This window comes from Pseudomonas sp. SIMBA_067 (genome assembly GCF_046534675.1).
GTDB classification, from domain to species: domain Bacteria; phylum Pseudomonadota; class Gammaproteobacteria; order Pseudomonadales; family Pseudomonadaceae; genus Aquipseudomonas; species Aquipseudomonas putida.
Map to the genome: position 1 here is coordinate 1 of NZ_JAWRYH010000014.1, position 57,671 is coordinate 57,671.

At 64.2% G+C, this 57,671-nt stretch carries 47 protein-coding genes and 1 pseudogene (1 of these 48 running past the window's edge); 33 read left to right on the forward strand and 15 right to left on the reverse strand.

The window, feature by feature from the left end; genetic code table 11:
* Positions 1-259: 259 nt before the first annotated feature.
* Complete coding sequence (locus tag SB765_RS24175; protein WP_016497893.1) at positions 260-1,753, reverse strand: CoA-acylating methylmalonate-semialdehyde dehydrogenase; 1,494 nt, start codon at positions 1,751-1,753, stop codon at positions 260-262.
* 77 nt (positions 1,754-1,830) lie between these two features.
* The gene (locus SB765_RS24180; RefSeq protein ID WP_410932056.1) at positions 1,831-3,177 is read right to left on the reverse strand and encodes an aspartate aminotransferase family protein; all 1,347 of its coding nucleotides are present in this window, start codon (positions 3,175-3,177) and stop codon (positions 1,831-1,833) included.
* A gap of 115 nt (positions 3,178-3,292) precedes the next feature.
* On the opposite strand from SB765_RS24180, the gene SB765_RS24185 reads away from it, so the two are divergent.
* The 5 genes from SB765_RS24185 (at position 3,293) to SB765_RS24205 (ending at position 7,647) form a co-directional block, all read left to right on the forward strand.
* Entirely contained in the window at positions 3,293-4,213 is a 921-nt protein-coding gene (locus SB765_RS24185; protein ID WP_026034606.1) for a LysR family transcriptional regulator, read from the forward strand.
* Between the two features lie 90 nt (positions 4,214-4,303).
* Positions 4,304-4,966 carry a TetR/AcrR family transcriptional regulator gene (locus SB765_RS24190; protein ID WP_016497890.1) on the forward strand — a complete coding sequence of 221 codons (663 nt, stop codon included), beginning with the start codon at positions 4,304-4,306 and terminating at the stop codon, positions 4,964-4,966.
* Between the two features lie 9 nt (positions 4,967-4,975).
* The gene (locus SB765_RS24195; RefSeq protein WP_016497889.1) at positions 4,976-5,560 is read left to right on the forward strand and encodes an IMPACT family protein; all 585 of its coding nucleotides are present in this window, start codon (positions 4,976-4,978) and stop codon (positions 5,558-5,560) included.
* A gap of 366 nt (positions 5,561-5,926) precedes the next feature.
* Positions 5,927-6,613, forward strand: coding sequence for an SDR family oxidoreductase (locus tag SB765_RS24200; RefSeq protein WP_410932057.1), 687 nt, complete (start codon positions 5,927-5,929; stop codon positions 6,611-6,613).
* 86 nt (positions 6,614-6,699) lie between these two features.
* Entirely contained in the window at positions 6,700-7,647 is a 948-nt protein-coding gene (locus SB765_RS24205) for an adenosine deaminase (protein WP_410932058.1), read from the forward strand.
* Positions 7,648-7,666: 19 nt separating this feature from the next.
* Here the strand turns inward: SB765_RS24205 and SB765_RS24210 are convergent, their stop codons facing one another.
* Positions 7,667-8,380, reverse strand: a complete 714-nt coding sequence (locus SB765_RS24210; RefSeq protein ID WP_049273704.1) for an ArsR/SmtB family transcription factor — start codon at positions 8,378-8,380, stop codon at positions 7,667-7,669.
* A gap of 487 nt (positions 8,381-8,867) precedes the next feature.
* Between SB765_RS24210 and SB765_RS24215 the strand changes: the two genes are divergently transcribed.
* The gene (locus SB765_RS24215; protein ID WP_080642756.1) at positions 8,868-9,065 is read left to right on the forward strand and encodes a hypothetical protein; all 198 of its coding nucleotides are present in this window, start codon (positions 8,868-8,870) and stop codon (positions 9,063-9,065) included.
* Here SB765_RS24215 and SB765_RS24220 read toward each other — a convergent pair.
* Positions 9,016-10,197 carry a multidrug effflux MFS transporter gene (locus SB765_RS24220; RefSeq protein ID WP_341797483.1) on the reverse strand — a complete coding sequence of 394 codons (1,182 nt, stop codon included), beginning with the start codon at positions 10,195-10,197 and terminating at the stop codon, positions 9,016-9,018. The genes SB765_RS24215 and SB765_RS24220 overlap by 50 nt on opposite strands.
* Before the next feature lie 245 nt (positions 10,198-10,442).
* Positions 10,443-10,640, reverse strand: coding sequence for a heavy-metal-associated domain-containing protein (locus SB765_RS24225; protein WP_410932059.1), 198 nt, complete (start codon positions 10,638-10,640; stop codon positions 10,443-10,445).
* 145 nt (positions 10,641-10,785) lie between these two features.
* On the opposite strand from SB765_RS24225, the gene SB765_RS24230 reads away from it, so the two are divergent.
* The 5 genes and pseudogenes from SB765_RS24230 to SB765_RS24250 all read left to right on the forward strand — a co-directional run bounded on the left by SB765_RS24230 (position 10,786) and on the right by SB765_RS24250 (position 16,142).
* The gene (locus SB765_RS24230) at positions 10,786-11,172 is read left to right on the forward strand and encodes a hypothetical protein (protein WP_049274448.1); all 387 of its coding nucleotides are present in this window, start codon (positions 10,786-10,788) and stop codon (positions 11,170-11,172) included.
* 52 nt (positions 11,173-11,224) lie between these two features.
* On the forward strand, positions 11,225-13,624 hold the full coding sequence (locus tag SB765_RS24235) for a heavy metal translocating P-type ATPase (RefSeq protein WP_410932060.1): 2,400 nt from the start codon (positions 11,225-11,227) through the stop codon (positions 13,622-13,624).
* A complete protein-coding gene (gene cueR / locus SB765_RS24240) occupies positions 13,621-14,031 on the forward strand; it encodes a Cu(I)-responsive transcriptional regulator (RefSeq protein ID WP_016497881.1) in 411 nt (136 codons plus the stop codon). The genes SB765_RS24235 and cueR overlap by 4 nt, the downstream gene beginning before the upstream one ends.
* A gap of 365 nt (positions 14,032-14,396) precedes the next feature.
* Positions 14,397-15,284, forward strand: a pseudogene (locus SB765_RS24245) (sensor histidine kinase); the annotation flags it as partial.
* Positions 15,285-15,413: 129 nt separating this feature from the next.
* Positions 15,414-16,142: a methyl-accepting chemotaxis protein gene (locus tag SB765_RS24250; protein ID WP_410932081.1), complete on the forward strand. Its 729-nt coding sequence runs from the start codon at positions 15,414-15,416 to the stop codon at positions 16,140-16,142.
* A 65-nt stretch (positions 16,143-16,207) separates the two neighbouring features.
* Here SB765_RS24250 and SB765_RS24255 read toward each other — a convergent pair whose 3' ends face one another.
* Both SB765_RS24255 and SB765_RS24260 read right to left on the reverse strand, forming a co-directional pair.
* A complete protein-coding gene (locus tag SB765_RS24255) occupies positions 16,208-16,987 on the reverse strand; it encodes an AraC family transcriptional regulator (protein ID WP_096425548.1) in 780 nt (259 codons plus the stop codon).
* 120 nt (positions 16,988-17,107) lie between these two features.
* Complete coding sequence (locus SB765_RS24260) at positions 17,108-18,385, reverse strand: acetyl-CoA C-acetyltransferase (RefSeq protein WP_410912455.1); 1,278 nt, start codon at positions 18,383-18,385, stop codon at positions 17,108-17,110.
* A 119-nt stretch (positions 18,386-18,504) separates the two neighbouring features.
* Here SB765_RS24260 and SB765_RS24265 point away from each other — a divergent pair, with 119 nt between their 5' ends.
* From SB765_RS24265 to SB765_RS24300, 8 genes are all read left to right on the forward strand, one after another.
* On the forward strand, positions 18,505-19,857 hold the full coding sequence (locus SB765_RS24265; protein ID WP_341797479.1) for a 3-oxoacyl-ACP reductase: 1,353 nt from the start codon (positions 18,505-18,507) through the stop codon (positions 19,855-19,857).
* Between the two features lie 2 nt (positions 19,858-19,859).
* Positions 19,860-20,711: a MaoC family dehydratase gene (locus tag SB765_RS24270; protein WP_341797478.1), complete on the forward strand. Its 852-nt coding sequence runs from the start codon at positions 19,860-19,862 to the stop codon at positions 20,709-20,711.
* A 64-nt stretch (positions 20,712-20,775) separates the two neighbouring features.
* The gene (locus tag SB765_RS24275; protein WP_019470373.1) at positions 20,776-21,081 is read left to right on the forward strand and encodes a MazG-like family protein; all 306 of its coding nucleotides are present in this window, start codon (positions 20,776-20,778) and stop codon (positions 21,079-21,081) included.
* Complete coding sequence (locus SB765_RS24280) at positions 21,078-21,827, forward strand: methyltransferase domain-containing protein (RefSeq protein ID WP_258654998.1); 750 nt, start codon at positions 21,078-21,080, stop codon at positions 21,825-21,827. The genes SB765_RS24275 and SB765_RS24280 overlap by 4 nt, the downstream gene beginning before the upstream one ends.
* Before the next feature lie 21 nt (positions 21,828-21,848).
* Positions 21,849-22,484: a DUF4136 domain-containing protein gene (locus tag SB765_RS24285; protein ID WP_341797477.1), complete on the forward strand. Its 636-nt coding sequence runs from the start codon at positions 21,849-21,851 to the stop codon at positions 22,482-22,484.
* Positions 22,485-22,503: 19 nt separating this feature from the next.
* Positions 22,504-23,073, forward strand: coding sequence for a DUF4136 domain-containing protein (locus SB765_RS24290; protein WP_284356735.1), 570 nt, complete (start codon positions 22,504-22,506; stop codon positions 23,071-23,073).
* A gap of 316 nt (positions 23,074-23,389) precedes the next feature.
* Positions 23,390-23,860 (forward strand): A24 family peptidase, encoded by a 471-nt coding sequence (locus SB765_RS24295; protein WP_341797475.1) that lies wholly within the window; start codon positions 23,390-23,392, stop codon positions 23,858-23,860.
* Positions 23,861-23,986: 126 nt separating this feature from the next.
* The gene (locus tag SB765_RS24300) at positions 23,987-24,760 is read left to right on the forward strand and encodes a response regulator (RefSeq protein WP_410932061.1); all 774 of its coding nucleotides are present in this window, start codon (positions 23,987-23,989) and stop codon (positions 24,758-24,760) included.
* Positions 24,761-24,800: 40 nt separating this feature from the next.
* Here SB765_RS24300 and SB765_RS24305 read toward each other — a convergent pair whose 3' ends face one another.
* Entirely contained in the window at positions 24,801-26,465 is a 1,665-nt protein-coding gene (locus SB765_RS24305; RefSeq protein ID WP_410932062.1) for a ShlB/FhaC/HecB family hemolysin secretion/activation protein, read from the reverse strand.
* A 92-nt stretch (positions 26,466-26,557) separates the two neighbouring features.
* Positions 26,558-28,900 carry a peptidoglycan glycosyltransferase PbpC gene (gene pbpC, locus SB765_RS24310; RefSeq protein WP_410912443.1) on the reverse strand — a complete coding sequence of 781 codons (2,343 nt, stop codon included), beginning with the start codon at positions 28,898-28,900 and terminating at the stop codon, positions 26,558-26,560.
* Positions 28,901-28,977: 77 nt separating this feature from the next.
* Between pbpC and SB765_RS24315 the strand changes: the two genes are divergently transcribed.
* Positions 28,978-29,271 carry a hypothetical protein gene (locus SB765_RS24315; protein ID WP_016497866.1) on the forward strand — a complete coding sequence of 98 codons (294 nt, stop codon included), beginning with the start codon at positions 28,978-28,980 and terminating at the stop codon, positions 29,269-29,271.
* A 164-nt stretch (positions 29,272-29,435) separates the two neighbouring features.
* On the opposite strand, the gene SB765_RS24320 is transcribed toward SB765_RS24315, so the two are convergent.
* Positions 29,436-34,337: an alpha-2-macroglobulin family protein gene (locus tag SB765_RS24320; protein WP_410932063.1), complete on the reverse strand. Its 4,902-nt coding sequence runs from the start codon at positions 34,335-34,337 to the stop codon at positions 29,436-29,438.
* 278 nt (positions 34,338-34,615) lie between these two features.
* On the opposite strand from SB765_RS24320, the gene SB765_RS24325 reads away from it, so the two are divergent.
* Positions 34,616-35,953, forward strand: coding sequence for an MATE family efflux transporter (locus SB765_RS24325; RefSeq protein WP_341797469.1), 1,338 nt, complete (start codon positions 34,616-34,618; stop codon positions 35,951-35,953).
* Positions 35,954-36,038: 85 nt separating this feature from the next.
* Here the strand turns inward: SB765_RS24325 and speA are convergent, their stop codons facing one another.
* From speA to SB765_RS24345, 4 genes are all read right to left on the reverse strand, one after another.
* On the reverse strand, positions 36,039-37,952 hold the full coding sequence (speA, locus tag SB765_RS24330; RefSeq protein WP_016497862.1) for an arginine decarboxylase: 1,914 nt from the start codon (positions 37,950-37,952) through the stop codon (positions 36,039-36,041).
* A 151-nt stretch (positions 37,953-38,103) separates the two neighbouring features.
* Positions 38,104-38,475: a translation initiation factor Sui1 gene (locus SB765_RS24335; protein ID WP_016497861.1), complete on the reverse strand. Its 372-nt coding sequence runs from the start codon at positions 38,473-38,475 to the stop codon at positions 38,104-38,106.
* A gap of 284 nt (positions 38,476-38,759) precedes the next feature.
* A complete protein-coding gene (locus SB765_RS24340; protein ID WP_016497860.1) occupies positions 38,760-39,296 on the reverse strand; it encodes an NUDIX hydrolase in 537 nt (178 codons plus the stop codon).
* A 2-nt stretch (positions 39,297-39,298) separates the two neighbouring features.
* Entirely contained in the window at positions 39,299-40,366 is a 1,068-nt protein-coding gene (locus SB765_RS24345) for a DUF2333 family protein (RefSeq protein WP_410912435.1), read from the reverse strand.
* Between the two features lie 248 nt (positions 40,367-40,614).
* Between SB765_RS24345 and SB765_RS24350 the strand changes: the two genes are divergently transcribed.
* The 6 genes from SB765_RS24350 to accC all read left to right on the forward strand — a co-directional run bounded on the left by SB765_RS24350 (position 40,615) and on the right by accC (position 48,639).
* Positions 40,615-41,970, forward strand: coding sequence for a diguanylate cyclase (locus SB765_RS24350; protein WP_341797468.1), 1,356 nt, complete (start codon positions 40,615-40,617; stop codon positions 41,968-41,970).
* A 610-nt stretch (positions 41,971-42,580) separates the two neighbouring features.
* Positions 42,581-44,155, forward strand: a complete 1,575-nt coding sequence (locus SB765_RS24355; RefSeq protein ID WP_410932082.1) for a methyl-accepting chemotaxis protein — start codon at positions 42,581-42,583, stop codon at positions 44,153-44,155.
* Between the two features lie 138 nt (positions 44,156-44,293).
* Positions 44,294-46,066, forward strand: a complete 1,773-nt coding sequence (locus SB765_RS24360; RefSeq protein ID WP_410932064.1) for a protein-disulfide reductase DsbD — start codon at positions 44,294-44,296, stop codon at positions 46,064-46,066.
* A 179-nt stretch (positions 46,067-46,245) separates the two neighbouring features.
* The gene (gene aroQ / locus SB765_RS24365) at positions 46,246-46,701 is read left to right on the forward strand and encodes a type II 3-dehydroquinate dehydratase (protein ID WP_003255330.1); all 456 of its coding nucleotides are present in this window, start codon (positions 46,246-46,248) and stop codon (positions 46,699-46,701) included.
* A gap of 100 nt (positions 46,702-46,801) precedes the next feature.
* Positions 46,802-47,266 (forward strand): acetyl-CoA carboxylase biotin carboxyl carrier protein, encoded by a 465-nt coding sequence (gene accB / locus SB765_RS24370; RefSeq protein ID WP_341797465.1) that lies wholly within the window; start codon positions 46,802-46,804, stop codon positions 47,264-47,266.
* Positions 47,267-47,283: 17 nt separating this feature from the next.
* Entirely contained in the window at positions 47,284-48,639 is a 1,356-nt protein-coding gene (accC, locus tag SB765_RS24375) for an acetyl-CoA carboxylase biotin carboxylase subunit (RefSeq protein ID WP_012270325.1), read from the forward strand.
* Positions 48,640-48,823: 184 nt separating this feature from the next.
* On the opposite strand, the gene SB765_RS24380 is transcribed toward accC, so the two are convergent.
* Positions 48,824-50,677: a sigma-54-dependent Fis family transcriptional regulator gene (locus SB765_RS24380; RefSeq protein ID WP_341797464.1), complete on the reverse strand. Its 1,854-nt coding sequence runs from the start codon at positions 50,675-50,677 to the stop codon at positions 48,824-48,826.
* Positions 50,678-50,960: 283 nt separating this feature from the next.
* On the opposite strand from SB765_RS24380, the gene SB765_RS24385 reads away from it, so the two are divergent.
* The 6 genes from SB765_RS24385 to SB765_RS24410 form a co-directional block, all read left to right on the forward strand.
* On the forward strand, positions 50,961-52,016 hold the full coding sequence (locus SB765_RS24385) for an ATP-NAD kinase family protein (RefSeq protein WP_341797463.1): 1,056 nt from the start codon (positions 50,961-50,963) through the stop codon (positions 52,014-52,016).
* A 22-nt stretch (positions 52,017-52,038) separates the two neighbouring features.
* Positions 52,039-53,016: a thiamine pyrophosphate-dependent dehydrogenase E1 component subunit alpha gene (locus tag SB765_RS24390; RefSeq protein ID WP_016497852.1), complete on the forward strand. Its 978-nt coding sequence runs from the start codon at positions 52,039-52,041 to the stop codon at positions 53,014-53,016.
* 33 nt (positions 53,017-53,049) lie between these two features.
* Complete coding sequence (locus SB765_RS24395) at positions 53,050-54,072, forward strand: alpha-ketoacid dehydrogenase subunit beta (protein ID WP_043199305.1); 1,023 nt, start codon at positions 53,050-53,052, stop codon at positions 54,070-54,072.
* The gene (locus tag SB765_RS24400) at positions 54,069-55,175 is read left to right on the forward strand and encodes an acetoin dehydrogenase dihydrolipoyllysine-residue acetyltransferase subunit (RefSeq protein WP_341797462.1); all 1,107 of its coding nucleotides are present in this window, start codon (positions 54,069-54,071) and stop codon (positions 55,173-55,175) included. The genes SB765_RS24395 and SB765_RS24400 overlap by 4 nt, the downstream gene beginning before the upstream one ends.
* A gap of 436 nt (positions 55,176-55,611) precedes the next feature.
* Positions 55,612-57,345 (forward strand): C13 family peptidase, encoded by a 1,734-nt coding sequence (locus tag SB765_RS24405; protein ID WP_341797461.1) that lies wholly within the window; start codon positions 55,612-55,614, stop codon positions 57,343-57,345.
* Between the two features lie 27 nt (positions 57,346-57,372).
* Positions 57,373-57,671: the 5' portion of an oxidoreductase gene (locus SB765_RS24410; protein ID WP_016497847.1), read on the forward strand. 346 nt of this gene lie beyond the right edge of the window; only the first 299 of its 645 coding nucleotides appear in the window; the start codon lies at positions 57,373-57,375; its stop codon lies beyond the right edge, outside the window.

A 57,671-nucleotide genomic window follows, 5' to 3' on the forward strand; every position in this document is an offset into this window, starting at 1 on the left:
ACTACCTAACTCATTGAATCTCAAGGAGTTTGTCGTTCCGATGTCGCTGGAAGTGGGGCGCATTATAAGGGGATTCGAAAAGGCGTCAACCTTTAATTTCAAGAAACTGAAATATAAGCGGGAAATACCTAGAAAGGCCCGTACAACGCATTCAGCGCCTGTGAGACCCAAGGCGAACAAAGCTGAAATGCCCGAGGCGCCCCCCCCCCAAAAACAAAGCGGGGAGGCCTTTCGGCCTCCCCGCTTTAATTACCTGCCCTTAAAGGCTAGGGAATGCAAACTGCGACGCTTCATGGCTGGCACGCTGCGGCCAGCGCTGGGTAATCGCCTTGCGACGGGTATAGAAGCGCACCCCGTCCGGGCCATAGGCATGCAGGTCACCGAACAGCGAACGCTTCCAGCCACCAAAGCTGTGATAAGCCACCGGCACCGGCAGCGGCACGTTCACACCCACCATGCCCACTTCGATCTCGTCGCAGAACAGGCGCGCCGCTTCACCGTCACGGGTGAAGATGCAGGTACCGTTGCCATACTCGTGATCATTGATCAGCTGCATCGCCTGCTCCAGGCTGTTCACACGCACCACGCACAGCACCGGGCCGAAGATCTCTTCTTTATAGATACGCATCTCCGGGGTCACCTTGTCGAACAGGGTGCCACCCACGAAGTAGCCATCTTCATTACCGGCCACACGGAAGCCGCGGCCATCCACCACCAGCTTGGCGCCGGCAGCAACACCGTCATCAATGTAACCCACTACCTTGTCACGGGCAGCAGCCGTTACCAGCGGGCCCATGTCCAGGCCGCACGAAGTGCCGGCACCAATCTTCAGTGCCTTGATCTGCGGTTCCAGCTTGGCAATCAGGGCATCGGCCACCTGGTCGCCCACGCATACCGCCACCGAAATGGCCATGCAGCGCTCGCCGCACGAACCGTAGGCCGCGCCCATCAGTGCGCTGACGGCGTTGTCCAGGTCGGCATCCGGCATCAGTACCGCGTGGTTCTTCGCGCCACCCAAGGCTTGCACGCGCTTGCCGCGCTTGGTGCCTTCGGCATAGATGTACTCGGCGATCGGCGTTGAACCGACAAAGCTCAGTGCTTTTACTTCTGGCGCTTCGATCAGCGCATCCACCGCCTCCTTGTCACCGTGCACCACGTTCAGGATGCCCTTCGGCAAGCCGGCTTCCAGCAGCAGCTGGGCGATGTACAGGGTCGAGCTGGGGTCACGCTCGGACGGCTTGAGGATGAAAGCGTTGCCGCAGGCGATGGCCAGTGGGTACATCCACAGCGGCACCATGGCCGGGAAATTGAACGGGGTAATGCCAGCGACCACGCCCAGCGGCTGGAAGTCGGACCAGGCATCGATGTTCGGGCCGACGTTGCGGCTGTACTCGCCTTTCAATACTTCTGGCGCTGCGCAGGCGAACTCGACGTTCTCGATGCCGCGCTTCAGTTCGCCGGCTGCGTCTTCCAAGGTCTTGCCATGCTCTTCGCTGATCATCTGCGAAATCTTGGCTTCGTTCTGCTCCAGCAGTTGCTTGAAGCGGAACATTACCTGGGCGCGCTTTGCCGGTGGGGTGTTGCGCCAGGCCGGGAAGGCCGCCTTGGCGGAGTCGATCGCTTCCTGCACGGTCGCGCGACTGGCCAGCTCGACCTTGCGTACAGCCTGGCCGGTGGACGGGTTGAAGACATCGGCGGTGCGCTCACCTTTGGAAACCAGCTCGCCATGGATCAGGTGCTGAACAATGCTCATGCAAAACTCCGGATATAGAAGGTAGAGGCAGGCGCGCTATCTATACATGCGCGCGCCTGGCATCGAAATCGGAAAGATCAGTCGATCAGGTTCAGGTTTTCGCCGACGGCGTCGAACAAGCGATCCAGTTCCTGCGGCGTGGTGTTGAACGTTGGGCCGAACTGCAGGGTGTCGCCACCGAAGCGTACATAGAAACCTGCCTTCCACAATTTCATCGCCACTTCGTACGGGCGGACGATGGCATCACCGTCACGGGCGGCGATCTGGATGGCGCCGGCCAGGCCGTAGTTACGGATATCGACAACGTTCTTGGTGCCCTTCACGCCGTGCAGCAGCTTCTCGAAGTGCGGCGCCAGCTCGGCGGCGGACTGCACCAGGTTTTCCTTCTGCAGCAGGTCCAGCGCGGCGATACCGGCGGCGCAGGCCACCGGGTGGGCCGAATAGGTGTAGCCGTGCGGGAATTCCACGGCGTATTCCGGCGTCGGCTGGTTCATGAAGGTGTGATAGATCTCACTGCTGGCAATCACCGCGCCCATCGGGATGGCGCCGTTGGTTACCTGCTTGGCGATGCACATCAGGTCCGGGGTCACGCCGAAGGCTTCAGCACCGGTCATCGCGCCCATGCGGCCAAAGCCGGTGATCACTTCGTCGAAGATCAGCAGGATGTTGTGCTGGGTGCAGATTTCACGCAGGCGCTTCAGGTAACCCTTAGGCGGCGGCAGTACACCGGCGGACCCCGCCAGCGGCTCGACGATCACCGCAGCGATGTTGGAGGCATCGTGCAGCTCGATCAGCTTGAGCATTTCGTCAGCCAGGGCAATACCGCCCTCCTCCGGCATGCCCTTGGAGAAGGCGTTCACCGGCAGCACGGTGTGAGGCAGGTGGTCGACATCCAGCAACTGGCCGAACATCTTGCGGTTACCGTTCACGCCACCCAGGCTGGTACCGGCGATGTTCACGCCATGGTAGCCGCGGGCACGGCCGATGATCTTGGTCTTGGTCGCCTGGCCTTTCAGGCGCCAATAGGCACGCACCATCTTCAGCGCGGTGTCGGCGCACTCGGAACCGGAGTTGGTATAGAAGACGTGGTTTAGGTCGCCAGGAACCAGATCGGCAATCTTTTCCGCCAGCTGGAACGACAGCGGATGGCCAAACTGGAACGCCGGGGAATAGTCCAGGGTACTCAGCTGACGGGTCACCGCGTCAGTGATTTCCTTGCGGGTGTGCCCGGCGCCGCAGGTCCACAGGCCAGACAGCGCATCAAAGATCTTGCGCCCTTGGTCATCGACCAGGTAGTTGCCTTCGGCCGCCACGATCAACCGTGGGTCGCGGTGGAAGTTGCGGTTGGCGGTGTAAGGCATCCAGTGGGCATCCAGCTTGAGCTGGCTGGCGATACCGGCGGAAGCGGTTTCGGGCATGTTCATCGGCGGTTCCTCGAAAGACGATTAGGCAACGATGTATGTTGTTGCAGCTAAATTGGCACGGCGATAAAGTCTGAAAAAGCCAACATTTCTAATCTTCAGACAGGCCGTGACTAAACTGATGAGCCGACGCCCCGATCCACTCGCCCAAGTCAGCGATTTCGACATCCGCCTGCTGAAGATCTACCGCAGCGTGGTCGAGTGCGGTGGCTTTTCGGCCGCCGAGAACGTGCTGGGCATTGGCCGCTCGGCCATCAGCCAGCAAATGAACGACCTGGAGCAACGCCTTGGCCTGCGCCTGTGTCAGCGCGGCCGCGCCGGTTTCTCGCTGACCGAGGAAGGCCGCGAGGTCTACCATTCGGCACTGCAACTGCTCAGCGCCCTGGAAAGTTTCCGCACCGAGGTCAACGGCCTGCACCAGCACTTGCGTGGCGAGTTGAACATTGGCCTGACAGACAACCTGGTCACCCTGCCGCACATGCGCATCACCCATGCCCTGGCCGAACTCAAGGACCGCGGGCCCGATGTACGTATCCAGATCCGGATGATCGCACCCAGCCAGGTCGAACACGGCGTGCTCGACGGCAGCCTGCATGTTGGTGTGGTACCTCAGACCAGCCCGCTGTCGGGCCTTGAGTACCAGCCGTTGTACAGCGAACGCTCGCTGTTGTACTGCGCGGTCGGCCACCCGCTGTTCTATGCCGACGACCAACAGGTCGACGACGACCGCCTCAACAGCCAGGAAGCCATCACCCCCACCTTCCGCCTGCCCGCCGACATCCAGGCCCATTACCAGGCGCTGAACTGCACGGCCAGTGCTTCAGACCGCGAAGGCATGGCGTTTCTCATCCTCACCGGGCGCTACATTGGCTACCTGCCCGACCACTACGCCACATTCTGGGTGCAGCAAGGCCGCTTGCGCGCCCTCAAGCCCCAACAGCGCTTCTATGACCTGAGCCTGAGCTGGGTAACGCGCAAGGGCCGGCGGCCCAACCTGGTACTGGAAAGCTTCCTCGACAGCCTGGCTGCGACACGTTGATGCCAGTCTGTGCCGCAAACGCTTGTCACTTCGGCGCAGGCAGGTAATCTTGTCCGACAGCCGCAGCCACTGACCCGTACGGAATCGTCCATGACCCTAGAAGTCCCTGCGCACCGCCTCTCCGCCTCGGGCAAGCCCGCGGGCCGCATCCGCCAGAAAAACGAACAGGCCATTATCCAGGCCGCCGAAGACGAGTTCGCCCGCCATGGTTTCAAGGGCACCAGCATGAACACCATCGCCCTCAAGGCGGAATTGCCCAAGGCCAACCTGCACTACTACTTCACCAACAAGCTGGGCCTGTACATTGCCGTGCTCAGCAACATCATCGAGTTGTGGGACAGTACCTTCAACGCCTTGAGCGTCGAGGACGACCCCGGGGAAGCCCTGAGCCAGTACATCCGCACCAAGATGGAGTTCTCGCGCCGCAACCCGCAGGCCTCGCGGATTTTCGCCATGGAGGTAATCAGCGGTGGCACCTGCCTGACCGAATATTTCAGTGCCGACTACCGCGAGTGGTTCCGCGGCCGGGCTGCCGTGTTCCAGGCCTGGATCGAAGCCGGCAAGATGGACCCGGTCGACCCGGTGCACCTGATCTTCCTGCTTTGGGGCAGCACCCAGCACTACGCCGACTTCGCTACCCAGATCTGCCAGGTTACCGGCCGCAGTCGCCTGACCAAGCAGGACATGGAAGACGCAAGCAACAACCTTATCCACATCATTCTGAAAGGCTGCGGCATCAAGCCCGCTGTGTAACCGTCATTTATGCCTTCTACCCTGCTCGACCTCTGCGAATACCGCGAGGACATCCGCAAAAGCCGCTTCATCACCCTCGCCGGGCCGATCAGCAGTGCCGCCGATGCGATGAGCTTTATCGAACGCCACAGCGACCTGGCCGCCACCCACAACTGCTGGGCCTGGAAGCTCGGCGGGCAGTACCGCAGCAACGATGACGGCGAACCCGGCGGCACCGCAGGCCGGCCGATCCTGGCAGCCATCGAAGCGCAGGACTGCGACCAGGTCGTGGTGCTGGTGATCCGCTGGTACGGCGGTATCCAGCTGGGTACCGGCGGCCTGGCGAGGGCCTATGGCGGCGGCGCCAACAAGTGCCTGCAACAGGCACCCAAGCGGCTGCTGGTGCAGCGCAGCGAATTCACCTGCAGTTGCAGTTTCAGCGAACTTGCGTTGGTGAAACTGCGCCTGGCGGAGGTGGACGGCCTGGTACTGGATGAACAGTTCACCGCCAATGGCGTAGACCTGCTGATCGCGCTTGGTGATGCCCACAGGGCGCCACTGCAGCAGCAACTGGCCGACCTGAGCCGCGGGCGCATCCTGCTCGAAGCATGCTGAACATTGCCCACAACAACTGTGGGCCTGCCTGTGGATAAGCTTGGGGCACTCTCTTGCAGGCTAGTGATTTCGAGGCCCCCAGAGCTTTGATCATATTTTGATCACTATTTGATGACAGTCGTAAACTGCTGAATGTCCGCGACTTATCCCCAGCGAACCGCCCATCCAAGCCGCCCCCCCTTGCTCACCTTGCACACAATAACTGTGGACCAGCCTGTGGATAACCCGTGCGCCAACGGGCGAAGCGCCCGGCCCCGCAAGGCCCAGACGAAACTGACCATTTTTTAACCAGACGCAAACCAGGCACGCGTATTCGCCGTGACGTATGCTCAATTCCTTTTCCCACACCGATAAAGGAATGTTCCTATGGCTACTTCAAGAACTGCCCTCATCATCGGCGCCTCGCGCGGGCTTGGCCTAGGCCTGGTGCAACGCCTGAACGAAGACGGCTGGAGCATCACTGCCACCGTGCGCAACCCGCAGCAACCCGGCGCCCTGGCGGACGTGACCGGCGTGCACATCGAACAGCTGGAAATGAACGACACCGCCCAACTCGATGGGCTGAAACAACGCCTGCAAGGCCAGGTGTTCGACCTGGTATTCGTCAATGCGGGCGTCATGGGCGCCCTGCCGCAAGACCTGGAGACGGTTCAGAACAAAGACATCGGCGACCTGTTCATGACCAATGCCGTGTCGCCCATCCGCGTGGCCCGCCGCCTGGTCGGCCAGGTGCGCGAGGGCAGCGGGGTGCTGGCCTTCATGAGTTCGATCCTGGGCAGCGTAACCATCCCCGACGGTGGCGAAATCTGCCTGTACAAGGCCAGCAAGGCAGCGCTTAACTCGATGATCAACAGCTTCGTGGTTGAACAACAGCGCCCCGACCTGTGCGTGCTGGCCATGCACCCGGGCTGGGTGAAAACCGACATGGGCGGCGAAAACGCCGAAATCGACGTGTTCACCAGCACCCGCGGCATGCTCGACCAGATCAACGCACAAAGCGGCAACGGCGGCCTGCGTTTCATCAACTACAAGGGCGAACCCTTGGTCTGGTGATTCACCGGGTCGCAGCCTGGCCGGGCGCAATGCCCGGCCAGGCCCTGTAGAATGGCGGCAACCGTACCTGATTGAGATGCCCCACTATGTATGACTGGTTGAACGCCCTGCCCAAGGCCGAACTGCACCTGCACCTGGAAGGCTCGCTGGAGCCCGAGCTGCTGTTCGCCCTGGCCGAGCGCAACAAGATCGCCCTGCCCTGGGCCGATGTGGAGACCCTGCGCGGTGCCTATGCCTTCAACAACCTGCAGGAGTTTCTCGACCTGTATTACCAAGGCGCGGATGTGCTGCGTACCGAGCAGGACTTCTACGACCTGACCTGGGCCTACCTGCAACGCTGCAAAGCCCAGAACGTGATCCACACCGAACCGTTCTTTGACCCGCAAACCCACACCGACCGCGGCATCCCTTTCGAAGTGGTGCTCAATGGCATCAACCAGGCGCTGAACGACGGCCGCAAGCAACTGGGCATCAGCAGTGGCCTGATCCTCAGCTTCCTGCGCCACCTCAGTGAAGAGGAAGCGCAAAAAACCCTCGACCAGGCCCTGCCGTTCCGCGACGCGTTCATCGCCGTCGGCCTGGACAGCTCGGAAATGGGTCACCCGCCAAGCAAGTTCAAGCGCGTGTTCGACCGGGCCCGCAGCGAAGGCTTTGTTGCCGTTGCCCATGCCGGCGAAGAAGGCCCGCCCGAGTACATCTGGGAAGCGCTCGACCTGTTGCAGATCAAGCGTATCGACCACGGCGTTCGCGCCATCGAGGACGAGCGCCTGATGCAACGCATCATCGATGAGCAGATCCCGCTCACCGTGTGCCCGCTGTCCAACACCAAGCTCTGCGTGTTCGACCACATGAGCCAGCACAACATCCTGAACATGCTCGAACGCGGCGTGAAGGTTACGGTCAACTCGGACGACCCGGCCTACTTCGGCGGCTACGTGACGGAAAACTTCCACGCCCTGCACACCCACCTGGGCATGACCGAAGACCAGGCCCGTCGGCTGGCGCAGAACAGCCTGGATGCCCGGCTGGTCTGATTGACCGACGCCGTTGCGCTCAGCCGACCTGCAACGTCGCCACGCGGGCTATGCGATTGATCTGCTGGATACCCAGCGCCGAGATATGCAATGCCCGCGTGTCCTCGGCCTCGCGCATCCAGCCAGATTGCAGAAACAGCCTGAACAAGGCCTGGCCCAGCACGCCACCCAGGTGCGGGGCCTGGTCGTTCCACTCGGTGCAACGACAGATCACGCAACCACGTTGCTGGTGTGGCGCCAGGGCATCGATGTAGACCCCGACAAGCGCCAATTGCGCCCGCCCCTCGTCACTTACCATCAACTGTCGGCCGCTGCCTTCCAGCCAGCCGGCCACCACCACGCGATGGTACAGCTCACTGGCCAGCTCCCCACCCAGGTGATCGCCACAACGGCGAGCGCGGCGCATCGACATGGGCAACGGTGATACCGGCGCCTTGGCCTGCTCCCCCCTGGCGCCCTCCAGCTGAACGCTGGCCAAGGCCTCCACGGCGGCCCCGACCTGCGGTGTCGCCAGGCGGAAATAGCGCTTGCGGCCACGTGCTTCATGCCTGAGCAACCCGGCCGACGACAGCAACGAAAGGTGCGCGCATGCCGATGACGAAGTCAGGCCGGTCATTATCGCGAGCTCATTGGCCAGCCGTGGCGTGCCGTCGATCAATGCCCACAACATGGCACTGCGCTTCGGGTCGGCCATCAGGCTGGCAATCTGGCTGATACTGCTGGCTGCGTTCATATCCCTGTAACTCCCTGCAAGTTCACGGTGTGGATGCGATGGCCAACCCTGGCGGGGAAGCACCTCTCGCTGTCACTGGCCTGGGTCGCCAGTATAGGCCGCAGCAAACGCCGTTCAGACGCTCACCTGCCGATATACCTGCGGCGAAAAACCACTGGGTATGCCTACCCTTGGCAAACAGTGAAACAGCCTCGGAAAACTGCCCGGAACCCGGTCAACCAAAGGTCCGATATACGCGTACAGCGGCGTAGAAACATCTTGATGAAAAAAGACCGGCTGCAATTTCAGATATGGCCCACAGCCATGTTCCGCAAATAGCGCGCAACGAAGCGAAGGTTCTGCGGGTTTGCGGGCATTACGCCCAAAGCGGGAAACAGGGAGAGTAAATGCGCCTGTCGACCGTCAGTCAGGACACTGATGCAGCCCGTGGCAGCCACGAAGGGCGGCGCTACACTTGAGCGGCTACCCCTTCTGGAGGTTTGCCGCGATGAAAATTGTCGTCAGTGCATCGAGCCGAAATCCTGCCTGCCCCTGGCAGGTCCAGCTCGATCAACACGTGGTCAGTTTCCGCAGCGAGGCCGAGGCGCGGGCCTTCGTCGCCACGCTCGAAACCCGCCTGCAGGCACCTCACCCGCTTATGCGGGACGCCTGGCCTGCAAGCGTCGGGTCAGCAGCGCGACACTGACCGCCAGTGCACCGCACAAGCTGATCACCGTCGCCATCGGCACCGCACTGCCATCATGCAGCAGGCCGACCAGTGCCGCCGCCCCTGCGGCGACGCTGAACTGCAGGCAGCCCATCAGTGCCGAGGCGCTGCCAGCCCGTGCGCCCTGCCCGCTCATGGCGCAGGCAGAGGCGTTGGGGATGATGCAGCCCAGGCTGGCGATGCAGATGAACAGCGGTACCAGCAGCGGCCACAACTGTGCCGGCTGCAACGCTGCCACGCCCAACAGCGCGAGGCCTGCCGCCAGGTAAACCCACACCCCGCGCGCCAGCAGGAACGCCGGGCCACGCTTGGCCAGTAGACGTGCATTCACCTGTGCCACCAGGATGAAGCCGGCGGCGTTGGTGCCGAACAGCCAGCCGTAGTGCTCGGCCGGCACGTCATAGAGCTTGATGAACACGAAAGGGGAACCAGCGATGTAGGCAAACATGCCGGCAATGGCGATACCACCGGTCAAGGCATGGCCAAGGAACACCCGGTCTGCAATCAAACGCAGGTATTGGCGCAAAGCGCCAGACAGCGGCTGACGCGGCATGTGCTCAGGCAGGCTTTCCGGCAGGCCAAGGCTGACCGCCAGCAGGCAGCCGGCACTGAACAGGCTCAAGACCAGGAAGATCGACTGCCAGCCCGCCAGGTTCACCAGCACCCCGCCCAGCATCGGTGCCAGGATCGGCGCCAGGCCCATGACCAGCATCAGTTGCGAAAACACCTTGGCCGAGGCCACCGGGTCGCACTTGTCGCTGACGATGGCCCGCGACAGCACCATGCCAGCACAACCGCCCAGTGCCTGGACGAAGCGCGCCAGCACCAGGGTGTCGAGGTTGGGGGCATAGGCACAGGCCAGCGACGCCAGGGTGAACAGGGTCACCCCGAACATCAGCGGTATGCGCCGGCCAAAGCGATCAGCTACCGGGCCATAGGCCAACTGGCCGATGGACAGGCCGAGGAAGTAGGCGGCCAAAGTGGCCTGGATGTGTTTTTCATCGGTGGCGAACGCCTGCGCCATGGCCGGGAAGGCGGGCAGGTAGAAGTCGATCGCCAAGGGCCCGAACGCACTGAGTGCGCCCAGGATGAGCACCATTCGCAGGTTCATCAGGAATCCATAGCAGGCTAAGCAAGTGATTGATTCTACCTGCTGTGGACCCTATCGGTATGAAAACATTTGCAACAAACCTGGGCCTTGCGGGGAAAATTGTCTGGCTCGAAACCTGAAAATTGCCGTGGTCCCTGTGGGGAGCGGGCGTGCCCGCGAATCAGGCAACGCGGTGGATGGCACCGGCTATGCCGGTATTCGCGGGCACGCCCGCTCCCACAGGTGAGTCTCCCACTGGCAAGTCTTCAGGCGAGTTCGGCCTGATAACCTTCATCACGAATGGCGGTAAGGATCTGGTCCTGCCCCAGTTCACTCTGCACCCGTACCTGCTTGGCTGCCAGGTCGATCTCGACCTTGGCCGCTGCATCCTGCTCCTGCACCGCGCGGGTCACGGCTTTCACGCAATGGCCGCAGGTCATGCCTTGTACATTGAACACTTGCATGGGGGTTGCCTCCTTCAGGTTTTCAACGAGTCTCAAGCTTGCCATCGGGGCAAGGTCAAGCCCTGCCAGCAACACCTGGGGTGGAAATCCGCGCCCGCGTCGGCCAAGCTTCGCGTTTGACGATCAGGCAAGCAGGAGATTCTTCATGTTCAGGGCAGCATTGGGCGTCGTCGGGCTATTGAGCGCGCTGGCTGCGGTGCCACCGGCCAGTGCCGAGGGCAATTCGGACTACAGCGTACTGATCATTTCCCGGGAACGCCTGGAAGTGGCCACCAACTGCGAAATCGGCGTCTACCTCAACGATCAGCTTTCCGGGCGTGTGTTCCAGGAGCAATCCACCTCGTTCAACCTGCCGCCCGGCCCGGTAGACGTGCGCCTGCGCCTTTTGCCAGGGCAGATGCCAGGCTGCGCAGCGGGCATCGAAGACCAACGCAGCACACGCTTGAACCTGCAGGCGGGCCAGATCAACAAATATCGCATCGCCATGGGGCATTATGGGCTTGAGTTGAAGCGAGCCGGCCTGGGCTATTGACCTTACCTGCATGGCAAGGTTGATGCTGGAGGCCTGTCCAAGGAGGAGAGCCATGCCCGCATCCACCACGTATGACCTGCCGATCTCCGGCATGACCTGCGCCAGCTGTGCCGGCCGGGTCGAGCGCGCCCTGCGCAAGGTCACCGGCGCTGAACAGGTCAGCGTCAACCTCGCCACCGAACAGGCCCGGGTCCAGGCCCCGGCCGACAGCCTGCCCGCCCTGGTCGATGCCGTGCGCGAAGCCGGCTACGGCGTGCCCACCCGTACCGTCGAACTGCAGATTGGCGGCATGACCTGCGCCAGCTGCGTCGGCCGCGTAGAGCGCGCCTTGGGCAAGCTGCCCGGGGTCGAGCAGGTCAGCGTCAACCTTGCCAGCGAACGCGCGCACCTTGAAGTGCTGGCGGCCGTTGATGACAACCTGCTGATCGACACCGTGCACAAGGCCGGCTACAGCGCCAGCCTGCCGCAAACGGCCAACGTCGACCAAAGCGCTGCCCAGCGCCGCCTGCGCAAAGAGCGCCTGGCAGTCGGCGCAGCCTTGCTGTTGGCCCTGCCACTGGTATTGCCGATGCTGGTGCAGCCATTCGGCCTGCACTGGATGTTGCCTGCATGGGCGCAGTTCCTGCTGGCCACGCCGGTGCAGTTCATTCTTGGCGCCCGCTTCTACGTAGCCGCCTGGAAGGCCGTGCGCGCCGGTGCCGGCAACATGGACCTGCTGGTGGCGCTAGGCACCAGCGCTGGCTACGGCTTGAGCCTGTACCAGTGGGCGCAGGCCCCTGCCGGCATGGCCCCACACCTGTACTTTGAAGCCTCGGCCGTGGTGATTGCCCTGGTGTTGCTGGGCAAGTACCTGGAAAGCCGTGCCAAGCGCCAGACCGCCAGCGCCATTCGCGCCCTTGAGGCACTGCGCCCGGAGCGCGCCCTGCGTGTAGTAGACGGCCAGGAGCAAGACGTGGCCATCGCGCAGTTGCGCCTGGGCGACCTGGTGCTGGTCAAGCCCGGCGAGCGTTTCCCGGTAGACGGTGTGGTCGAAGACGGCAGCAGCCATGCCGATGAAGCCCTGATCAGCGGCGAGAGCCTGCCGGTGCCCAAGCAACCCGGCGACAGTGTCACCGGTGGTGCCATCAATGGCGAAGGCCGGTTGCTGGTGCGCACCCAGGCGCTGGGCACCGAAACCGTGCTGGCCCGTATCATCCGCCTGGTGGAAGACGCCCAGGCCGCCAAGGCGCCGATCCAGAAGCTGGTCGACCGGGTCAGCCAAGTGTTCGTCCCGGCCGTGCTGGTACTGGCCCTGATCACCCTGATCGGCTGGTGGCTGGCCGGCGCACCGTTGGAAACCGCACTGATCAACGCCGTTGCTGTGTTGGTCATCGCCTGCCCCTGTGCCCTCGGCCTGGCCACGCCTGCAGCAATCATGGCCGGCACCGGGGTTGCCGCCCGCCACGGTATCCTGATCAAGGATGCCGAAGCCCTGGAGCGTGCCCATGCGGTCAACCGCGTGGTCTTCGACAAGACCGGCACGCTTACCTCTGGCAGCCCGCGGGTTGTCCACAGCCAGGCGCAAGTGGGCAACAGCGCCGACCTGCACCGCCTGGCCGGCGCCCTGCAGCGCGGCAGTGAGCACCCACTGGCCAAGGCGGTGCTGGATGCCTGCGCCGAACAGAAGCTGGACGTGCCAAGCGTTACCGACAGCCAGTCGCTGACCGGGCGCGGCATCGCCGGATGTGTAGAGGGCCGCGAGTTGGCCCTGGGCAACCGCCGCCTGCTCGACGAAAGCGCACTGCAACCTGGTGACCTGGACGCCAAGGCCCAGGCCTGGGAAGCCGAGGGGCGCACCCTGTCGTGGCTGATCGAACGCGGCACGCAACCCCGTGTGCTGGGCCTGTTCGCCTTTGGTGACAGCCTCAAGCCCGGCGCCGCGCAAGCCATAAATACCCTGCACGCACAGCACATCAGCAGCCACCTGCTGACCGGCGACAACCGCGGCAGCGCCAAAGTGGTGGCCGACGCCCTGGGCATCGACGATGTGCATGCCGAAGTGCTGCCGGCCGACAAGGCCGCCACCGTGGCCGCGCTCAAGCTGGATGGCGTGGTCGCCATGGTTGGCGATGGCATCAACGACGCCCCGGCCCTGGCGGCCGCCGATATCGGCATTGCCATGGGTGGCGGCACCGATGTGGCCATGCAGGCCGCCGGCATCACCCTGATGCGTGGCGACCCGCGCCTGGTGCCGGCCGCCCTGGAAATCAGCCGCAAGACCTACGCCAAAATCCGCCAGAACCTGTTCTGGGCGTTCATCTATAACCTGATCGGCATCCCGCTGGCCGCGCTGGGTTACCTCAACCCGGTACTGGCCGGCGCCGCCATGGCCCTGTCCAGCGTCAGCGTGGTCAGCAACGCGCTGTGGCTCAAGGCGTGGAAACCCACCAGCACCAACGAGGAAGCGCCATGAACATCGGCCAGGCCGCCCGCCGCAGCGGGCTTAGCACCAAGATGATCCGTTATTACGAATCCATCGGCCTGCTCAAACCTGCCACGCGCAGCGACAGCGGCTACCGCCTGTACCAGGCAGAAGACTTGCACAGCCTGGCCTTCATCAAGCGCTCCCGCGACCTGGGCTTTTCCCTGGAAGAGGTCGGCAAGCTGCTGACCCTGTGGCAAGACCGCCAGCGTGCCAGCGCCGATGTGAAGGCGCTGGCGATGCAGCACATCGATGAACTGAACCGGCGTATCGAGGAGCTGGTGAGCCTGCGCGACACTCTTGGCGAGCTGGTTTCGCATTGCCAAGGGGACGACCGCCCGGACTGCCCGATCCTCAAGGACCTGGCCAACGGTGCTGCTGGAAGTTGCTGTCACTGATCGGTCATCAGCCTTTGGTATGCCATAAGCGTCCAAACGCGACCGAATAGTCACCAGCCGCGACTTTATCCAATAAATACGGGCGTTTTCCTACATAAAACCCGGATGCTGCCGATGCACTGGCTACCTGCCTCGTGGGTCGACAATTAAAAATTCCGGGAGCGTCGATGAGCATCAAACAGAAACTGACCTGGGCATTCGCGGTCATCGCCGGCTTGCCCATCGTCCTCGTGGCCACCCTGGTGGTCCTCAACCTGCGCGGCGAAGCCCGTGACGGATTCCTCGACGGTAGCAGCCGGGAAATCCGCCAGGTCAGCAACGCGATGAACATCTTCTTCCAGGGCATCAACCAGAACGTCGAGTACATGGCTTCGCAGCCAATGGTCGCCGCCACCGGCAGCGAGCTGAACAAGTACATGAGCGCCGCGCCGTCCTACGAACTGGGCGAGCAGGCCGGCAAGCTCCTCGACTTCATGACCCGCCTGGCCAACGCGCATCCGTCCTATGCCTACCTGTCCTACGGGGTGAACGACGGCGGCTACACGGGCTGGCCGGCCGGGCAAAAGTTCGTCAATTACGACCCACGCACCCGCCCCTGGTACCAACTGGCCATGGCCAACCCGGGCAAGACCGTGCGTACCGGCGCCTACTACTGGGCGGCCGACGACGCGGTACTGGTCAGCACCGTGCGCGCCGTGGCCAACCAGTTGGGCAACCCCGGCGGCGTGGTCAACATCGACGTGTCGCTCAAAGGCCTGACCGAGATCGTCAAACAGATCAAGCTGGGTGAAAGCGGCTACCTGATGCTGGTGGAAAGCAACGGCAACGTCATGGTCGACCCACGCGACGCCGCTCACAACTTCAAGCAGCTGGCCAGCTTTGGCGACGGCTATGCCGCGCTGGCCAAGGCAGGCAAAGGCCTGGTCGAGGTCGAGCTTAATGGCGTGCGCTATATGGCCAACGTCTACCCCGATGAGCAACTGGGCTGGACCTTCATCGGCCTGATCGAACAAAGCGAAGTGATGCAGACCACCACCCGGCTGACCTGGCTGATCGGCGGCATCGCCGTGGTGCTGGCCGCGCTGTTCGCAGTGGTCGGTGCAGGCTTCGCCAAGCTGATCGTGCGCCCGATCAATAGCGTCACCAGCGGCCTGGAAGACATTGCCCAGGGCGAGGGTGACCTGACCCGCAACCTGGAAATCCGTGGCCGCGACGAAACCGCGCAACTGGCCAGCTGGTTCAACCAGTTCCTCGGCGCCATTCGCAGCCTGATCCAGCACATCGGCGCTGCTGCCGGCAAAATCCTCAGCACTTCCAGCAGCTCGACCCGCGTTTCCAGCGACATGGCCGAAGCCGCTGGCCGCCAGCGCGAAGCCGTGGACATGGTGTCCACCGCCTTCCACGAAATGGTCGCCACCGCCAACGAAGTGGCCCGTTCCTGTAGCCAGGCGGCCCAGTCGGCCGACAGCGGTCAGCAGCAAGCACGCGAGGGCCAGCAGCAGATCGACGCCGCCGTACAAAGCGTCGACCGCCTGAGCCACGAGATCGAACAGTCCGCGCAGTCGATCCAGCAGCTGGAGCGTGACAGCAACGCTATCCAGTCGATCCTCGGCACCATCCGCTCGATTGCCGAACAGACCAACCTGCTGGCCCTCAACGCGGCCATCGAAGCAGCCCGTGCCGGTGAGCAGGGCCGTGGTTTTGCCGTGGTGGCCGACGAAGTGCGGGCCCTGGCCAAGCGCACAGCCGACTCCACTGCCGAAATCGACGGCCTGCTGGGCAACCTGGCCAGCCGCACGGCCGAAGTGGCCGAGCAGATGCATGCCAGCCTGGAAGTGTCGCAGCAGTCGGTAAGCCGCATCGGCCTGGCCCGCGACAGCTTCGGGCAAATCCGTGAGTCGGTGGATGTGATCCGCGACATGAACACGCAGATCGCCACGGCGGCCGAGGAACAGCACCAGGTGGCCGAGGACATCAACCGGCATATCAGCCAGATTCACGGGGATGCGCAGCTGGTGGCCGAACTGGCCCAGGCGGCGCGGCAGGACTCCGAGAGCCTGGCGGGGCTGTCCAATGAGCTGGATTCGCTGGTGCGCAGGTTCCGTACCTGATGTGTGGCCTGAACCGACCTCTTCGCGGGTAAACCCGCGAAGAGGCCGGTTCAGGCAACCAGGCACTACAGCTTCAACTCCCCCGGCGTCGCCCCAAACAGCTGCTTGAACGCCGCAATGTAAGCCGAGGTGGAGTCATATCCACACCCCAACGCCGCCTCGGTCACATTCTCCCCCGCCTCCAGCAACGCCAGCGACGACAACAGCCGCATGCGCTGCCGCCAGTTGCGAAAGCTCAACCCGGTCTCGCGCTGGAACATCCGCATCAGCGTCTTCTCCGAACACCCCAGCTCCCGCGCCCATTGCTGCAAAGTCTGCGGCTGGTCCGGCGCGGCGATCAAACCGTTGCACAGCGCCAGCAACCCAGGGTGACGTGGCAAAGGCAGCGAAAACCCGACTTCCGGCAACGTGCGCAACTGGTCGAGCAGCACCGCCACCAGTCGCGCCTCGGCACTGTCATATTCCGGGTAGTCCGCCGGGAACAGGCAGAACTGCTTGATCAGCTCGCGTGCCAGTGGCGTCACCTCCAGCACCCGGCATTGCTCCGGTGCCCATGGGCAGGCATCGCGGCGCACATACAGGCTGCGCATCTCGGCCTGCATCGAGGTCAGCACTTCGTGTTCGGCATCGGCAGGGATCCACACACCCCACTGGGGTGGGGCAAAGTAACTGCCGTCCCGGGTGTACACGGCCAGTACGCCGCTGATGGCGTAGGAAAACTGCACCCAGTCGTGCTGGTGGCGGGTGGTCCAGGAGCCGGCACCGAGGCTTTCGGCACGGGCATAGAGGGGCCTGGGCAAGTGGTCCAGCGCAGGAATAGCGCGAGGATGTCCGATGATCGGCATGGCGGTTTCTTGTAGTTCTGAGCAGACAAGCCTAACAGCTGGTGGACATCACGGGGACATCTGCGCTGTCCTGTGGGAGCGGGTTTACCCGCGCAGCAGGCGACGCGGTATTGCAAAAAATCAACGCTCGACGATAACGGTCACCCCCTGCCCACCCGCCGCACAAATCGAAATCAGCCCACGCCCCTTCCCCGCCGTGGCCAGCAGCTTGGCCAGGTTGGCCAATATCCGCCCCCCGGTCGCCGCGAACGGGTGCCCGGCCGCCAGCGAGCTGCCCTTGACGTTGAGCTTGCTGCGGTCAATCGCCCCTAGCGGCGCCTCCAGCCCCAACTGTTCGCGGCAATAGTCGGCATCCTCCCAGGCCTTCAGCGTGCACAGCACCTGGGCGGCAAAGGCTTCGTGGATCTCGTAATAGTCGAAGTCCTGCAGGGTCAGGCCATTGCGCGCCAGCAAGCGTGGCACGGCATACACCGGGGCCATCAACAGCCCTTCGCGACCGGTGACGAAATCCACTGCAGCTGTTTCGCCATCGACCAGGTAAGCCAGCACCTGAAGCCCCTGCTGCGCAGCCCATTCTTCAGTGCCCAGCAACACCACCGAGGCCCCGTCGGTGAGTGGTGTGGAATTACCCGCCGTCAGCGTGCCCTGGCCGCTGCGGTCGAAGGCGGGCTTGAGCCTGGCCAACTGCTCGAGGCTCAGGTCCGGGCGCAGGTTGTTGTCCCGTGTCAGCGACAGAAACGGCGTCAGCAAGTCGTCCTGCCAACCCTCGACATACGCGGCGGCCAGCTTCTGGTGGCTGAGCAACGCCAGCTCGTCCTGCTCTGCACGGCCAACCCGCCAAGCCTGGGCCATGCGCTCGCAATGCTCGCCCATCGACAACCCCGTGCGTGGTTCGCCATTGCGTGGGAACTCGGGTTTCAGGTGGTGAGGCCGCAACTTGAGCAAAGGCTTCAGCCGCTCCCCCAGGCTTTTGCCACGGTTGGCCTGCAACAGGAGGTGGCGCAGCCCTTCGTTGACGGCAATCGGTGCATCGGAAGTGGTATCCACGCCGCCGGCAATACCGCAGTCGATCTGCCCCAGGGCAATCTTGTTGGCCACCAGCAGCGCGGCCTCAAGCCCGGTGCCGCAGGCTTGCTGGATGTCGTAGGCCGGGGTCTGCGGCGACAGGCGCGAACCCAGTACACATTCGCGGGTAAGGTTCATGTCACGTGAGTGCTTGAGCACCGCGCCAGCCACCACCTCCCCCAGCCGTAACCCATGCAGGCGATAACGTTCGATCAGGCCCTCGAGGGCGACCGTGAGCATCGCCTGGTTGCTGGCCGTGGAGTAGGCGCCATTGGAGCGGGCAAAGGGGATTCGGTTGCCGCCCAGGATCGCGACCCGGCGAGGTGAACGCATGTGCTTGTTCCTCCTGAAACAATTTGATCCGTACAGCCTAGGTGTTTTTACCGCATTCGAACGACCTTGCCACAAAGTTGGTCCACACTTTCAAGCTTGCCTTTTGCGGAGACCCACTCATGAGCGATCGCTACCTCGGTTTTGCCAACTCCAACCTCGGCCGCCGCCTCGTGGATGCCCTCGGCCTGCCACGCCCGGCGCCGCTGGAGCGCTGGGAAGCCGGCCGCCTGCGCCCGGTCGAAGGGGCCCTGGTACTGGGTGGCGGGCCGCTGGCAGGCCAGGTCGAAGCCATCGCCCCGCGCCTGACCGACGCGCTTTACAGCTTCAATGCCGACCACCTGCAGGCCGAAGCCTGGGTGGCCGGCTTGGGGCCGAAAATCAAAGCCGTGGTGTTCGATGCCAGTCATCTGTCCGACAGCGATGCGCTGAAGCAGTTGCGCGAATTTTTCCAGCCACTGCTGCGCAGCCTGGCCCCGAGCGCCCATGTCGTGGTGCTGGGGCGCGCGCCGGAAAGCCTCGACGACCCGTTGGCCAGCGTTGCCCAACGGGCCCTTGAAGGCTTCAGCCGCTCCCTGGCCAAAGAACTGCTCAATGGCGCGACCGCCCAACTGCTGTATGTCGCGCCCGGCGCCGAAGACGAGCTGGAAGGCGCCTTGCGTTTCTTCCTCTCGCCCAAGAGTGCGTTCATTTCCGGCCAGGTGCTGCGCCTGGAAGCCTGCGCCAATCAGGTAGGCGACTGGACCCGCCCGCTGGCTGGCCGCCGCGCCCTGGTCACGGGTGCGGCCCGCGGCATCGGCGCCGCCATTGCCGAAACCCTGGCGCGGGACGGCGCCGATGTGCTGCTGCTGGATGTGCCACAGGCCAGCCAGGACCTCGACGCCCTCGCCGCACGCTTGGGTGGCAAAGCGCTGCCACTGGATATCTGTGCCAGCGATGCGGCAACGCAACTGCTAGCAGCCCTGCCCGACGGCATCGACATCGTGGTGCATAACGCCGGCATCACCCGCGACAAGACCTTGGCCAACATGACCCCGGAATACTGGGACGCGGTCATGGCGGTCAACCTCAAGGCACCGCAAGTACTGACCCAGGCGCTGTACGACAACGGCGCACTGGGCGAAAACGCGCGCATCACCCTGCTGGCCTCGGTCAGCGGCATCGCCGGCAACCGCGGGCAGGCCAACTACGCCGCGAGCAAGGCCGGGCTGATCGGCCTGGCCCAGGCCTGGGCGCCCCGGCTCGCCGAACACGGCGGCAGCATCAACGCTGTCGCCCCCGGGTTCATCGAAACCCACATGACCGCGGCCATGCCCATGGGCCTGCGCGAGGCCGGGCGGCGCTTGAGCTCGCTGGGCCAGGGCGGCCGCCCGCAGGACGTCGCCGAGGCCATCGCCTGGCTCAGCCAGCCAGGCTCCGGGGCAGTCAACGGCCAGGTGCTGCGTGTGTGCGGCCAGGCCTTGATGGGAGCGTGAACATGAGCAGAAACTGGCACGACCTGCAAAGCCCGGCTGCCCGCGCCAGCCTGTACCTGCGTGCAGCCAGCAAGCGCAGCATCAGCGGTGACCGCTTGCCGGACGATGGCCTGCGCTGCTTCATCCCGGTTAAGCCGGGCAACCTGGCAGCCTATAGACGGCTTTGCCACTTTACCGACGATGGCCGCCTGCCAGGCACTTATCCCCACGTCATGGCGTTCACGCTGCAGCTGCAGTTGATGACCGCCCCAAACTTCCCTTTCCCGCTGCTCGGCCTGGTGCACCTGCACAACCGCATCGAGGTGCTGCGCCCGCTTGGTGGTATCGAAGGGCTGCGCTTTGCGGTGTATGCGCAAAACCTTCAGGCACATGCCAAGGGCGGCACCTTCGACCTGGTTACCGAGGCAGACGACGGGATTGGCCTGCTCTGGCGGGAGACCAGCCGCATGCTGGTGCGCGGGCTGAAGCTGGAGGGCCAGGCAGGCGAGCCCGCCGACGATGAACCGGAGCCATTGCCCGAGGCCACCCGCTGGTACGCCGACAGTGATATCGGCCGGCGTTATGCCAAGGTGTGCGGGGACTACAACCCTATCCACCTCAGTGCCACCAGCGCGCGGCTGTTCGGCTTCCCCACGGCCATTGCCCATGGCATGTGGAGCAAGGCCATGGCCCTGGCGGCACTGCGTGGGCACCTGCCGCACAGCGGCTACGCCTTTGAAGTGGATTTCCGCAAACCGGTGCGGTTGCCGTCAGAGGTGGTACTCAGTGCCAGTGAGGCGGGGCCTGAGGGTGCGTTGCGGCTGGATGGGCATGGCGGGGTGCTGCATATGGTCGGGCGCTGGGCTCCGCTGTAGAGCCGGTATACGCTTGCTTTGCATCGGGCCTGGGCCGAAGCTATGCAGCATTAGGAGACCCCCGATGAACCTGCAAGAACTCACCCAACGCCTGCACCAGATTCGCGACAACAATGACTGGCGCGGCTTCCACAGCCCGAAGAACCTGGCCATGGCCGCCAGCGTCGAAATGGCCGAGCTGGTGGAAATCTTCCAGTGGCTAAGCGAAGACCAATCGCGCCAGCTACCTGCCGACAAACTCGCCCACGCCGGCCAGGAAGTCGGTGATGTGGTGCTCTACCTGCTGCTGCTGTGCAGCGAGCTGGGCCTGGACATGGACCAGGTGGTGCGGGCCAAGCTGGCCGACAGCGAGAGGCGCTTCGCCCGATGAACGACCGTCACTTCGATGAGCTGGCCACCCGCTTTGCCGAGAAGATCTACGGCGGCGCCAAGGGCGCGATCCGCCTGGCCGTACTGCAGGCCGACCTGGCCGAGGCGCTGCCCGATCGCCCGCTGCGCATCCTCGACATCGGCGCCGGGCTGGGGCACATGGCCTTGTGGCTGGCCCAGCGTGGCCACCATCTGACCTTGGCCGAGCCTGCCGCCCCCATGCTCGAAGGCGCCCGGGCGCGCTTTGCCGAGGCCGGCCAGACCGCCACGTTCATCCAGGCACCCTGGCAAGACCTGCTCGGCCAACTGACCGAGCCCTATGACCTGGTGCTGTGCCATGCCGTGCTCGAATGGCTGGCAGAGCCCGAAAGCATCCTGCCCGTGCTGCACCAGCTCACGGCCCCTTCCGGGTGGCTGTCACTGGCCTTCTACAACCGCGACGCGCTGGTCTATCGCAACCTGCTCAAGGGCCATTTCCGCAAATTGCGCAGCAACCGGCTGGAAGGTGAAAAGCAGAGCCTGACCCCACAGAAACCGCTTGATCCACGCGAGCTCAAGGCGCAACTTGATCCTATGTGGCAGGTTGAAACCGAGAGTGGGGTGCGGGTGTTCCACGATTACATGCCCAAAGAGTTCCAAGCCAAGGCCGAGCTGCTCGACCTGCTGGAAATGGAACTGGCCTACCGCCGCCACCCCGGCTTCGCCGGGCTTGGCCGCTACCTGCACTGGGTCTGCCGCCCCCGTTGACTCGCCTGCCGGGAGGAATACATGCCGTACCGTTTGTTGTGCCTGGCCCTGCTGCCGCTTGCCTTGGCTGCCTGCCAGGGCAGCAACCCGTATGTGGCCAGCAGCCGCCCGCTGCCACCGGCCCCCGCTCAGGCGGCCACCACCTTCGACGCCAGTGCCTACCCCGCGCCCGCCCGTGATTACGGGCACTACCGCAGCTGGAGCTGGCGCAACGGCCAGTTGCCCAGCGGCTCGGCCAATGCCGACCCGGCGCAACTGGCCGATGCCGTCAGCGGCGCACTCGACCAGCATGGCCTACGCCCTGCCCGGGGGGCTTCCGGCGATTTGCTGGTCAGCGCCGACATGCGTCTGGAAAAACGCTTGCGCCAAGTGCGTGACTACGACACCTACGACCCCTACTACGGCCCCTATCCCTACGGTGGTGTCGGTTATGGCGGCTATCGCCATGGCTACGGGGGCTATGCCAGCGTGCCCATCGTGCGCACCTACGAGGTCGAAGTGATGGTGGTGCGCATCGACCTGTACGACGCCCGCAGCGGCCAGCCGGTGTGGAGCGCCAGCGCCGAAAGCGGCAGCGACAAGAACTCGCCGCGTGAACGCGAAAGCGCCCTGCGCGATTCTGTGCACAAGGCGCTCAGCGGCTATCCTCCCAGTTAATAGCTAACGGAGAACCATCATGTTGCGCCGTCTCGTTCTACTGTCATTCGCGCTACTGCTTGCCGCCTGCTCCAGCAATAACGTGCAACAGGATTTTGATGCCAGCCGTGATTTTGCCGCCTATCGCAGCTGGGCGTGGCAAGAGCCGGGCCTGCAGTACCGCCCGGATGACCCGCGGATCAAGAGTGACCTCACCGAGCAGCGGATTCGCCAGGCAGTGGCAGACCAGCTCGACCAGCGCGGCCTGCGCCCGGTACAAGGCGGCGCGCGGCCTGACCTGACGGTGCGCACCTACCTGATCGTGGAACAGCGCCAGCAACAGATCACCACCAACTATGGCGGTGGTTGGGGTGGCTACTGGGGCGGCTACTGGGGCGGCCCGATGTATAACGAAACCCGCAGTGTCGACTACAAGGTCGCCACCATTCAGGTTGATATGTTCGACGGGCGTGACGGCAAGCTGGTGTGGCGAGGCAGTGCCGAGCAGATCATGAACAACTACCCGCCAAGCCCGGAAGAACGCAACAGCGCCATCCACAATACCGTGACCAAGGTGCTGGCCAACTACCCGCCGGGTAGCAAGAAATAAGGTTGTAATGCGGCTTTTGCATGCACCGCCCCCCCCTGTGGGAGCGGGCATGCCCGCGAAGCAGACACCGCGGTGCATGGCACGGGCTTCGCCCGTGTTCGCGGGCGCGCCCGCTCCCACAGTGACCGTGCCACCTTTGAATGTTGAGCAAGGCAGTAGCACCCACCTGAGCGGTGTCAGGAGCGACAAAATCCATTTCGACACCGCCTTTTTGCCTTTCCAGCGCCACTCGTGCGCAGGTTCTTGTCTATCTTCACTTAAGGAAACCTGACTGACCGGGTAGATGTGTTCAACATTTGGGAAAGGCGACCTGCCAATGCAAAGCATTGTTCTCCTGCTGTGGCTTGCCTTGTGCTCCGAACAGGATGTGCGTCAACGCCAGATATCCGATCTGCTGACCCTGGGCGTGGCTGCCGGCGCCCTGTTCTGGCTGTTCGCCACCGGCCACAGCTGGATCGGCGCCGATGCCAGTGATGCCGGCTGGGCACTGGCCATCGTCATGCTGCTTACACTGCCCGGCTACATGCTCGGCCGCTTCGGTGCCGACGACGTCAAGCTGATGGGCGCACTGGCCCTGGCCACCAGCCCGCAATACGTGCTCGGCACCTTCATTGGCGCCGGTGTCAGTGTGCTGGTGTGGCTGCTCACCCGTCGGCGCCTGTGGACCCTGCTCAACCCCAAGGTGAAGAAGCGTTTGCAGGCTCTGACCGATGAAATGGGCGAGAAACAGGCATTCGTACCCTACGTGTTAGCAGGTTTTCTTCTAACGGCGGTATGGATCCAATAATCCTTCCTGTGGTCCTATGAGTTGTACATAACTTATAACTTGTACATATCCAGAAAGTGCGACTATTTTTAAGCTGCCAGCGTGTCTGGCACGGGAGCAGGGCCGCATACGAACAGGGAGTTGATCGTGTCCAGACCATTCAGTGAAATGAAGCTATTGGTGGTCGATGACCAACCAGTCATCGTCGAACAGTTGTGTGAATTTCTCGAAACCCAGGGCTACCACTGCCTGCCAGCCCATTCGGCCGACGAAGCCATCCAGCGCTACCTGGCCGACGAGGCCATCGGCCTGATCATCTGCGACCTGCACATGCCTGAGCGTGATGGCATCGAACTGGTTCGCGCCCTCAAGGAAGTCACCGGGCCACGTATGTTTGAAGCCATCATGCTGACCGGGCGTGCGGACAAACAGGACGTGATCCGCGCCCTGCGCGAAGGGTTTGCCGATTATTACCAGAAGCCCATGAACCTCGACGAACTGCTGGAGGGCGTGCGCCGCCAGGAACAGGCCCTGCAAGAACGCCAGCGCAACTTCCGCGCCCTGGGCGGGTTGAACCAGCGCTTGCAGGACCTGGCCGATTCGGTGGACGAACTGTACCAGGACCTGGAAAAAGCCCGTGGCCAAGGTACCCACCGCCGTGCCACCGATGTGGAAGAGAGCGAAAGCGAGCTGCCAGCTGCCTTCGAGAAGCTGTCCCCACGCCAACTGGAAGTGGCGCGGCTGGTGAGCAAGGGCAAGACCAATTACCAGATCGCCTGTGAGCTGGGCATTACCGAAAACACCGTCAAGCTGTATGTGTCGCAAGTGTTGCGTTTGACCCACATGCACAACCGTACCCAGCTGGCATTGGCGCTGACGCCCAGCTCGTCGCCGGTGCATCTGAGGTTTACTACCCATTGAGGGGTTTGCCTGGAGATTGCCGGGGCTGCTTTGCAGCCCCCTACATTTGAAAACCCAAACTCAGGATTAGCCGGGGGCCACGGTCCAGGCTATCCAACGCCACATCCGCCAAAGGCTTCGCCACCTCCAGCGCAACGTTGAAGTAGCGCCCATCCCCCAACCGTACGCCAAGTGCCGCCGAAGCCAGGTGGGCATCGTCCACCGGCCCCCGGTTATGCCAGGCCTGCGCCACATCCACTGCCGCATAGGGCTGAACCAGTGCCAGCCCGTTACCTCGCAGGCTGTAGTTCAGTTCGTAAGCCACACCCCATCCCTTGTCCCCGTCCGCCTGATCACGCGGGTAGCCACGGCCAAAATGCTGCCCACCAAAGCCCGCCCGCTCGCTGTCGGGCAGCCGGTCATCACTCCAGTACAACGCGCCCGACGCCACCCCCTGCCAGTTGCCAGCCAGCGTGTCACTCTGCAGTCCGGAAAGCCGCAACCGCAGGAAATCCAGATCGTAGTCAGCATCGCTACGCGCGCCCAGGTAATCCAGCCCCTGGTAAACCCCGGCACTGACAATACGCAGGCGGCCACCTTCCACTTTGCGCCAGTCGCCCTCGAAGGACAGCGCGCGCACGGAAGTGTCGTAGTCCCGTAGTGAAGGCACCCCGTCCAGTTGGTCTTCGACGTGCTCGCTGACCGCATACAGGTGCCCCTGCACGGCCATCCATTCGTTCGGCCTTACAACCACTGGCTGACGCAGGCCCACTGCATAGCGTTCACTGTCCCGCTCGCGGGTCATGTCACGGCCATCATCCAGGCGTGTGCGCGTGCCCGGATCACTGCGGTAGCGCGAAGCCGACAGCAGCAACTGGCTGCCGGCAGCGTCCAGGTACTGGCTGTAGTCCAGCCGCTGGTAATGCACCTGGTCATCCCCCGGAGGCAGCAGCAGGCTGGCCTTGAACCGTTCGGCAAAGCGGGTCTGGGCATTGCTGGTGACCGTCAGCAGTGCCTGCGCATCGTCGCGACTGGAATCGGCCAGGGTAACAGCGGCGCTGAACGGCTTGCGCTGCGCATGCACGGTCAAGCGGGTGGCACCGTCAGCGGTTTGCGCCATCGCCAGCTCAGCCTCAATCGACACACCCGGCAGGCGTTCGGCGAGCCCCAGGTAGCGCTCCAGGGTTTCACGTGTCAGCGGGCGTTCGGCTTCCAGTTGCGTCAGCAGCTGCTGCAAATAGCCACCCGCCGGGCCGATGTCGCCCTCCACGCGGTAATCCCGGATGTAACCTTCGACCAGCACCACATTCACCCGGCCTTCGGCCACATCCTGAGGTGGCAGGTAGGCGTAGGAAAGCAGGTAACCGTCCTGCCGGTAGCGCTCGGTCAGGCGCTCGGTGTACTGCTGCAGCTCGCCTAATGTAATGCTGTGCCCGATCAACGGCTGGTAGTGCTCGCGCAAGTCGCTCAAGGGGAACACCGTACCGCCTTCGAAACGCACCTTGTGCAGCACCATGCGCGTATCAGCAGGTGCCCAGGCCTGGCTTTCGGCGTTTGGCCGGGGCATTCGCACATTGGGGCTGGCGGGCCGATAGGTGTCTACCGGCAGGTTGGTGTCGGGCAGGCGCCGTTCGTACTCATGGCTGTCGAGAAAACCCGGCAACGACTCGGCCTGGGCCAAAAACACCCAAGGCAGCAACAACAGGGGCACGGCCAGAGGACGCATAGGGCGCTCCATGTTCCCTTGGGTTGCGGGGCACCAGCCGGTCACACCCGTCACTTGCAAGCGTAGGTGCTGGCCCGGCTGCCGTCGAACGCCTACTCGCTGACCTGGAACGCCACTCGCGCGGTCTCGCCGCTTTCGTCCAGCGCACTGACCTCGGCCTGCCCGGCCTGCGGTAAGCGCACCAGCAGGCTGTCCTGCCCCAGGGTTTCGCCCAACGGCTGGCCATTGAGGAACCACCAGCGCCGCCCGCCACCGCCCAGGGCCGATACATGCAGCTGCAACGGCTCGCTGCTGGTCGCCGGGCGGCGCAGGTTGTCACCCGGTCGCACGCCCACTATCGACAGCGGCGGAGCGCTGGCCGGCACCTGCGGTGGGCAGGCCGGGTCGATGGCCGGCAGCCGCGCCGCGCGCCGCTCCACGCGGGGCAGCCAAGGCTCCAGCGGGGCCGGCCACAAGGCAATGTCGCGGGCCTTGGCGCTTGGGCAACTGCCATCCACTCGCAGCCCCTGGTCGTTGACCCACACACTTTCGCGCAAGCCCAGACCCAGGGGCTGATCGGCGGCTTGCAGCGTCGGCGGCGTGGTGCCGTCCAGGGTCCAGGCAAAACGCTGGCGCCGGCAGTTGGGGTCCTGTTTGCTCATCGGCTGGCCCAGCGGCCAACAGATCGCCGCCACACCGACATTCGCCGGCACCCGCTCCACCGGCACGCTGATGCCACGCTGGCTGTCGCGGTTGCTCAGCAGGTCGTGCACCTGCAGCATCAACGGCGCCGCCGAAGCCAGGCCAAACTGGCCGGGCACCGGCGTGCCATCGGGGCGACCGATCCACACGCCGATCAGGTAGCGCGGGCCCACGCCAATCGACCAGGCATCGCGAAAGCCATAGCTGGTGCCCGTCTTCCAGGCCAGTTGCGGGCGCTGTACCAGTTCGGCATGCGGGTCGCGGTCGGGGCGCGCCTGGCCACTGAGGATGCGCCGGATGATCCACGCCGCCCCTGGTGACAGCAGCCGGCGCTCCACCAGCGGGTCCTGCGGCTGCAAGCGCACCCGCGCACTGTTGCCACCCCGCGCCAGCGCCGCGTAGCCACCCACCAGGTCTTCCAGCCGGCTGCCGGCACCGCCCAGGATCAGCGACAGGTTGGGTTCGGCCAAGGGCGGCAATGCCAGTGGCATGCCCGCCATGCGCAGTTGCGCGGCAAAGCGTTTCGGGCCGTAGGCCTCCAGCAACTGCACGGCCGGCAGGTTGAGTGACAGGGCCAGCGCCGAGCTGGCCGACACCGGCCCACTGAAGCCCATGGAGAAGTTGCCGGGGCGGTAGTCGCCATAGCGGCGCGGCACATCCTGCAACAACGATTCGGAATGGATCAGGCCATCGTCCAGCGCCATGCCGTAAAGGAACGGTTTGAGGGTGGAGCCGGGCGAGCGTAGCGAGCGCACCATGTCGACGTGCCCGAAGCGGCGCTCGTCGGCCAGCTCGATCGAACCCAGGTAGGCGCGCACCGCCATGGTCTGTGCCTCGACCACCAGGATGGCGGCAGAGGTGCGCTCCGGCAGCCGCGCGCGCCAGCCCAGCAACAAGTCTTCAAGGCGCCGCTGCAACGCTGCATCCAGCGTGGTGCGGATCAGCGGCGGGCTGTCGGCGCTGTTCAGGCGCCGGGCGAGCAAGGGCGCCAAGGCTGGCTCCTGGCGTGGTGCCAGCACCAGCGGCTCTTCGGCTGCCTCGCGGATTTGCTGCGCAGGCCACACCTGGTATTCGGCCAGGCGCTGCAGCACCTTGTCGCGCGCGCGTTGGGCACGCTCTGGGTGGCGATCCGGGCGCAGCCGGCTGGGTGCCTGGGGCAGCACCGCCAGTAGCGCGGCCTCGGCCGGGGTCAGGTGCATGGGCGACTTACCCAGGTACGCCCAGCTGGCTGCGGCCACACCCTGCAAGGTGCCACCGAAGGGCGCGCGGTCCAGGTAGATCTGCAGGATCTCGCGTTTGGACAGGTGCCACTCCAGCTGCACTGTACGCCACAGCTGGCGCAGTTTGCCGGCCAGGGTGCGGTCATGCGGGTCTAGCAACCGTGCCACCTGCATCGACAGCGTGCTGCCGCCCGACACCACGCGCCCACCCCGCAGGTTCAGCCAGGCCGCACGTGCCAAGGCCAACGGGTTGACCCCGGGGTGGCGGTAGAACCAGCGGTCCTCGTACGTCAGCAAGGCCTGCAGGTACAACGGCGAAACCTGGTCCGGGCTGACCGGGTAGCGCCATACCCCCTCGGCATCGGCAAAGCGCCACAAGGGTGTACCGTCTTCGGCCAGCACCACCCGCGCCAGGTCGTCGCCCGGCAGCGGCAGCGGCCACAGGCGGTCGGCCAGCCACAACAGGCCGCATAGCACCAGCAGGCCAATCAGCGTGGCGCGCAACAGCCTGCCCGCACGCGCTAAGCTTGGCATCGGGAACCGACCTGGCCAGGCAATGGCCAAAGGCTTGGGAACGGCAACCTCGCCAATTCGTTCATCAGGAAGCAACTATGCATGTAGAAGGTTTTTTCGAGTGGCTGGGCCAGGCACTGGGGTCTGTGATCCGCTTCATCGTCGACGCATTGAGCGGGCTGTTCAACCTGCTGGCCAATGCCGGTGGTAATTTCATCGACGGCCTGGCGCGCACCCTGGGCACGGACACCTCGCTGATCAGCATCCTGGCCGTGATCATCGGCCTGATGCTGCTGTACTCGGCAATCCGCGCGTTCATGCGCGCCTCGATCATCCTCGGGATCATCTGGCTGGTGCTGGGGTTGTGGGTGATGAGCTGGGTGATTCACTGAATTACTCAGCTGATCTGCGCGGTTTTTGTGGGAGCGGCCTTGCGTCGCGAAAGGGCTGCACAGCAGCCCCAGGATTGCAGCTTCGCCGCTTTAATTGCCGGGGCCGCTTTGCGGCCCTTTCGCGACGCAAGGCCGCTCCCACATGGTCCGTGTAGAGCGGGTCTTTAGCGGGCTTTTACGGTCATTTCACCTTGCCCATCCCCCACGGCCTGCAGGTTTGGCCGGTACATCGACTCGACCTGCGGCGGCGGCACGCGGTAAGTGCCAGGGGTCACCGCCCGCGCCAGGTACAGCAGGTGGGTGGTGCCATAGCTGTCGAGCTTGAGCGCGGCAACATAACGGTCATCACGGTACTCCTGGTGCACCACGCTGGCGTTCTGCATCGACTCGCGCCATTCCTTCACGGCGCTACTGGCGTTGTCCAGGCTGGCGGCACTTTGCGCCAGGTTCTGGTTTTCCAGCTCCAGGCCGGCCGGTAGCAGGTCTACCACCAGCGCATCCGGCACACGGTCTTCGGCCTTGAGCGCCAGGTGCACCAATACCAGGTCGCCACTGCGCAGGTTGTGCAGGTCCAGCGGCTGTCCGTTCATGCCCAGGTACTCACGACGAATCTGCATACCGTTGCCGCCGGCCGCAGGTGCCTGGCGTGGGTAACCGGACAAGGTCAGTTGCTGGTACAGCGTCTCGCTGCCTTCGTTCTGTACGCTCAGTGGCGAGGCCAGCAACGGGCCTTCCAGCTTCATGCCGGCTTCGGCGTTGTTGAACTCGCGGACCTCGCCCGCACTGTCCAGGCGTGCCTGCCACTTGCCTTCCGGCTTGCCCAGCAGGCCACGGCCGGCCAGGAACAGTGCATTGCGCTCCTGGGTCGACAGCCAGCGGTTGGCCGCCAGTTCATCCGACAAGGCGAACAGGCGCTGGTCGACCTGGCTGCTGGCCAGGTTGCTCTCCTGCAGCAATGCCAATATCAGCGCCTGGTCACGCAGGGCGCTGCCGTAATCGGCCATCCAGCCTTTGCCACGGCTGATGCCCAGGCCCGCCTGCAAGGCTTGCTCGGCGCGCGGTTTGTCGCCCATCTTGTCCAGCGCCACCGCCAGTTGTACCAACGGCAGGCCGGAGCGGGCATCGGCGCGGCGCTCGAACAGGCCACGCAGCGCGCCCAACGGCGCCTGCTGGCTGCGCGACAACACCAGCGCCGCGTAAGCCTGCACGGCAAAGCGGGTGTGGTCAGCGTTTTCGCTGTAATCGACTTCGATCAGGTTGCGCTCCTGCAGGTAGCGCAACAGGCGCTCGCTGGCCTTCTTCAACGCTTCGGCCGGCACGCCATAACCCTGGTCACGGGCACGCAAGAGGAAGTCGGTAACGTAGGCGGTCAGCCAGTACTCCTCTTCGCTGTCCGAACTCCACAGGCCAAAGCTGCCGTTGTAGCGCTGCATGCCCAGCAGGTGCTCGATACCCATTTCAATCTTGCGCTTGCGCACATCCGCCGGCTCGCCCTTGATGCCCAGGCGCTTGAGGCTGTCGGCATCGGCGTACAGCGACGGATACAAGCCGCTGGTGGTTTGCTCCAGGCAACCGTAAGGGTAAGCCTCCAGCGCACGGATCTGCTCGGCCAGGTTCAACGGCGGCCGGCTCGACAAGGCCAGGCTGGCCTCCAGGCCTGCGGGTTCGAACGCGGCCAGGTCTGCTTCGGGCAGGGTCCATGGCTGGTCCTTCAAGGCCACGCGGTAGTGCTTGAGCATTGCCGGGTAGGCCGGGCGCACGCCCAGCGTCCACTCACGTTCGAACGCGGTGGTCGGCTCGTTCGGCAGTTGCAGGCCTGTGACACGCACATGCACCTTGCCCTGCCCCAAACCACCCTGAGCCTGCACAGGAATCATCAGGGTCGAACGCTGCCCCTCGGCCAGGGCGACGGTCTGCATGGCATTGGTGGCAAGGCTCAGTTGCCCTTCGGTGGTGATTTCAACGTTCAGTTGCTGGGCGCGGCCCGACAGGTTGGCCAGGTCCAGTGCCAGGCTGGTGCGGTCGCCGCCGGCCAGGAAGCGCGGGGCCGAAAGCTCGGCAATCAGCGGTGCGGCGACCACCGTCTTGCCTTCGGCCATGCCGAAGTGCTCTTCGGTCCATGCCTGGGCCATCAAGCGCAGCTCGCCGTTGAAGTCGGGGATATCGACCGTGGCCTGGCCCTCACCCTTGTCGTCCAGCGTCACCGGCAGGCTCTGCTGGGCAACGATGGTGACCGTGGTGTTAGGGCGCTTGCCGCCTTTGGCCATCGCCGCATCGCCACCAAACGCCAGGCTGGCAAGGCGGCCCTGCCCGGCTTCGATCAGCTGGCCGTAGATGTCCAGTTGGTCGGCGCCATAGGCCTTGCGCCCGAACAGGCTGGCAAACGGGTCGGGGGTTTTGAAATCGGTAATGTCGAGGATGCCCACATCCACCGCCGACAACAGCACATGCACCTGCTTGGGCACGCTGCCATCAGCATTGGCGGCCTTCACCTTCACGGTCAGCGGCTGTTTCGGGCGCATTTTTTCCGGCGCCTGCAGGCTCACCGCCAACTTGCGCTCGGCGCGGTCCAGCGGCAGGTGCAGCACGCCTACCGAACGTTTGGGCGTGGCGTTGGCCTTGCGCTCACCCGGGCGGATCACCAGCGCGCTAATGTACAGGTCGTGGCGTGCCCAGGCTTTGTCCAGTTGCACATCGAAGGTCTTGCCCTCGGCGGGCACTTCGATTTCCTGCCACCACAGCGGGCCATCGCTGGACTCGATCATCAGGTAGCCGCTGCCAGCGGCAGGCGGGGTGACGGTAACCTTGGCCGTGGCGCCGTCGGCGTAGGACGGTTTGTCCAGCGCCAGCTTGACCTGGTCGGGGCGCACGGCACCGCCTTCGGCGTTGTCCTGGGCGCGGTAACCGGCCCAGAAGCGCTCGCTGGACACCAGGCCGGTCTGCGGGTCTTCCACCTCGACGCGGTACGGGCCCCATTCAACCTGGAAGCTCAGCTTGGCAGTGGAGCCCGCCTTGACGCTGACTGTCTCTTCGTTCTGGGTCAGGAATTTCTCGTTGTAGGCGTAGCTCCAGCCGTCGCTCTGCGAGTAGTTCCAGTAGTAGTCACGGCGCTCGCGGATCAACCGCACCTTGAGGTCGTTGGCCGCCAGTTTGTTGCCATCGCGGTCGGCTACCAAGAACTCGAATTCCACCGGCCCGTCGCTATCGGTTTCCTCACCATCGAACAGGCCACGCAGGCCCGGCAGGCGCTCGGCTGGCCAGATCGGTTGCTCCAGGCGCCGGGTAATCGGCCGGCCACCGGACTCCTGCAGGCTGGCCTGCACGGTCAGTTGCAGCGGCGAGCGCGCTTCGGCCCAGCGGCTTTCGATATCGACCACCGCCTTGCCAACCTGGTCGAGGGTAACTTCGTCCAGCTCCAGGTCCTGGTTCAGCTCGGTTTCGGTGACCGAGCCAAACTGGTAGCCCGGCAGCGCAGGCACCGCCTCGCGAAGTGGACGCACATAGGCCTGGCCACTCAGGCGATTACCGGCAGCCGGGGCGCCATAGAGGTAACGGCCATTGACCTGGATGCGCGCATCCTCCTCCGGCGACAGCGGCGTGCTGCTGCCCTTCAGCTCCAGCGCCAGGCGCTCGGGCAGGAAGTCTTCGACCAAAAATTCATACACCTGCTTGCGCCCGCCGCCCAGGTCGAGCAGCAGTTGCCAGCGGCCAGTCGGGGCCTCGGTAGCCAGTTGCAACTGGTATTGGTACAAGCCATTGCTGTCGGCTTCCCAGACGAACTTGCGGCTCACCTGTTCATCCGGGCGACGCACTTCCACGCTCACCGGCTGGGCTTTGACGGGCTTGCCGTCCTGGTCGCGCAGCAGGCCGTTGAGCAGCACGGTTTCACCTGGGCGATACAAGTCACGCGGGCCGAAGATGAAAAACTGCAACGGGTTGGCCTGGGGCCCGGTGATGTCGAATTCGGCCAGGTCCAGGGCGGCGGTGTTCAGGCGCAGCAAGGTGGTGTGCACACCTTGGGTAGCGATCAGGGTGTCGGCTTTGGGCGTGATCGGCAGCTGGGCGTGGCCCTTGCCATCTGTGCTGGCCTGGGCGAGCAACTTGCCCTTCTCGTCATGGATTTCGAGGTTGACGCCGTTCAGCGCCTTGCCGCCTTCCAGCGCTTGGGCGAACACGTCAATGCGGTCCCGGTACCGGTGCGCCGACACGCCGATGTCGCTGAGGGTGAACAGGGTCGCTGGCTGCGAGTAGTCATAGGTGCCCGAGGCACGCATCACCGCCAGGTACACGCCCGGGTCCTGCAGCGGCTTGATGCCGGCGATGGGCAGCAGCACGGTTTCGCGGGTGTTGCGGGCGGGGTTGAGGTCGAATCGGCCGCTGTAGACCAGCTCGGCCATGTCCAGGGTTTCCTTGGACTGGTAGTAGTACAGGCTGCTGTTGCGCCCCCAGCTGGCCAAGAAGGTCGAGAGCATTTCCGGCTTCACCCGGAAGAACTCGACATCGACCTTGTCGACGTTCAGGGCAATCACCGGCAGGCCTTCGGCCAGGCGCGTGGGCAACAACGAACCGCGGCTGGCAAAGCCGATGGTCGGTTGCATGTCGCGGGTTTCCAGCTGGGAGACCGACTCATTGTCCAGTTGCTTGCCGTTGACCGCGAGCAGGCCCTTGTCGACGGTCAGCACCAGCTTGCGCTGCGGCTCCAGATGGCGCAGGCGCAGCTCCATCTGGTTGTCGGAGAGTTCCCAGGCGCCATCGAGCTTACCCTTGACGGTGTCTACCAGGTGCACCTTGGTGGCGAAGTCCTGCTTGGCATCCAGCGGTGCTGAGAAGCTGATCGACAGCGTTGCTGCGCCATCGAGCTGCACTTCCGAAACATCCAGCACCGAAAGCTCGCGGCCTTCGTAGCGCTTGGCGAGCACAGCCGGGTCTTCGCGCTTGGGCGCCTGGGTTTCGGCGGGTGCTGTAGCTACGGGTTTCTCGACCGGCGCCGGTTTGTCCGGCGTCGAAGAGTCACAGGCACTGAGCAAAGCCAGCGCGCAGGCCAGCAACAATCCTTTGTTGAACATGGAGTAGGAACTCTTAGGCAGCGTGTTCGTGAGGGCAGCAACTATAGCTCAACGTCAGGTGCAGCACCCGGGCGTTGCGCGGCAAGTGAGACCATGGTCGCGCTAAATGGTTGCCTGGCCGTTACACTGTGGCATTGGTTAAAGGGGGCCGCTTCGCGCCCCTTCGCGGGCTTGCCCGCTCCCACAGGTTTGGCGCCGGCGCAAGAGCAACACTTTCCTGTGGGAGCGGGCAAGCCCGCGAAGGGGCGCGCAGCGGCCCCAACTCTCATGGAATGCAAATGCCCCAACTCTCTGCCGACTGGCGCCACCGTCCCACCCACAACAAGGTTTGGGCGCTGGCCGCGCCGATGATCCTGTCCAATATCTCCGTGCCGCTGGTGGCGCTGGTCGACAGCACGGTCATCGGCCACCTGCCCCACGCCCATCAGCTGGGTGCGGTGGCGGTGGGCGCCACGCTGTTCACCTTCATGGTCGGCCTGATGGGCTTCCTGCGCATGGGGTCCACCGGCTTCGCCGCCCAGGCCGCCGGCCGTGGCGACGGCGCGGCGTTGCGCCAGGTGCTGGTGCAAGGGCTGCTGCTGGCAGTCGGTTTCGCCGTTGTGATCGGCCTGCTGGCCCTGCCGTTCAGCCAGCTTGCACTTCATGCCATGCAACCCAGCACAGCCTTGCAGCAGTCCACCGAAGACTTCTTTCACACCCGCCTGCTGGGTCTGCCCGCAGCACTGGCCAGCTACGCGCTGGTGGGCTGGTTTCTGGGCACCCAGAACGCTCGGGCACCGTTGGCCATCCTGCTGACCACCAACCTGTTGAACATCGTCCTGAACCTGTGGTTCGTCCTGGGGCTGGATTGGGGTGTACTGGGTTCGGCGCGGGCGTCGGTGATTGCCGAGTGGAGTGCCGCCCTGCTGGGCCTGGCCCTGACCCGCCCGGCCCTGCGGGCCTACCCGGGGCAAGTGGCGTGGGCGGCGCTCAAAGGCTGGCAGGCCTGGCGCCCGCTGCTGGCGGTGAACCGCGATATTTTTCTGCGTAGCCTGGCGCTACAACTGGTGTTTCTGCTGATTACCGTGCAAGGCGCACGCCTGGGCGAGTCCACGGTGGCGGCCAATGCCCTGCTGCTCAACGGCCTGTTGCTGACTGCCTATGCCCTCGATGGCTTGGCGCATGCGGTGGAGGCCCTGTGTGGCCATGCCATTGGTGCCCGCGACCGCGACACCCTGCGCCGCTCGCTGGTGGTCGCCTGCGGCTGGTCGCTGATCACCAGCCTGGGCTTTGCCGGGTTGTTCCTGCTGGGTGGGCACCTGTTCATCGACTTGCAGACCGACATCGACAGTGTGCGGGCGGCGGCCTACCCATATTTGCCCTATTTGGCGCTGCTGCCGTTGATTGCAGTGTGGAGTTACCTGCTGGACGGCCTGTTCATAGGAGCGACCCGGGCGCGGGAGATGCGCAATGCGATGTTGGTGTCGGTGCTGATTGCACTGCCGGTGGCGGTGGCCATGAGCGGGTTCGGCAACCATGGATTGTGGTTGGCGTTTCTCGGGTTCATGGGGTTGCGGGCGGTGACGCTGGGGTGGGTAGGGTGGCGGTTGCAGCAGAGGGGTGAGTGGATTCAGTGATGTCGGGGCCGCTTTGCGGCCCATCGCGACACAAGGCCGCTCCCACAAAAGGCAGCACAGGCTTTTGCAGGAGCGGCCCCGGCAATTACGACGACAGGTACGAAGACCGGGTCAGCCCAAGGCGCAACGCATCCAGGTACTGCGTGCGCTCGCGCGCAGTGATCTTGGCGCTGGCGACCTTGTCGCGGTAATGGGTCATCAACTCCTCCGGCGACAGGTGTACATAGCGCAGCATGTCTTCGATGGTGTCGTGGGTCTCGATGCCGGCGTGGTACACGCTGCCGTCGGCGTTCTGGTAGATGTTCACCGAGTCGGTGTCACCGAACAGGTTGTGCATGTCACCCAGGATTTCCTGGTAGGCACCGACCAGGAACACGCCCAGCAGATAGTCCTCGCCATCCTTCAGCGCATGCACCGGCATGCTGGTTTCGATGCTCTGCTCGTCGACGTACTGGTTGATCTTGCCATCCGAGTCGCAGGTCAGGTCCTGCAGTACGGCGCGGCGCAGCGGCTCTTCGTCCAGGCGGTGCAGCGGGATGATTGGCAGCACCTGGCCAATGGCCCAGGTATCCGGCAGGCTCTGGAACACCGAGAAGTTGCAGATGTACTTGTCGGCCAGCTTGTCGTTCAGCTCGTCCAGCACCTGGCGGTGCGAGCGCTGGCGGGCTTTCAGCGAGTTATGCAGGCGGCGGCACACGGCAAAGTAGCACTGCTCGGCCAAGGCCTTCTCGCTCAGGCTGATCTTGCCATCGGCATACTGCGCGGCCACGTCACCCATGTAGTGGGTGGCGCGCCAGTAAGTCTCGGTCACCATCTCGATGTCGGTCGGGCCAAGCAGGTCGGCCAGCCACTGCACCGTCTCGGGCAGGGCTTCCTTGTTCTCGATGGTCGGCACGTCGTCGTTGTGCTTCTCGACGTCGGTGACCTGGATCACCAGCATGGCGTGGTGCGCGGTCAGCGAGCGGCCACTCTCGGAGAAGATGTGCGGGTGCGGCAGGCCCTGCGCGTCGCAGAACTCCTTGAGCATGCCCACCACCACGCCGGCGTAGTCGTCCATGTCGTAGTTGATCGAGCTGGCATTGCGCGAGTGGGTGCCGTCGTAGTCCACGCCCAGGCCGCCGCCGACGTCGATGTGGTCGACCGGCAGGCCCAGCGCACGCAGTTCGCCGTAGTAACGGATGGCTTCCTTGAAACCGTGCTGGTAGTCGGCCAGGTTGGCGATCTGCGAGCCCATGTGGAAGTGCAGCAGGCGGATGCCCTGGTCCAGGCCGGCATCGCGGAAGCGCTGTACCACCGAGATCAGCTGGGCAGCAGACAACCCGAACTTGGACTTCTCACCACCGGTGTCGGCCCATTTGCTGGACGCCAGCGACGACAGGCGCACGCGCAGGCCGACCTGCGGCTTCACCTTGAGCTCGGCGGCCTCGTCGATCACCAGAGCCACTTCCGACTCTTTCTCGATGACGATGAACACGTTGTGGCCAAGCTTCTGGCCCATCAGCGCCAGGCGAATGAACTCACGGTCCTTGTAACCGTTGCAGACGATGGTACCGCCCTTCGGCGCCAGCGCCAGCACGGCCAGCAGCTCGGGCTTGGAGCCGGCTTCCAGGCCAATCGAGACGTTTTGCGTGGCGATGATGTTTTCCACCACCGCTTCCTGCTGGTTGACCTTGATCGGGTACAGCGCGGTGTACTGGCTCTGGTACTCCAGGCGCGCGATATTGGCATCGAACGCACCGGTCAGCTGGCGTACGCGGTCCTGCAGAATGTCGGGGAAGCGCACCAGCAAGGGCAGCGACAGGCCGCTCTGGCGCAATTCGTCAACCTGCTCGTACAGGTCGATCGGCGCGCTGTCGGGGCCGTTGGGGCGCACTTCGACGCGCCCGGCTTCATTGATGGCGAAATAACCAGCGCCCCAATGGCGGATGCCATAAACACTGCGGCTGTCGGCCACGGTCCACTGGCTACCATCGTCTTTGCGTGTGCGTCGTACGGACATTCAAGTCCCCTATAGATAAGTCGAAGACACTGCCCCGCAGGCAGCGGAGCGAGTGTAAAAGCTGTAAATGACGATTCATCCGTGCTCAGGCATAGACCCTGACCACAGGAACGAGTTTAGAAAGCGCTGGGCAAAAAATTGTGCGATGGCCTCAGCCGCCGGACTTTTTCGCCTTGAAACCCTGTTTGGTCAGCTCGCCGATCAACAGCTCGACATGGTCGCCCTGGATCTCGATAACCCCGTCCTTCAGTGCGCCGCCAGTACCGCAGCGGCGCTTGAGCGTGGTCGCCAGGTCTTTGAGCTGGTCGGGCGGAAGGGGCACACCGGTGACGGTAGTCACGGTCTTGCCACCACGGCCTTTGCTCTCACGGCGCACACGGGCAATGCCGTCGCCTTCGGGGATGATTTGCTGCTTGCAGCTGCAGGCATCCACCGGCTGGCCACAGTCGGGGCAGTGCCGACCAGCGTCGGTGGAGTAAACGAGACCGCCGAGGGCGGAAAAGGAAGAAGCTTTCTTGGCCACTTTTGTTCCTCTGTGCTGAGGACAAAAACTGGTCGTGCCCTGGGGTTGAGGCCGACCGCGAAGCCCCACTCTGGCAGGGGCGGCGCTACTGCCGCAAGATCCTGCGACAGCCCGAAAAGGGCGCGCAGTGTAACGATAAATCCGGCTGTTGCTAAGTACAGGATTGCGGCATTTTACGAATGTTTTGCGACTATTCGCGGCCCACAGGTACAGCGCAGCTCTCGAACACTTCACAATCCCTGTGGGAGCGGGCGTGCCCGCGAAAGGGCCAGTATTGAAAACAACTATCCCTGGCTGACTTTATATCGCTGCAAAGCGGCCAGTGAGTCCGGGCAATACGGTTTGCTCAGGCTCTCTTGCTCAGCCTGCTCCAAGCCAATGAACCGCGCCTCGATCACCTCTTCCGGCTGCAAGCGCAACGGCGCATCGGACACCGCTGAATACACCGCACACCACAACCGGTTGTCGGGCTGGTCGAAATAGAACCGTTCGTGAAAGCGTAACTCAACCCCTTCAATTCCCAGTTCCTCGGCCAGCTCACGCGCCGCCGAGTCGGCGTAACCCTCCCCGGCCGTCACCATGCCACCCGCCGCCACATCCCAGTACCCCGGGTACAGCGCCTTGCTCAGGGTACGCCGGTGCACACACAACTCACCGGCACTGTTGAACAGCAGAATGAAGGTGCAACGGCCGATCAGGCCACGCTCGCGCAACTCTGCGCGGGGCAATGCCCCCAGTACCTGATCGGCCTCGTCCACCCAGCTGACCAGTTCGCGGTCGGAGGCCGCCCGGTGGGCGGCCTCGTTCGGGCTGATGGCCATTCTCAACCCTGCGACAGCAACTGACGCAGGTCGATCACGGCAGCGTTGGCCCGCGAAATGTAGTTGGCCATGACCAGCGAATGGTTGGCCCACATGCCGAAGCCACTGCCGTTGAGCACCATCGGGCTCCACAGCGGCTCTTGCGAGGCCTCCAGTTCACGGATGATCTGGCGCACGCTGACCGTGGCATTCTTCTTCGCCAGCACGTCGGCGAAGTCCACCTCGATGGCGCGCAGCAGGTGCGACAACGCCCAAGCCTGGCCGCGGGCTTCGTAGAACACGTTGTCGATCTGCAGCCATGGGGTTTCCACCAGCTCCTCGTCCACCTGCGGCGCCTGCCCGGCAACCACCGACTCGGTCTTCAGCGTGGTGTTGAGCTTGACCCGGCCAACGCTGGCCGACAGCCGCTGCGACAGCGAGCCCAGGCGAGTGGCCACGTCACCCAGCCAGTTGTTCAGGTTGTCGGCACGGGTGTAGAAAATCGCGCCCTTGTCGCCGGCAGCCAGACGGGTCTGGTAACGGCTCAGCGACTTGATGCCCTCTTCGAACTCCGACTCGCTCGATGGCAGGATCCAGCTCTTGTTGTCGAAGTTGAAGCGCGGCTCGGCCTTGGCCAGGTCGGCGTCTTCGGTGGACTGCGACTGCGAACGGGCGAAGTCCTTGCGCAAGGCGCGGGACAGGTCGCGTACCTGGACCAGCACGCCGTATTCCCAGCTCGGCATGTTGTCCATCCACAGCCCTGGCGGGAAGCGGTCGTTGGAAATGTAGCCGCCCGGCTTGTTCAGCAAGGTGCTGGCCACAGTCTTGAGGGTCTCGATGGTGGTGTAGCCCACCACCATCTGCTGGCCGCCGCGCTCAGCGGCAGACTGGGCATTCTGCTGTACCGGGAACAGTTCCGGCTCCTGGCTCCAGTACCAACCCAGGCCGATGCACACCAGCAGGTACAACCCGATCAGGGTCCCCAGGGCACGGCTCCACAGGCCGCCAAGGTAGCTACGGGCGGCAGCGCCGCGGCCGTCGACACGCTCACGGGGCTCGGCTTTGGCCTCGCGGTTTTTCCAGTCCAGCATGGCTTTGTCCTTAATCAGTCACGACGGTTCTAGGGCTTTGACCACAGGCCTGCGCCAGGGTGCCACGGCAAGCCCGCATGGCAGCACTATAAAGCAGACACCACCGTACGCATAAGCGACCAATCAGTCAGCAACTGAATATTCGTTCTGGCCGCTTTGTTGATACAGGGCAGTCACGTATTTGCAAAGAGCTGCTAGCATAGAGCCATCATTGCCCCTGCACATCCCAACCTATAAGTAGCCAGGACATGAGCCAAGCAGTTGAGCCGAGCCCGCAGTGCCCCACCCAACAGGTGACGCGTAGCGGCCTGCGCAAGGACGACCCGCTCGACCCGCTGCTGCTGCCCCTGCGCAAGCCGGTGTACATCCTGCTGCAGGACCATGAGCGTGCCCAGCGCCTGGCCCAGCAACTGGAGTTCTTTGGCCTGGTGGTGCAAGCGCTGCCCAGCGCTGCGGCGTTTCTCGCCTCGATCAACGAATACCCGCCTTCGGCCATCATCATGGATGTCGACTTCACCGGTGCCGGCCAAGGCTTGCTGCTGGCCGCCCAGGTGCAGCAGGGGCTGGCGCTACCTGTTCCGCTGCTGTTCTTCAGCCACCACGAAGCCGACACCCCGACCCGCCTTGCCGCCGTACGCGCGGGTGGCCAGGACTTTCTCACCGGCAGCCTTGAAGCTTCCAGCCTGCTGGAAAAGGTCGAACTGCTGACCAACGCCACCCCGCACGACCCGCTGCGCGTGCTGATCATCGACGACTCGCGCACCCAGGCGCTGCACACCGAGCGCGTGCTGGCCAGCGCCGGCATGGTCACCCGCAGCCTGACCGACCCCATCCGCACCATGGCCGAGCTTGCCGACTTCCAGCCCGACCTGATCATCCTCGACCTGTACATGCCTGCCTGCACCGGCCCGGAACTGGCCAAGGTGATCCGCCACAGCGACCGCTATGTGAGCGTGCCGATCATCTACCTGTCTGCCGAAGACGACCTGGACAAGCAGCTGGATGCGATGAGCGAAGGCGGTGATGATTTTTTGACCAAGCCCTTTCGCTCACGCCACCTGATCACCACCGTGCGCAACCGCGCCGCCCGCGCCCGGCACCTGAAGGCGCGCATGGTGCGCGACAGCCTGACCGGGCTGTACAACCACACCCACATCCTGCAACTGCTGGAAGACTGTAGCTTCCGCGCCCGCCGCGAACAGCAGCCGTTGAGCTTTGCCATGCTCGACATCGACCATTTCAAGAAGATCAACGACCGCCACGGCCACCCCATGGGCGACCGGGTGATCAAGAGCCTTGCACTGTTCCTCAAGCAACGCTTGCGCAAGACTGATTTCATTGGCCGTTATGGGGGTGAAGAGTTCGCCATCGTCATGCCCAACACCGCGCTGGACGCGGCGCACAAGGTGCTGGACGAGATTCGCCGGCGCTTTGCAGAAATCCTCTACCCGGCGCAGCCGCAGGATTTGCAGTGCACCTTCAGTGCCGGGGTGGTGCAGCTGGATGAGGTGCTGGATGCACTGACCATGGCCAGTGCGGCGGACGAGGCGCTGTACCGGGCCAAGCATGCGGGGCGTAATTGCGTAGTGCGTGTAGAGCCTTGAGTTATTTATAGGCTGTACCGGCTTCTTCGCAGCACAAGGCTGCTCCTACAGGAGCACGCTGAATGTAGGAGCAGCATTATGCTGCGAAGAGGCCAGAGCAGGCCACACCAATAGCAGCACTGTGCCACTTTTTCTGGCACCAAGCCCCTGTCGTCATCACCCCGTCACAAAATCGCAATAACTTCAGGCGCCTACCTCTCCCCTGCGCAGGAAGTTCGCGGCTATGCGCCTGAAGTGGCTGACCAATTTCAACACCCTGTTGCTGGTAACGGTGTGTCTCGCCCTGGCCGTCACCCTGTGGTGGTCGCAGCGTGCCCTGGAGCGCCCCTACCAGATGATGGAGCGCTACCTGGGCCTGTCCCAGCAGTTCCAGAACCAGGCAGCACGCAATATCCAGGCTTACCTTGGCAGCGGCGATGCCCTGCGCCATGCCGCCGCCATGGAGGCCAACCAGCAATTGCAGGCCAGCCTGAACGAGTGGCCCATAGAACTGGCCGGCAAGCTGCGCCCCAGCCTCGACAATCTGCAGGCCTTCACTGCCAACGAACTGCTGGCCGCCGGTAAACTGGCTGGCGATCCGCAAGCCCTGCTGCTGCAGGCCGAGCGGGAAATGGGGGCCAACTTCGAACAACTGGCCGGCTACGCCCGTGACAGCGGCAGCGCCGATGCCAACCGCTACCTGTTGCCCTTGCTCGACGCCAGCGTGCACCTGGGTCGCCTGTCGCTGGCAAGGGACAAGTTGGTCAGCAGCGGCCGCCCGGAGCTGGCCGACGAAGTGGAGCGTGAACTGCAACTGATCCGCACCCAGGCGCAGGCCATCGACAGTTTGCCGTTGCTGGGCGTGACCCGCGCAGCCGAATCCGGTGCCGACGACTTCGCCGCCATGATGGGCCTGGAAACCCAGGCCAGCGCCCAGCAGGAAGACATTGCGGTGGGCCTGAAGCGTGAACTGCAAAGCCTGCTAAGCCGCTACCCGGCCGAACTGCAACGCACCCGCGAACAGATCGAACGCCGCGCCGCCCTTGCCGCCAGCACCCATCAGCGCCTGGAGGCGGTGCAGCAGGCCATCGCCGCGCTGGAACCCGAAGTACGCGGCGAGCATGCAAAGATCGCCGCCGAGGTGCGCATTATCCAGGGCCTGATGATCGGCTTGATACTGCTCATCGCCCTGCTGATCGACACCCTGCAGCGGCGCCTGACCCGCACCCTCGTCAGCCTTGCCCCAGCCTTGTCACATTGGGCCGAGGGCGACTTTGCACAGGCCATCTCCCTGGGCAAGACCAACCGCGAACTGCACGACATCCAGGAGTCGCTCAACCGCCTGCGCCAGTACCTGGTGGAGCTGGTAGGCACCATCCGCCACAACGCCGAGCAGGTGGCTGGCAGCAGCCACGCCCTGGCCGGCATGAGCGCCGCCCTGCACGACGGCGCCGAGCGCCAGGCCGGCGATACCGGCCAGATCCGCGATGCCTTGGGCGAGCTGGAAGCCACCATTCAGCTAGTGGCGGGCGATGCCAGCACCGCTGCCGATGCCAGCCGCGATGCCGGGCGCGCAGTGGAACAGGGCCAGGCGGTCATTGGCCAGAGCTTGTCGGGCTTGCGCGAGCTGGTCGATGAAGTGCAAGGCAACGCCCGTATGATCGAGCAACTGGCCGACGAGTCGGCGACCATCGGCGGGGTGTTGACGGTGATCCGCTCGATTGCCGAGCAGACCAACCTGCTGGCGCTGAACGCCGCGATCGAAGCAGCCCGTGCGGGAGAAATGGGCCGCGGCTTTGCCGTGGTGGCCGATGAAGTGCGCTCGTTGGCGCAGCGCACCACGGGGGCTACCGGCGAAATTCAGGCACTGATCGACCGCTTGCAGCAAGCTGCGAAAAGTTCGGTGGCGGGAATGCGTGCGCAGCTTGAGCATGCCGAGGCCACGGCCAACCAGGCCCAGGCGGCGGATGGCGCGCTGGACGAGATTGTCTGTGCCATCCGCACCATTTCCGACACAGCGGTGCGCATTGCCGATGTCACGGCCCAGCAGAGTGGTGCGGTGAGTGAAATTCGTGACCACAGCGAGCGCATCCATGAGCTGGGCGAAGACAACCTGCAACGCATTGGCGAAGGGCGCGAGCAAGGCGAGCAGTTGCTGGGGCTGGGTGGTGAGCTGAACCGGGCGGTGCGGGCGTTCAGAGTCTGAACGGGCAGCGCAGTCTCTGTGGGAGCGGCGCATGCCTTGAAGATATCGCAGGCCATGTGTCGCCCCCGCCGCCTGCATGGCCCCAACCTGTACCAACTCCGCTATCATGCCCGGCACGTTCCACCTCGCGAGTCCGCCATGCGCCGCCTGTTTTTCCTGCTGTTCCTGCTGCTGGCCAGCCCTGCGTTCGCCACGGGCCTGCTCGACAACCGCCCCAGCGCCACCCTCGGCGCCGCTTCGCTGGCCAACAACGCCGACTTCCTGCCGGTACACGAAGCCTTCAAGCTCAGCCTGGTCCAGGCCGATGCGCAAACCGTCAAGCTGCGCTTCGTTGCCACCGAGGGCTACTACCTCTACCGCCACCGCTTCCAGTTCCGCACCGAGCCCGCCGACATCGCCCTGGGCACCCCGAACATCCCCAAGGGCGAGGCCAAGCACGATGAATTCTTCGGCGACGTCGAGGTGTACCACGGCGTGCTCGACATCGAACTGCCGCGCCCCGACCCGCGAGCCTTCACCCTGCTGGTGGGCTACCAGGGCTGTGCCGACAAAGGCCTGTGCTACCCACCGGAAACCGCACGCCTGAGCATCGATGGCGAAGGCGGCGCCAACGCCCCCGCAACCGCCGAACACGGCTGGAACTGGAAATCGCTGCTGTTGTTCTTCCTCGCCGGGGTCGGCCTGACCTTTACCCCGTGCGTACTGCCGATGCTGCCGATCCTGTCTGGCGTAGTGCTGCGCGGCCAGGTCGGCGGCCTGCGCGGGCTGTCGCTGTCGCTGGCCTACGTGCTGCCGATGGCGGCCAGTTTCGCGGCGCTCGGCGCGCTGATGGGCCTGTTCGGCGCCGGCCTGAACCTGCAGGCGCGCCTGCAGTCGGCCTGGGTGCTGGTGCCCTTCGCGCTGTTTTTCGTGCTGTTCGCCCTGGCCATGTTCGGCCTGTTCGAGCTGAAACTGCCCCAGGCACTGAGCAACCGCCTGAACAACGTCGCCAACCATACCCGGGGTGGCTCGCTGCTGGGCGCCGCAGTGCTGGGCGTGCTCTCCAGCCTGCTGGTTTCGCCTTGTGTGTCAGCCCCCCTGGCTGGCGCCTTGCTGTATATCAGTGCCAGTGGCGATGCCCTGGGCGGCGCACTCAAGCTGTTCGCCCTGGGCCTGGGCATGGGTGCCCCCTTGTTGCTGGTGGCCACCGGTGGCGCAGCATGGCTGCCGAAAAGCGGCCCGTGGATGAACACGGTGAAAAACGCCATCGGCGTACTGCTGCTGGGCCTGGCCATCGGCTTGCTCAGCCGCGTGCTGCCGGGGCCGGTGACCTTGCTGCTGGTCGGTTTCCTCGCCGCTGGCGTGGCCCTGTTCCTCGGCGCCCTGGAGTTCGTGGTCAAGACCGCTCGCCAACGCCTGGCCCAACTGCTTGGCCTGGCCTTGCTGGTATACGCCCTGGCCTGCTGGTACGGCGCCCTGAGCGGCCAGGGCGACCCGCTTCGCCCGCTGCCCGTTGCAACAGTGGCGGCCACCGGCAGCAGCCAGGCGGCGCAGGCGTATGCCTGGCAGACCATCACCACCCGCAGCGCACTGGACGCCGCACTGGCCCAGGCCAAGGCGGCCGGTCAGCCAGTGCTGCTGGACTGGTACGCCGACTGGTGCATCAGTTGCAAGGTGATCGAGCATGAAGTGCTCAATGCGCCGCAGGTGCAAACGCAGCTGGCCGGCTTCAAGCTGCTGCGTTTCGACATCACCGAGAGCAGTGCCGAGCAACGCAAGCTGCTCGACCGTTACCAGCTGTTCGGCCCACCTGCCCTACTGTTCTTTGCCGCGAACGGCGGCGAAATTACCGCTGATCGGGTGATTGGCGAGATAAACGCCGGTGATTTTGCGCAAATTCTGACACGCGTGCGCGGCAAAGTCGGTCTATAACTTCCCGCGTGCGGGGAAAAATCCTGTAATAGGTGACCAGATTTAATTATTTGGTCACATACTTCGCGCGAATCTCGGACATCGTGCTGGCTATTGCCGGGAACTGGACACTTGCCGTCGCTTTACGGCACACTCGCCGCGCTGTGTCGAATTGCCCTACAAATCCAAGGAATCCGCAGATGGCAACGCTACTGGTGCTCCACGGCCCAAACCTCAACCTGCTCGGTACTCGCGAGCCTGGCCATTACGGCGCCGTGACCCTGGCCCAGATCAACCAGGACCTGGAGCAACGTGCCCGCGCCGCGGGCCACCATCTGCAGTACCTGCAGAGCAATGCCGAATACGAACTGATCGACCGTATTCACGCCGCACGCAACGAGGGTGTGGACTTCATCCTGATCAATCCGGCTGCTTTCACCCACACAAGCGTCGCATTACGTGACGCATTGCTTGCGGTGAGCATCCCATTCATCGAAGTGCACCTGTCCAACGTGCACAAACGCGAACCGTTCCGTCACCACTCCTACTTTTCCGATGTTGCCGTAGGGGTGATCTGCGGCCTGGGCGCCAGCGGTTATCGCCTGGCCCTGGAGTCCGCGCTGGAACAACTGGCTGCCAACGCACAGCCCAAATGATGAAAACCCTGGCCTAAGTGGGCCGGGGTTCGAGAGAAACGTTTCCGATACGTTTTTTTGTATTTCGCCCCCTGACCGAACCTTTGGGAGTTGATGATTAATGGATATCCGTAAAGTCAAGAAACTGATCGAGCTGCTGGAAGAGTCTGGCATCGACGAACTGGAGATCAAGGAAGGCGAAGAGTCGGTCCGTATCAGCCGTCACAGCAAGACCCCAGCTGCCCAGCAGTTCTACGCACCAGCACCGATGGCCGCTGCCCCTGCTGCTGCTGCCCCGGTTGCCGCTGCTGCTCCAGTCGCCGAAGCCGCTGCTGCTGCCCCGGCCCTGAAAGGCACCGTGATCCGCTCGCCAATGGTAGGTACCTTCTACCGCAAGCCTTCGCCGACCTCGCCGAACTTCGCTGAAGTGGGCCAGTCCGTGAAGAAAGGCGACACCCTGTGCATCGTTGAAGCCATGAAGATGATGAACCACATCGAAGCCGATGTTGGCGGTGTCATCGACGCCATTCTGGTAGAAGACGGCCAGCCGGTTGAGTTCGACCAGCCGCTGTTCACCGTCGTTTGATTCGCGGAGAGCCAACGATGTCTGGGAAGCTGGAAAAAGTCCTGATCGCCAACCGCGGGGAAATTGCCCTGCGGATCCTGCGTGCCTGCAAAGAGCTGGGCATCAAGACCGTCGCCGTGCACTCCACGGCCGACCGCGAACTGATGCACCTGGGCCTGGCAGACGAGTCGGTCTGCATTGGTCCTGCTTCGTCCAAAGATTCCTACCTGCACATCCCGGCGATCATCGCTGCGGCCGAAGTGACAGGCGCTACCGCCATTCACCCGGGTTACGGGTTCCTGGCGGAAAACGCCGACTTCGCCGAGCAGGTGGAAAAGTCCGGCTTTGCCTTCATCGGCCCGAAAGCCGACACCATTCGCCTGATGGGCGACAAGGTTTCGGCCAAGGACGCGATGATCAAGTCGGGCGTACCGACCGTACCGGGCTCCGATGGCCCGCTGCCGGAAGACGAAGAAGTCGCCCTGGCGATTGCCCGTGATGTCGGCTACCCGGTGATCATCAAGGCCGCCGGTGGCGGTGGTGGTCGCGGCATGCGCGTGGTGCACAAGGAAGAGGACCTGATTTCCTCGGCCAAGCTCACCCGTACCGAAGCCGGTGCCGCCTTCGGCAACCCGATGGTCTACCTGGAGAAGTTCCTGACCAACCCACGCCACGTGGAAGTGCAGGTCCTGTCCGACGGCCAGGGCAACGCCATCCATCTGGGCGACCGCGACTGCTCGCTGCAGCGCCGTCACCAGAAGGTACTGGAAGAAGCACCAGCCCCGGGTATCGATGAGAAAGCCCGTCAGGAAGTGTTCAAGCGTTGCGTCGATGCGTGCATCGAGATCGGCTACCGTGGTGCCGGTACTTTCGAGTTCCTGTACGAGAACGGCCGCTTCTACTTCATCGAGATGAACACCCGCGTGCAGGTTGAGCACCCGGTGTCGGAGATGGTTACCGGTATCGACATCGTCAAGGAGATGCTGAGCATCGCCGCTGGCAACAAGCTGTCGTTCCGCCAGGAAGACGTGGTTATCCGTGGCCACTCGCTGGAGTGCCGGATCAACGCCGAAGACCCGAAGAAATTCATCCCGAGCCCTGGCAAGGTCAAGCACTTCCACGCCCCAGGCGGCAACGGCGTTCGCGTCGATTCGCACCTGTACAGCGGTTATTCGGTTCCGCCGAACTACGATTCGCTGATCGGCAAGCTGATCACCTACGGCAAAGACCGCGACGAAGCCATGGCGCGCATGCGCAACGCCCTGGACGAGATCGTCGTCGACGGCATCAAGACCAACATCCCGCTGCACCGCGACCTGGTGCGTGATGAAGGCTTCTGCAAAGGCGGCGTCAACATTCACTACCTCGAACACAAGCTGGCAAACGAGCATTGATCGAATAGTGTGATGTACCAGAACCCCGGACTTGTTCCGGGGTTTTTTATTGCCTGTCGGGGCCTCATCGCCGGCAAGCCAGCTCCCACAGGTACTGCACATGGCTTGAGGCCGGCTTGAGGCCGATGCGGTCGGGGTGGGAGCTGGCTTGCCGGCGATTGGGCTCCAGCGCAGCCCCAGGGCCCTACCCCTTCATCCGCGGCATCTCGATGCGGTGCTCGTGCACACGCCGATACAAGGTAGCCCGCGAAATACCCAACGCCCGCGCTGCATCGGCCGGTTTCCAGCGATGGCGGATCAGTGCATCCAGCAACAACTGCCGGGCCGGGCAGGACACGCCGCTTTCAGCCGAGACAACCGCATCACCGCGCACCTCTTGCGGCAAATCCTGCAACTGCACCTGCCCGCCTTCACTCACCGCACAGGCATAACGCAACACCTGCCGCAGTTGGCGCAGGTTCCCCGGCCAGCGGTAAAGCAGCAGCGACTGCAACGCAGCATCCGCCAACACCACCTCCACCGAACACGCTTGCGCCTCCTCGGCCAGCAATTGGTGAATCAGCCCCAAGCGATCCTCGCGCTCTCGCAGCGGCGGCAGCTCGAACCGGGCATTGGCCAGCCGGAAGTACAGGTCCTCGCGAAAACGGCCCTCCGCCACCATCTTCGCCAAGTCGCGGTGGGTGGCGCAGATCACCTGGATATCCACCCGCTCGCGCCGTGCAGCCCCCAGCGGCGCCACTTCGCCTTCGGCCAGTACACGCAGCAGGCGGGTTTGCAGGTTCAGCGGCATGTCGCCGATTTCGTCAAGGAACAGGGTGCCGCCATCGGCCTGCTGCAACAGCCCCTGCATACCTTTGCTGGAAGCCCCGGTAAAGGCCCCGGCTACATAGCCAAACAGTTCGCTCTCGATCAGGTTTTCCGGGATGGCGGCGCAGTTTAGCGTGACAAATGGCCCGTGGCGGCGCTGGCTTTGCTGGTGCAGCTGGCGGGCAAACACTTCTTTGCCGGCCCCGGTTTCGCCTTGTACCAGCACCGCCAGGTTGCAGTCCTTGACCCGCGTGGCCAGCCGCAAATGCTGCTCGATGCGGGTGTCCTGCGCCTGCTGCAAGGGCTGCGCGCGCTGGCGTTGCTGCGGAGCGCTGACCCGGCCATACAGCCCACCCAGGCCCGGCAGGCGCTGGGCGGACGACGTGTTGACGCGCCGTAGCTGGCCCATGTCGAACAGTTCGCCAATGTGCTCGGGCAAGCGCCCCAGGTGCTGCACCAGCCGTTGCCGCGCCAGGCTGTTGATGGCCTGCAAGCGGCCATCGGCATCCCAGGCCAGCAGGTAATCGGGCTGGCTCTCCACATAACCCGGGGTGCCATGGGCGCGCATTACCCAGTGGCCTTGGGCACTGTGCATGAAGAAGGCGTTTTCGATTTCACGGGCAGTCTGCTCGACCAACTGGCGGATAAGGTGCTGGCTGCGGCGGTCGTCCGGTGACTGCAAGGCCGAGACATCCACCACCCCCAGCAACTCGCCCTGCGGGTCGAACACCGGCGCCGCGGTGCAGGTCAGGCCGATGAAGGCTGCGCGGAAGTGATCGCGCTTGTGCACCGTGACCGGGGCCTTGCTGGTCAGCACCGCCGCTACACCGCAGGTGCCCTCCTCGCCCTCCGACCAGCAGGTGCCCAGGTACAGCCCGGCCTTGCGGCAGTCATTGCGGATGGCCGATTCGACCCGGTAATCGATGGTGCGCCCCTGGGCATCGGTCAGCAGCACGCAGTAGTCGGCGCCGCGCACCCGCTCGTGCAGGCGTGCCACGGCATCGCTGGCGATGCGCAGAAACAGCTCGGCGCGTTCGCGGCATTCGTTGAGCAGGCTTTGGGACAGGATGCGCGGCCCCTGCTGGGACCCGGGGTCGAGGCGGTACAGCTCCATGGAACGGCGCCATGAATCGAGGATCAGCGCTGGCACCGGCGCCTGTGGCAGGCGGTCGGCGTTCTTCAGCACCCGGCTGACGCAGTCGACATGGGCTCGGGAGTTCGCGGCAAGCATTCAGGCCCTCCGGTTCTCGTTGCTGTTTTTATCGTTGTCCGGCCATTAAGCGCTTCCACGCATGCCCCGACAAGCACTGTGTGATTACCGGCCGGCTTGAGACGCTGCGTCTCAGCGTCTCGCCAACCCTGGCCCCGCGCTGGCACCCGGCGTCTCGCAAGCAGCGCAATGAGCACCTGCCTGAGCGCAACAAAACCGCTCTGGCACGGCCATTTCAGCCGCGCCACGAAAAGCTGGCACCGCGCTTGCTCCTGCCCTTGCAAACAAAAATACGAGGTGCGCCATGCAGCTACCCGCCCTGACCGTCGGGATCATTGCCAACCCTGCCTCTGGCCGCGACCTGCGCCGCCTGACCGCCAATGCCGGGCTCTATTCGAGCACCGACAAGGCCTCGGCGATCCAGCGCCTGCTGGCGGCCTTCGGTGCCACGGGCATCGGCCAGGTGCTGCTGCCCAGCGACATGACCGGCATAGCCGCCGCCGTGCTCAAGGCCAGCCAGGGCCCGGGCGCCCGTGACCAGCACTGGCCGGCCATCGAAATACTCGACCTGCCGCTGACCCAGACCGTTGCCGATACCCGCCTGGCCACCCGGCGCATGGTCGAGCGTGGCGTGGCGATGATCGCCGTGCTCGGTGGCGACGGCACCCACAAGGCAGTCGCTGCCGAGGCCGGTGACATACCGCTACTGACGCTGTCCACCGGCACCAACAATGCCTTCCCCGAACTGCGTGAAGCTACCAGTGCGGGCCTGGCCGGCGGCCTGCTCGCCAGCGGCCAGGTACCGGCCAGCATCGGCCTGCGCCGCAACAAGCGCCTGCTGGTGAAAGTGCCCGAGCAGCAGCTTGCCGAATGGGCCTTGGTGGAAGTGGCGGTATCGCCCCAGCGCTTCATCGGTGCCCGTGCACTCAGCCGCAGCGAAGACTTGAGCGAAGTCTTTGCCTGCTTCGCCGAGCCCCATGCCATTGGCCTGTCAGCCTTGTGCGGGCTGTGGTGCCCGGTGTCGCGCCAGGACCCGCACGGCGCCTGGGTACGCCTGAACCCCGCTGCCGAACAGGCGCTGCTCGCCCCCTTGGCGCCCGGCCTGCTGCAAGGCTGCGGCATCACCGCCAGCGGCCCGCTGACGCCCGGCGTCGCCCATCGCCTGAGCCTGGCCAGCGGCACCCTGGCCCTGGACGGCGAGCGCGAAATCGAATTCGCCGAGCACGATACGCCCACCATCACCCTCGACCACCAAGGCCCGCTGAGCGTGGATGTCGAGGCCGTCCTGGCACATGCCGCCCGCCATCACCTGCTGGCCGTCCCGCGCGGCCACCGGCTGCACCCTGCAAACCCGCGTTGAGACAACCCTGGAGAACAACAAGATGTCCAATCAACTCAGTACCGAACAACTGCTGCATGCCTATGAAGTGATGCGCACCATCCGCGCCTTCGAAGAACGCCTGCACGTGGAGTTCGCCACTGGCGAGATCCCCGGCTTCGTCCACCTGTACGCCGGCGAAGAAGCCTCCGCCGCCGGGGTCATGGCCCACCTGCGCGACAGCGACTGCATCGCCTCGACCCACCGCGGCCATGGCCACTGCATCGCCAAGGGGGTGGATGTGTACGGCATGATGGCCGAGATCTATGGCAAGAAAACCGGCGTGTGCGGCGGCAAAGGCGGCTCGATGCACATTGCCGACCTGGAAAAAGGCATGCTCGGTGCCAACGGCATCGTCGGCGCCGGTGCACCGCTGGTGGCCGGGGCGGCATTGGCAGCCAAACTCAAGGGCCGTGATGACGTGTCGGTAGCCTTCTTCGGCGATGGCGCTTCCAACGAAGGCGCCGTGTTCGAAGCCATGAACATGGCGTCGATCATGAACCTGCCGTGCATCTTCGTGGCCGAGAACAACGGCTACGCGGAGGCCACAGCCTCCAACTGGTCCGTCGCCTGCGACCACATTGCCGACCGCGCAGCCGGCTTCGGCATGCCGGGCGTCACCATCGACGGCTTCGACTTCTTTGCCGTGTACGAGGCCGCCGGCGCCGCCATCGAGCGCGCCCGTGCCGGGCAAGGGCCGTCACTGATCGAGGTCAAGCTCAGCCGCTACTACGGCCACTTCGAAGGCGATGCGCAAACCTACCGCGCGCCGGATGAAGTGAAGAACCTGCGCGAATCCCGCGACTGCCTGATGCAGTTCCGCAACAAGACCACCCGCGCCGGCCTGCTCACTGCCGAGCAACTGGACGCCATAGACGCGCGCATCGAGGACCTGATCGAAGACGCCGTGCGCCGCGCCAAGTCCGACCCCAAGCCACAGCCCGCCGACCTGCTCACCGACGTCTACGTCAGCTACCCCTGAGCCGCGGATTACAAGAACAACAGGAGAACCACCATGGCAAGAAAGATCAGCTACCAGCAGGCCATCAACGAAGCCCTGGCCCAGGAAATGCGCCGCGACAACACGGTGTTCATCATTGGTGAAGACGTCGCCGGCGGTGCCGGTGCACCCGGCGAGGAGGACGCCTGGGGTGGCGTGCTGGGCGTGACCAAGGGCCTGTATCACCAGTTCCCCGGCCGCGTGCTGGACGCTCCATTATCGGAAATCGGCTACGTCGGCGCTGCCGTCGGTGCCGCCACCCAAGGCCTGCGCCCGGTGTGCGAACTGATGTTCGTGGACTTTGCCGGCTGCTGCCTGGACCAGATCCTCAACCAGGCTGCCAAGTTTCGCTACATGTTCGGCGGCAAGGCGGTCACCCCGCTGGTGATGCGCACCATGTACGGCGCCGGCCTGCGTGCGGCCGCCCAGCACTCGCAGATGCTCACCTCGCTGTGGACGCACATCCCCGGCCTGAAGGTGGTGTGCCCTTCTTCCCCTTACGATGCCAAGGGCTTGCTGATACAGGCGATCCGCGACAACGACCCGGTGATCTTCTGTGAGCACAAGCTGCTGTACAGCATGCAGGGCGAGGTGCCGGAAGAGGTGTACACCGTGCCGTTCGGTGAGGCCAACTTCCTGCGTGATGGCGACGATGTGACCTTGGTCACCTATGGGCGCATGGTCCATGTAGCACTTGAAGCCGCCAACAACCTGGCCCGCCAGGGCATCGACTGCGAAGTGCTGGACCTGCGCACCACCAGCCCGCTGGACGAAGACAGCATTCTTGAAAGTGTGGAAAAAACCGGCCGCCTGGTGGTGATCGACGAAGCCAACCCGCGCTGCTCGATGGCCACCGACATCAGCGCGCTGGTGGCGCAGAAGGCCTTCGGCGCACTCAAGGGCCCGATCGAGATGGTCACTGCACCGCACACCCCGGTGCCGTTCTCCGATGCCCTGGAAGACCTGTACATCCCTGACGCGGCGAAGATCGAAGCGGCCGTGCGCAAGGTGATCGAAGCCGCAAGGAGTGCCGCATGAGCCAGATCCATACCCTGACCATGCCCAAGTGGGGCCTGTCGATGACCGAAGGCCGGGTGGATACCTGGCTCAAGCAGGAGGGTGACGAAATCAACAAGGGCGACGAGGTGCTGGACGTCGAGACCGACAAGATCAGCAGCAGCGTCGAAGCCCCGTTCAGTGGCGTGTTGCGCCGCCAGGTGGCCAAGCCGGATGAAACCCTGCCAGTGGGCGCGTTGCTGGCCGTGGTGGTGGAAGGCGAAGCCGAAGAAGCCGAAATCGATGCGCTGGTGCAGCGCTTCCAGGCCGAGTTCGTCGCCGAGGGGGGCGCCGATCAGGCCCAGGGGCCGGCCCCACAGAAGGCAGAGGTTGGCGGCCGCCTGCTGCGCTGGTTCGAGTTGGGGGAAGGTGGCACGCCGCTGGTGCTGGTGCACGGTTTTGGCGGCGACCTCAACAACTGGCTGTTCAACCACCCGGCATTGGCCGCTGAACGCCGCGTGATCGCACTCGACCTGCCGGGGCACGGCGAGTCGGCCAAGGCCCTGCAGCGGGGCGACCTGGATGAACTGAGCGAAACCGTGCTGACCCTGCTCGACCACCTGGACATCGCCAAGGCCCACCTGGCGGGCCATTCCATGGGCGGCGCGGTAAGCCTCAACGTGGCACGCCTGGCGCCGCAGCGGGTGGCCAGCCTCAGCCTGGTCGCCAGTGCCGGCCTGGGCGAAGCGATCAACGGGCAGTACTTGCAAGGCTTCGTCGCCGCCGCCAACCGCAACGCCCTCAAACCGCAGATGGTGCAACTGTTTGCCGACCCGGCGCTGGTCACCCGGCAAATGCTGGAGGACATGCTCAAGTTCAAGCGCCTGGAAGGTGTTGATGACGCCTTGCGCCAGCTGGCATCAGCCATTGCCGACGGCGACCGCCAGCGCCACGACCTGCGCGGGGTGCTGGGGCAGCATCCGGCACTGGTGGTGTGGGGCGGCAAGGACGCGATCATCCCGGCCAGCCATGCCGAAGGCCTGGAGGCAGAAGTACTGGTGCTGCCCGAGGCTGGGCATATGGTGCAGATGGAGGCGGCTGAAGAGGTGAATCGGAGGATGGCGGATTTTTTGCGGGGGCATTGAAGGGTATGACTTGAGCTCTTGCGTGTCTGTGAGATCGAGCGCCGCCCGCGCGGCGCTTCGCAGCACAAGGCTGCTCCTACATTTGTTTCGGGCCAGTCACTCCTGCACCCTAGGCGCGCGCCCCCTGGATGTATGACAGGAGATTGATGAAGAGCAGCTGGGGCCGCGCGGAAAAGGTTCAGGTAGTACTGGCCCGAAACAAATGTAGGAGCAGCCTTGTGCTGCGAAGCGCCGCGCGGGCGGCGCTCGATCTCACAGGCAATGAACAACCCAAGGCATGCGCCTGTCTGCCCACCCTCGATCCCCCGACATTCACCTCGCAGCCATCTCGCAGCCATCTCGCCGCGCCGGCCTGTTGTCTCATCTGCTTATGCCCTATCTGTCTCGGCCCCTTATTCTGCGTCATACTCGGCAGACCTATTGCCCGGTCCTCGCCATGCGTCCACTGCTCCCCATTACCCTGGTCCTGCTGCTCGCCGCCTGTGGCGATGGCGAATCGCTGCTTGCGCCGGACGCACGCCTGCCGGACGGGGGGCGTTACCGGGGGCAGGTGGTTGATGGCCTGCTGCAGGGCGAGGGCCGTATCGACTACCCCAACGGCAGCTGGTACGCCGGCGGCTTCAAGGACGGCCAGTGGCATGGCCAGGGCGAATGGCATGGCCAGAACGGCGAGGTGTACCGTGGCCAGTTCGCCGAGGGGCTGTTCCAGGGGCTGGGCGACCTGACCACGCCGGGCAGCCACTATGGCGGCACCTTCAAGCACGGCCGCCGCGACGGCGAAGGCACGCTCAAGCAAGCCGACCAGACCTACCGCGGCCAGTTCAAGGACGACCTGTACGATGGCGCGGGCGAGCTGGAACTGGCCGACGGCAGCCGCTACCAGGGCCTGTTCGCCAAGGGCAAGCCCAACGGCGCCGGGGTGCGCAGCGATGCCAGCGGCAACCAGTTCAGTGGCCGCTTCGTCAACGGCCAGCTGCAAGGCAGCGGCACGTACGACAGCGTCGACGGCGAGCAGTACATCGGTGAGTTCAAGGACAATCGCCTGGAAGGCCGGGGCCGCTACGAAAACGCCGATGGCGATGTATGGATCGGCGAATTCAAGGACGGCGCGCTGATGGGTGAAGGCGAACTGCTGGGCAGTGACGGCAGCCACTACAAGGGCGAATTCGTCGACTGGCGCCTGTCGGGCCGGGGCAGCCTGCAACTGGCCGACGGCAGCACCTACGTCGGCGGTTTCCTGAACGATGCCTACCATGGCCATGGGCAGCTGACCTTGCCAAGCGGCCAGGTCGAAGGTGGCACCTGGGCCAACGGTGTGCGCGTACGCGATCAGAAAGGCAAGCTGCTGCCTGACCCACTGGACCTGGCCCTGCTCAACCAGGGCCGGCTGCTGGAAGAGGCGCTGGCCCGGGTACCGCGCTCAACGCCGCCCATCCAGCTGTACAGCCTGGTGGTGGCCGGCGATGGCCAGCAAAGCGTGTTCCTGCGCGAAGCCGACTACGTCAGCAACATGCTCAAGGTGCGCTTTGGCGCCCGCGGCCAGGTGACCCTGGTCAACCACCGTGACCACATGGCCACCCGCCCCATGGCCACCCGCGAGAACCTCACCCGCGCCGCCAGTACCCTGGCCGAACGCAGCGGCCCCGAAGACCTGGTGTTCATCTACCTCACCAGCCATGGCAGCCAGGACCATCAGTTGGTGCTCGACCAGCCGCGCCTGCAACTGGCCGACCTTTCTGCCGACGAACTGGCCACTGCCCTGGCGCCATTGAAGGACCGCGACAAGGTAATCGTCATCTCGGCTTGCTATTCAGGGGGCTACATCGCCCCGCTCAAGGACGATCGCACGGTGATCATGACCGCCGCCCGGGCCGACCGCGTATCCTTCGGGTGCTCGGAAGAAGCCGACTTCACCTACTTTGGCGATGCGTTGTTCGCAGAAGCACTGAACCAGACCGACGACCTGAAACAGGCGTTTGAACTGGCACGCTCCAGCGTTGCCGAAAGAGAACAAAGGGAAGGCTTCGAGGCCTCGGAGCCGCAGCTGTGGGCACCGCCAGCAGTACTGGAACACTGGCAGCACCTGCGCCGGCAACAGGCCGAAGAAGCATTGCGTAACGCCGCACAGGCCAACGTGGGGGCACAGGCAAAAACACCTGGCAGCCACTAGACTTGTGTGTAACAAGGGAGAGACATCATGTATTTGACGCCTCAGCATGTCCTGCTTGCCGGTGCTACCGGCCTGACCGGTGAACACCTGCTGGACCGCCTGCTCAACGAACCCACCATCACCCGCGTACTGGCGCCTACGCGCCGGCCGCTGGCCGAGCACCCGCACCTGGAAAACCCGGTGGGCGACCCGGCGGTATTCCTTCCACAGCTGGCCGGGCGGGTCGATATCGCTTACTGCTGCCTGGGCACCACGCTGAAACAGGCCGGCTCCGAATCGGCCTTCCGCGCAGTGGACCTGGACATGGTAGTGGCGTTCAGCAAGCG

Bases quoted from the DNA above. Each gene is read 5' to 3' on its own strand.
- SB765_RS24285 (WP_341797477.1), top strand. From the start codon at position 21,849: ATGCCGTACCGTTTGTTGTGCCTGGCCCTGCTGCCGCTTGCCTTGGCT.
- SB765_RS24200 (WP_410932057.1), top strand. From the start codon at position 5,927: ATGGCTACTTCAAGAACTGCCCTCATCATCGGCGCCTCGCGCGGGCTT.
- SB765_RS24230 (WP_049274448.1), top strand. From the start codon at position 10,786: ATGTTCAGGGCAGCATTGGGCGTCGTCGGGCTATTGAGCGCGCTGGCT.
- SB765_RS24180 (WP_410932056.1), bottom strand. From the start codon at position 3,177: ATGAACATGCCCGAAACCGCTTCCGCCGGTATCGCCAGCCAGCTCAAG.
- SB765_RS24270 (WP_341797478.1), top strand. From the start codon at position 19,860: ATGAGCAGAAACTGGCACGACCTGCAAAGCCCGGCTGCCCGCGCCAGC.
- SB765_RS24395 (WP_043199305.1), top strand. From the start codon at position 53,050: ATGGCAAGAAAGATCAGCTACCAGCAGGCCATCAACGAAGCCCTGGCC.
- SB765_RS24345 (WP_410912435.1), bottom strand. From the start codon at position 40,366: ATGCTGGACTGGAAAAACCGCGAGGCCAAAGCCGAGCCCCGTGAGCGT.
- SB765_RS24305 (WP_410932062.1), bottom strand. From the start codon at position 26,465: ATGCGTCCTCTGGCCGTGCCCCTGTTGTTGCTGCCTTGGGTGTTTTTG.
- SB765_RS24400 (WP_341797462.1), top strand. From the start codon at position 54,069: ATGAGCCAGATCCATACCCTGACCATGCCCAAGTGGGGCCTGTCGATG.
- SB765_RS24260 (WP_410912455.1), bottom strand. From the start codon at position 18,385: ATGCGTTCACCTCGCCGGGTCGCGATCCTGGGCGGCAACCGAATCCCC.
- SB765_RS24210 (WP_049273704.1), bottom strand. From the start codon at position 8,380: ATGAACGCAGCCAGCAGTATCAGCCAGATTGCCAGCCTGATGGCCGAC.
- SB765_RS24205 (WP_410932058.1), top strand. From the start codon at position 6,700: ATGTATGACTGGTTGAACGCCCTGCCCAAGGCCGAACTGCACCTGCAC.
- SB765_RS24355 (WP_410932082.1), top strand. From the start codon at position 42,581: ATGGGGGCCAACTTCGAACAACTGGCCGGCTACGCCCGTGACAGCGGC.
- SB765_RS24405 (WP_341797461.1), top strand. From the start codon at position 55,612: ATGCGTCCACTGCTCCCCATTACCCTGGTCCTGCTGCTCGCCGCCTGT.
- SB765_RS24265 (WP_341797479.1), top strand. From the start codon at position 18,505: ATGAGCGATCGCTACCTCGGTTTTGCCAACTCCAACCTCGGCCGCCGC.
- SB765_RS24175 (WP_016497893.1), bottom strand. From the start codon at position 1,753: ATGAGCATTGTTCAGCACCTGATCCATGGCGAGCTGGTTTCCAAAGGT.
- SB765_RS24225 (WP_410932059.1), bottom strand. From the start codon at position 10,640: ATGCAAGTGTTCAATGTACAAGGCATGACCTGCGGCCATTGCGTGAAA.
- SB765_RS24190 (WP_016497890.1), top strand. From the start codon at position 4,304: ATGACCCTAGAAGTCCCTGCGCACCGCCTCTCCGCCTCGGGCAAGCCC.
- SB765_RS24280 (WP_258654998.1), top strand. From the start codon at position 21,078: ATGAACGACCGTCACTTCGATGAGCTGGCCACCCGCTTTGCCGAGAAG.
- speA (WP_016497862.1), bottom strand. From the start codon at position 37,952: ATGTCCGTACGACGCACACGCAAAGACGATGGTAGCCAGTGGACCGTG.
- SB765_RS24235 (WP_410932060.1), top strand. From the start codon at position 11,225: ATGCCCGCATCCACCACGTATGACCTGCCGATCTCCGGCATGACCTGC.
- cueR (WP_016497881.1), top strand. From the start codon at position 13,621: ATGAACATCGGCCAGGCCGCCCGCCGCAGCGGGCTTAGCACCAAGATG.
- SB765_RS24255 (WP_096425548.1), bottom strand. From the start codon at position 16,987: ATGCCGATCATCGGACATCCTCGCGCTATTCCTGCGCTGGACCACTTG.
- SB765_RS24340 (WP_016497860.1), bottom strand. From the start codon at position 39,296: ATGGCCATCAGCCCGAACGAGGCCGCCCACCGGGCGGCCTCCGACCGC.
- SB765_RS24350 (WP_341797468.1), top strand. From the start codon at position 40,615: ATGAGCCAAGCAGTTGAGCCGAGCCCGCAGTGCCCCACCCAACAGGTG.
- SB765_RS24275 (WP_019470373.1), top strand. From the start codon at position 20,776: ATGAACCTGCAAGAACTCACCCAACGCCTGCACCAGATTCGCGACAAC.
- SB765_RS24360 (WP_410932064.1), top strand. From the start codon at position 44,294: ATGCGCCGCCTGTTTTTCCTGCTGTTCCTGCTGCTGGCCAGCCCTGCG.
- SB765_RS24320 (WP_410932063.1), bottom strand. From the start codon at position 34,337: ATGTTCAACAAAGGATTGTTGCTGGCCTGCGCGCTGGCTTTGCTCAGT.
- SB765_RS24315 (WP_016497866.1), top strand. From the start codon at position 28,978: ATGCATGTAGAAGGTTTTTTCGAGTGGCTGGGCCAGGCACTGGGGTCT.
- SB765_RS24390 (WP_016497852.1), top strand. From the start codon at position 52,039: ATGTCCAATCAACTCAGTACCGAACAACTGCTGCATGCCTATGAAGTG.
- SB765_RS24380 (WP_341797464.1), bottom strand. From the start codon at position 50,677: ATGCTTGCCGCGAACTCCCGAGCCCATGTCGACTGCGTCAGCCGGGTG.
- accC (WP_012270325.1), top strand. From the start codon at position 47,284: ATGTCTGGGAAGCTGGAAAAAGTCCTGATCGCCAACCGCGGGGAAATT.
- accB (WP_341797465.1), top strand. From the start codon at position 46,802: ATGGATATCCGTAAAGTCAAGAAACTGATCGAGCTGCTGGAAGAGTCT.
- SB765_RS24290 (WP_284356735.1), top strand. From the start codon at position 22,504: ATGTTGCGCCGTCTCGTTCTACTGTCATTCGCGCTACTGCTTGCCGCC.
- SB765_RS24295 (WP_341797475.1), top strand. From the start codon at position 23,390: ATGCAAAGCATTGTTCTCCTGCTGTGGCTTGCCTTGTGCTCCGAACAG.
- SB765_RS24195 (WP_016497889.1), top strand. From the start codon at position 4,976: ATGCCTTCTACCCTGCTCGACCTCTGCGAATACCGCGAGGACATCCGC.
- SB765_RS24220 (WP_341797483.1), bottom strand. From the start codon at position 10,197: ATGAACCTGCGAATGGTGCTCATCCTGGGCGCACTCAGTGCGTTCGGG.
- SB765_RS24325 (WP_341797469.1), top strand. From the start codon at position 34,616: ATGCCCCAACTCTCTGCCGACTGGCGCCACCGTCCCACCCACAACAAG.
- aroQ (WP_003255330.1), top strand. From the start codon at position 46,246: ATGGCAACGCTACTGGTGCTCCACGGCCCAAACCTCAACCTGCTCGGT.
- SB765_RS24385 (WP_341797463.1), top strand. From the start codon at position 50,961: ATGCAGCTACCCGCCCTGACCGTCGGGATCATTGCCAACCCTGCCTCT.
- SB765_RS24250 (WP_410932081.1), top strand. From the start codon at position 15,414: ATGGTGTCCACCGCCTTCCACGAAATGGTCGCCACCGCCAACGAAGTG.
- pbpC (WP_410912443.1), bottom strand. From the start codon at position 28,900: ATGCCAAGCTTAGCGCGTGCGGGCAGGCTGTTGCGCGCCACGCTGATT.
- SB765_RS24215 (WP_080642756.1), top strand. From the start codon at position 8,868: ATGAAAATTGTCGTCAGTGCATCGAGCCGAAATCCTGCCTGCCCCTGG.